This is a genomic window from Nannocystis pusilla (assembly GCF_020073745.1).
Taxonomy (GTDB): domain Bacteria; phylum Myxococcota_A; class Polyangia; order Nannocystales; family Nannocystaceae; genus Nannocystis; species Nannocystis radixulma.
This window is the reverse complement of record NZ_JAIRAU010000043.1, coordinates 115,343-173,013: the sequence shown is the minus strand read 5'-3', so window position 1 is coordinate 173,013 and position 57,671 is coordinate 115,343. Positions and strand designations below refer to the sequence as shown.

Sequence of the window (57,671 nt, the reverse complement as noted above, 5' to 3'; positions counted from 1 at the left end):
GACGATGTTGTCGACCGAGCAGTCGCGCTCGAGCACCGTGACGGGGCGGGCCATGCCGAGCAGCACCGGGCCGACGGCCGGCACGCCGCCGAGCTCGCGCATCAGCTTGTAGGCGACGTTGCCCGCCTCGAGGTTGGGGAAGATGAGCACGTTGGCGGGGCCGGTCAGCTGCGTCGACGGGAAGATGCTCTGCATCAGCGCGTAGTCGACGGCGACGTTGGCCTGCATCTCGCCCTCGACCTCGAGGTCGGGGCGGCGGCGGCGGAGCAGCGCCGTCGCGTCGGCCACCATCGTCGAGCGGGCGTCGCGGACCGAGCCGAAGTTGCTAAAGCTCAGCATCGCCACCCGCGGCGTCACGCCGAACGTGCGCGCCGCCTCGGCCACCATCTCGGCGACGTCGGCCAGCGTGGTCGCGTCGTAGTCGAGGTTCACGGTGGTGTCGCCGAAGAACAGCATGCCGCCCTTGTGGAGCATGAGGTACATGCCGCAGATCCTCCGCGCGCCGGGGCGGATGCCGATGATCTGCAGGGCCGGGCGGATGGTGTCGGAGTACGAGAAGTTGAGGCCCGTGACGATGCCGTCGACGCGGCGCTCGGCGACCATCATCATCCCGAAGTGGTTGCGCTCGCGCATGAGCAGGCGCGACAGCTCGGCCGTGACCCCCTTGCGCTCGCGGCGGCGGTGCAAGATCTCCGCGTAGGCCGACGCGGCCGGGTCCTCGCGCGGGTCGACGATCTCGTAGGACCCCTCGAGCAGGTCGATGTCCAGGTCGCGGATGAGCTTCTCGATCCGCTGCGGGTCACCGAGCAGGATCGGGCGGGCGATCCGCTCCTCGGTGATGATCGAGCAGGCCTTGAGGATCCGCGGGTCGTCGCCCTCGGGGAACACGACCTTCTTCGGCGCGCCGGCGGCCATCCGCACGAACTTGCGCATCACCGCGGTCGAGCCGCCGAGCAGGCCCTGCAGGCGCTCGCGATAGCCGTCGAGCTCGAGCTGGATCTGGGCCACGCCGGTGTCCATCGCCGCCTTGGCGACCGCGGGCGCGACCCAGTGGAGCACGCGCGGGTCGAACGGCTTGGGGATGATGTACTCGGGCCCGAAGTGGAACTCCTCGCCGTAGGCGGCGTTGACGACCTGCGGCACGTCCTTGCGCGCCAGCTCGGCCAGCGCGTGCGCGGCGGCCACCTTCATCGCCTCGTTGATCTGCGTCGCCCGCACGTCGAGCGCCCCGCGGAAGATGAACGGGAAGCCGAGCACGTTGTTGACCTGGTTGTTGTAGTCGCTGCGCCCGGTGGCGACGATCGCGTCGGGTCGGGTCTCCTTGGCCGTCGGGTAGTCGATCTCCGGGTCGGGGTTGGCGAGGGCGAAGATGATCGGCCGCGGCGCCATCGCCTGCAGCATCTCCGGCGTGACGAGGCCGGCGCGCGACAGCCCGAGCAGCAGGTCGGCGCCGACCAGCGCGTCGGCCAGGGTGACGGCCGGCACGTCGCGCACGAACTCGAGCTTGGGGTCGCCGGCCTCGAACTTGCGCTTGGTCGACAGCACGCCCTTCGAGTCGCACATGACGATGTTCTCGGCCTTGACCCCGAGGCTGATGTAGAACTTGGCGCAGGCGATCGCCGAGGCGCCCGCGCCGCTGACGACCACCTTGAGCTCGCCGATCGCCTTCTTCTGGATCTCGACCGCGTTGAGCAGCGCCGCGCCGCTGATGATCGCGGTGCCGTGCTGGTCGTCGTGGAACACCGGGATGTTCATGCGCTGCTTGAGCTTCTCCTCGATGTAGAAGCACTCGGGCGCCTTGATGTCCTCGAGGTTGATGCCGCCGAAGGTCGGCTCGAGCGCCGCCACGCACTCGATGAACTGGTCGGGGCTCGTGGCCTTGACCTCGAGGTCGAACACGTCGATGTCGGCGAACTTCTTGAAGAGGACGCCCTTGCCCTCCATCACCGGCTTGCTCGCCAGCGGGCCGATGTCGCCGAGGCCGAGCACCGCGGTGCCGTCGGAGATGACGGCCACCAGGTTGCCGCGGGCCGTGTACTTGTAGACCTCGGCCGGGTCCTTGAAGATCTCCATGCACGGCTCGGCGACCCCCGGCGAGTACGCGAGCGACAGGTCGCGCTGGGTCGTGAGCGGCTTGGTCGGGACGACCTGGATCTTGCCGGGGCGGCCCTTCGCGTGGAACTCGAGGGCATCCTTGCCGCGCTGGGAACGGGGGTTCGACATAGGGGCTGCAAGATACTCGCAGCGGCCCACGTCGTCACGTTCCTGGCGCGCTTGCCGGCGCGCACGCCGGTTCACGGGCGCGCGCAGGCACCCGCGCGCGGCCCTCGACCGCCGCGGCTGCTAGCGGTCGAGCAGCTTGTGCACCTGCGTCCGCTCCCACAGCACCGCCTCGGCGTAGCGGTCGAAGAGCGCCTCTGCGCGGCGGAACTCGGGCGTGTGATAGACCCGCCGGCCGTCGACGATCGGCATGTCGTGCACCTCGTGAAGCATCTCATGGTAGATGATCCACTCGACGAAGAAGCGCGGGACGTCGGCGGCGTCGAGCACCGGGTGCACGCGGATGAGCCGCTCTTCGATGGAGTAGCTGCCGAGCTTGATCGACTCGCGCCCGGGCTTGCGGCGCGCCCGCGGCCCCCAGGTGATCTTGGCCTCGATCGCGCCGCCGAAGTAGCGCGCGTTGAGGCCGTCGAACAGCTCCTGCAGGTTGAAGTGCGCGCCCTGGGTGTCGAGCTGCTGGCTCCGCGGCCGCTCGGCGTCGCGGATCAGGTGCTCGTTGCCGTCGATGTAGCGGCGCAGCAGCGCCCCCGCCTCGCGGTCCTGCGACTGCGCGTAGCGGGCCACCGCGCGCAGCACCGCCGGCGGGGCGGCCGCGAACATTCGGTGCATGCGCAAGGTGTAGACGCCCTGCCCGCGCTTGACCGACAGCATGGTGTGGACGTTGTCGGTGAAGATGATGCGCGCGCGATGGCCCGGCTTCAGATAGGCCGACAGCCGCCGCTGCAGCCACTGGCGCAGCGCGTCCTCGCTGGCCGCGTCGAGCTCGCCGGCCGCGGCGCGCTCGGCCGCCGCCGCCAGCGCCTCCTCCTCGAGGTCGAGGTCGTCGCCGAACTCGGCGCCGACATCGACATCGACGTCCTCGTCCGCCTCGGCGTCGCGGACGCCGTCCGGGCTCGGGTCGCGGACATCGCCATCGGCCCGGGACTCGGCGTCCACGAGGCGCAGCGCGGGGGCGTGAGCGGAGCGGTGGGACTTCATCGCGGCAGAGCGCTGGGCTGGCGCTGGACGGCCGCGCAGGTCGGACGCGGTCGAGTCTCTCGGAGCGATCGGCATCATAGGCGTCGGTGGCGAGGTTACGAGTTCGCGGTGATCTCGATGGGATCACGAACGGGCATGTAGGATATCCGCCTACGCGACGGCGTCGAATTCGTGGGGTACCGGCCCCGCCTCGCCGGTCGCGGCGCGAAATTTGATCTGCCCCGCGCGATCTGGAAAGACGCCCCGCCGCCGGGCGTACACTGCCGGCCCATGCACCTGCGCGTCCTGCTGTTCGCGGGCCTCCGCGAGCGCCTCCGCCGCGACAGCGTCGACGTCGAGCTGCCCGCCGGCGCCACCGCCCGCGACCTCCTCGCCGCCCTCGCCCGCGATCGACCTGAGCTTTCGGCCAGCCTCTCGGTGTGTCGCGTCGCCGTCGACCACGAGTTCGTCGCCGCCGACCACGTGATCGGCGAGGGCAGCGAGGTCGCGATCATCCCGCCCGTCAGCGGCGGTCACGACGGCCCGGCGGCTTATCAGTTGATCAAGGAGCGCCCGCTGTCGCTCGCCGACGTCGTCGCCGCGGTCGCGCACCCCGGCGCCGGCGGCATCGACATCTTCGTCGGCAACGTGCGCGACCGCAGCCGCGGCCACGACATCGCCCGCCTCGAGTACGAGGCCTACGAGCCGATGGCGCTGCGGGTGATGCAGCAGATCGGCGCCGCCGTCGAGGCCGAGACCCCCGGCGCGCGCGTGGCCATCCACCACCGCCTCGGCGTGCTGCAGATCGGCGACAGCGCCGTCATCGTCGCCGCCTCGGCGCCGCACCGCGCCGAGGCGTTCGCGGCCTGCCGCGCCGCGATCGAGCGGCTCAAGCAGGACGTGCCGATCTGGAAGCGCGAGGTCGCCACCGACGGCCACGCGTGGGTCGTGCAGGGGCCGTGACGTCGCCGCCGAGCATTGACATGTCTATTTGGACATGTCCTTGACGACATTCGACCCCTCGCCCCGACCTCGCGGCGCCGGCCTCGGCCGTGAGGCCGCCCCTCCTGCCCGCGGGCGCGGCGGCGACGGCGACTGGCACGATCGGCCGGACAACCGGGCGCGCCGGTGACCACGAGCCCGGCCGCTGGGGTACTCTCGCCCGGCCCATGGCCCGCTACGCCCCGCTCTTCCTCCTCTTCTTCCTGTCCGGCATCAGCGGCCTGATTTACGAGTCGATCTGGTCGCGCTACATCAAGCAGTTCGTCGGCAGCGCCGCCACCGCCCAGGTCCTCGTGCTCAGCCTGTTCATGGGCGGCATGGCGCTCGGCTCGCTGCTGGCCTCGCGCAAGCTGGCCAACGTGCGCGCCCCCGTGCGCGTGTACGGCTTGATCGAGGGCGGCATCGGCCTGTACGCGCTGGCGTTCCCGCTCATCAGCGAGACCGCCATGCGGCTGTGCTACGACCACGTGTTCCCGCAGATGGGCGGCGGGTTCGCCGTCGACGTGGTCAAGTGGAGCGTGGCCGGCCTCCTGATCCTGCCGCCGTGCGTGCTCCTGGGCATGACCTTCCCGCTGATGAGCGCCGGCATCCTCCGCCGCGACCCCGCGCGCTCGGGCGAGATCCTCAGCTTCCTCTACTTCACCAACAGCATCGGCGCGGCTCTCGGCGCGCTACTGTCGGGCTTCGTGCTGGTCGCCAACTTCGGCCTGCCCGGCACCCTCGCCTGCGCCGCCGGGCTCAACGTCCTCATCGCCCTGATCGCCCTGGCCCACAAGAAGCAGCACGAGCCGATCACCGAGGACACCAGCGTCAGCGCCGGCACCGACGACCTCGTCAAGCTGCTCCTGCTCGTGGCCTTCGGGACAGGTCTGTCCTCCTTCATGTACGAGATCGGGTGGATCCGCCTGCTGTCGATGATCATCGGCAGCGCCACCCACTCGTTCGAGGTCATGCTGTCGGCGTTCGTGTTCGGCCTGGCGATCGGCGGCCTGTGGGTGCGCAAGCGGATGGACAGCTTCAAGCGGCCCGAGCTGGTGCTCGGCATCGTCCAGCTGATCATGGGCGTCGCCGCGATCGCGACCCTGCCGGCCTATCAATGGGCGGTCGAGGCGATCGGCTGGCTGCTGGTCGACGCGCAGGGCGCCCGCACCGAGGCGCTGTGGCTGCAGTTCAACGTCCTCCGCTATGCGCTGTGCCTGCTCATCATGTTCCCGGCGACCTTCTGCGCCGGCATGACCCTGCCGCTCATCACCCACGTGCTGCTGCGCCGCGGCCAGCCGGAGGGCGTCATCGGCCGCGTCTACGGCTTCAACACCCTCGGCGCGATCGCCGGGGCCGTGCTCGCCGGCCTCGTGCTCATGCCCATCATCGGCATGCAGCGCGTCATCGTCCTCGGCGCCGCCGTCGACGTCGCCCTCGGCCTCGCGCTCGTGTTCGGCGACGCCCGCCGGGCCAAGAACTCGGCCGAGATCCGCCGCTTCGGCCGGGTCGCCGCCGGCAGCTCGCTGCTCACCCTCGCGTTCGGCCTGTTCGTCGTCCAGATCGACCCCATGGTCCTGTCGGCCACCGTGTTCCGCAACGGCCGCACCCGCCTGCCCGAGGGCTTCGAGCTGCTGTCCTACGTCGACGGCCGCACCGCCTCGGTCTCCGTCGTCCGCCTCACCAACGAACGCGAGTACCGCGTCATCTACACCAACGGCAAGCCCGACGCCTCGGTCGTGCTCAACCGCTACCCCAAGGAGCGCGACCCCGAGCTCGGCCCCGACTTCGCCGGCGACGAGCCCAACCAGGTGCTGGTCGGCCTGTTGCCGCTGATGTCGCGCCCCGACGCCACCGACGTCGCGCTGATCGGCTTCGGCTCCGGGGTCACGGCGCACGTGCTGCTCGGCTCGCCGACGCTGCAGCGCCTCGACACCATCGAGATCGAGCGCGAGATGGTGACGGGCTCGCGCAACTTCTACCCCGCCAACGCGCGCGCCTACGACGACCCGCGCAACAACTTCTGGTTCGACGACGCCAAGGCCTACTTCGCCGGCGCCGCGCGGCGGTTCGACATCATCGTGTCCGAGCCGACCAACCCGTGGGTCAGCGGCGTCTCGAGCCTGTTCACCGTCGAGTTCTACCGGGAGGCCAAGCGCTACCTGAAGCCGCGGGGGATCCTCGCCCAGTGGCTGCAGGGCTACGAGCTCAGCGACGAGCTGCTGCTGACCGTCCTCGCCGCCCTCGACCAGGAGTTCAGCGACTACCAGATCCTCCGCGTCGGCGCGAGCGACTGGGTGATCCTCTCGGTCGCCGACGGCGAGCTCGGGCGCCTCAGCGACGCCCCGCTCGCGTGGGCGGCGATGAAGCCCGAGCTCGAGCTGCTCGGCGTGCACGACATCGGCCAGGTCGACAACCTCGTGGTCGCCAACCGCCGCATGCTGCACCCGTTCCTCGCCGGCCGCCCGGCCAACTCCGACGCCATGCCGTTGCTCGACACCGGCGCCGAAAAGGCCCGCTTCCTCAAGGAGTCGGCCGGCTTCCTCCACCGGATCCGCTGGACCCCCGCGCCGCTGCTCGAGGTGCTCGGCGGCATCGAGCGCCGGCCCTACCCCGCCAGGGGGATCGGCGACCGCCGCGCCCCCCACGTGTTCGAGGAGGCCGAGACCGCCGTCGCCCTGCTGCGCTTCCACGCCGACCCGACCCTGCGCTTCGCCGAGGACATCAGCCTCACCACCATGAACCAGTGGGTCGACGAGCAGCGCCGGATCACCGCCGGGATCGACGACTGGGACGCGTGGGTCGAGAAGACCTACGGCGTCTACATCAACCTCGTGCCGCACCTGCGCCTCGACGACGTCGCCTGGTGGAAGGAGGTCCGCAGCACCGCCCAGGAGCACAAGGCCCCCGCCGAGGTCCTCGCCTTCCTCGACGCCCTCGACGCCCTCCAGGCCCGCGACACCGCCCGCCTGCGCAGCCGCCTCGACGAGCTCGACGCCAAGAACAGCGCGCTGCTCAGCAAGGGCATGCGCTCGATCGCCGGCATGGTCGCGCGCGAGCTCGCCGGCGACGAGGCCGACCGCCGCGCCTGGGCCGAGCACAACATGGAAGGCGTCGCCGACGCCGAGCTCCGCGGCGAGCGCCTGGCCTACGAGGCCCTCCGCGCCTACGCCGGACGATGAGACGACCTGCCCCTCCGGACATCCCCGTCCGCCGGGGCTCGACCTGGCCTCTCAGACATCCGTGCGCAGACCGGTCGCTGCGCCCGCTCGACTTGTCCCTTCGGACATCTCCACGCCCGCGCCTCCCTGTACCCAGATCGGCCCGCGCATCCTCACCACCTGTCCCTTCGGACATCCACCTGCATGCGGGGACCCGATCCTCGTCCTCCGGTGCGGGGTCCCGGGCGGCCCCGCGCGGCGCCGGCGAGAGTTTGCGGCGCGGCAGACCCGCCTGCGCGCGTCCCGTGTAGCCTGTAGACTACGCGCGCGGGGATGGAGACCGATCCAGAACACGAGGGCCGGGTTCGACTCGTGCGAGGTGTGCTCGCGTCGGTCGTGGCGGTCAGCGGCGTGCTGACGCTGGTGAAGCTCGTGCAGCTGCCGACGCGTCACGCCTGGCAGGACCTGGTCGGTCTCGGGCTCGCGTCGATGTTGCTGGCGACCTGCGTCGTCACCCATCGTCGCGCCCGCCTCGGCGAGCCCGGCCGCGCGCTCGAGCTCGGCTACATCGCCGTGTTCGCCGTCCTCGCCGGCAACGGCGTCCTCTTCGATCAGCCGCTGCTGATCCTCGGCTGCGCCGCCGCCTTCCTGATCCTCGCCACCGCCCCGCGGGTCCTCGCGCCCGCGCGCCTCGACCGCTGGGCCGTCGTCGCCGTGTTCGGCGCGCTGGCTCTCGGCGCGCTCGATCTGGTGCCGCTGCCGACCCGCGCCGCCGAGTCGCCCGGCGGTCCGCTGCGCGACGTCGCCTGCGTCGTCGCGCTGATCGCCGCCGGCGTGCTGGCCCTGCGCGACTTCCCGCGCTACTCGCTGAAGATCAAGCTCACCCTCGTCACCCTGCTGGTCGCCCTCGCGCCGCTGCTCGCCGCCCGCGTCGACGCGCGCTACCGCCTGGCCGCGCTCGACCGCGAGATCGCACTTGCGGACATGTCCGATCGGGCAGCCCGCTCGGCGAGCGCGTGGAGCGGCTTCCTCGCCGTTCGACAGGCGCCGCTGCGAGCCCTCGGCGACGGCGACGCGGCCCGCGGCGCCTGCTCCGGCGACGCGGCCGCCCGCGCCGCGCTCGCGAGCCAGCTGCGGCGCTGGAGCGAGCGCCCTGACTCGCAGGTCCGCGCCGCCGGGTTGTGGGGTGGCGTCGGCCAGCGCGTGGTCGCCGTCGGCGAGTTCCCGGTCGCCGCCGCGCCGGTGACCCCCGTCGCGCTCGCGCTCGACGGCGAGGGTCGCGACGTCCTCATCCTCTCGACGCCGGTGCGCAGCGAGCACGACAGCCCGTGCACCCTGGCGCTCGCGCTGCGACCCGGCCTCGTGCACGAGTGGAGCGCCGCCGCGGCCAGCGAGACCGGCGCGCTGGTGTTGCTCCGCGATCGCGAGGACCGCCCGCTGTTCGGCGCCGACGACCTCGCCGCGAGCGTGCCCGGCTACGCCGCCCTGCCGCCCGCGCCGGCGACCGACCTCCGCCTCCCGCAGCTGCCACGCTCCGCCGCGCACGACACCGCCGCGCTCGCGCTCGCCGACGGTCGCCTCGCCAGCGTCGCGCGGATCGCCGGCGTCGAGTGGACCCTCGCGCTCGTGCGCGACCCCGTCGACCTCGCCGCAATCGCCGCCGAGCGCACGCGCCGGATCCAGGGGGTCACCCTCCTCGTCGCCGCGCTCGCCAGCCTCGGCGCGTTCGTGTTCAGTCGCCGGCTCGCGGCCCCGATCGCCCGCCTCGCCGCCGCCATGGCTCGCTTCACCGGCGACGACTCTTGCGGGCCGGCGCGGTTCGCCAGCGACGAGATCGCCGGGCTCGCGCGCCGCTTCGACCTCATGGCCGAGCAGGTCGGCGCCCTCCTGCGCACGCAGGAGCAGCAGACCCGCCGGCTGCAGGCCGAGGTCGCCGAGCGCAGCGAACAGGAGCGCCGGCTGCAGGTCTTGAACCGCGAGCTGAGCGCCGCGATCGATCAGGCCCAGGCCGCCAATCGCGCCAAGAGCACCTTCCTCGCCCACATGAGCCACGAGCTGCGCACCCCGCTGACGGCGATCATCGGCTACGGCGAGATGCTGCACGAGCAGGCCCGTGAGCACGGCAGCGACGGGCTCGCGCGCGACGCCGACAACATCGTCCAGTCGGCGCAGCACCTGCTGACGATCATCAACGAGATCCTCGACCTGTCGAAGATCGAGGCCGGCAAGATGGACATGGTGCTCGAGGAGTTCGACGCCGCCCGGCTCGCGCGCGAGGTCGCCGACGCGATCCGTCCGCTGGTCGTCGCCGGCCGCAACAAGCTGGTGGTGGACATCGCCCACGATCCCGCGCCGATGTACAACGACCGCCACAAGCTGCGGCAGGCGCTGCTCAACCTGCTCGGCAACGCCGCCAAGTTCACCGAGGACGGCGAGATCGTGCTCGCGCTCAAGCAGCGCAGCGCCGCGGGCCTCATCTGCCTCGCCTTCACCGTCCGCGACACCGGCCGAGGCATCCCCGAGGCCGCGCTCGCCACCCTCTTCGAGCCCTTCACGCAGGTCGCCCAGCCCGCCGCGCGCAAGACCACCGGCACCGGCCTCGGGCTCGCCATCACCCGCCGCTTCTCTCGCCTCATGGGCGGCGACATCAGCGTCGTGTCGACGCCGGGCGTCGGCTCGAGCTTCACCATCACGGTCCCCGTCAGCTACGCCGGCATCCGCGAGAGCGGCTCGTGGAAGCCGCACAAGAGCCCGATGTCGATGGACGAGACCGTGCGGCTCAAGATGTGATCGTCGAGCACGAGCGCGAGCTCCCGCGCCGCGCTGACTCAATTCATCGTCGGTCGACCATGCGCGCGACCTCGGTGAGCTCCCGTCCGCACATGTCCGCACGACCAGCCGCTCTGTGCGCGCGGAACTGCGACCCCTCGACCTCCCTGGGTACCGGCCCGCGCGCCGCGAGGCCGTTCGCCCCCGTTTGCCACGCTTGCCGCGATCGCCGGCGCCGCGATACCTTGCGACCGTGCCCCAGCGTGGGGGAGGCTTCGCATGACCTCGACTGGCAAACGGCGCTCCGCGCCAACGCTTCTGGCTCTCGGCGTCGCCGGCATCGCCGCGGCCGCGCTCGGCGCTTGCAAGGACGGCGGCGACGGTGGTGACGGCGACAGCTGCGTCTCGACGCGCGAGTACTTCGCCAACGAGGTGTGGCCCAAGGTGCTCGGCAAGACCTGCATCACCTGTCACGGGCCGGCCGGCATCGCCGAGGAGCAGGGGGCCGAGTTTCGCCTGTTGCCGGCCTCCTACCCCGGCTTCCTCGACGCCAACCTCGCCTCCGTCAGCGAGAACGCCTCGGTCAGCTACGACGATCTCTCGGCGCTGCTGGCCAAGCCCACGGCCAGGACCAAGCACGGCGGCGGCGAGGTGATCAAGGCCGGCAGCGAGGAGTACCGGATCCTCGAGACCCTGCTCGCCCAGCTCAAGGCCCCGCGCGAGTGCCCCGACAACGACGGCGCCGACCTCGACGCCGTCGAGCTGATGAGCCCCGAGGAGACCCTGCGCAAGGCCACGCTGCACCTCGCCGGCCGCCTGCCGAGCGCCCAGGAGCTCAAGGACGCGGCCGCCGGCGACGACGCGCTGGCCGACGTCGTCCGCGGCGTGCTCGAGGAGGACGGCTTTTACGACCGCCTCGGCGACATCTTCAACGACGTCCTGCTGACCGACCGCTACCTCGTCTACACCGGCTTCGCGGTCAACATCCTCAGCTCGGAGGACTTCCCGCAGGCGGGCGCGTGGTGGGACGGGCTCGAGGGTCAGGACGACCTGAGGTACCAGGTCAACCGCGCCGCCGCGCGCGAGCCGCTCGACCTCATCAACTACATCGTCCGCAACGACCGGCCCTTCACCGAGATCCTCACCGCCGACTACACGGTGTTGAACCCGTTCTCGGCCCAGCTCTACAACGTCCAGCTCGACTTCGCCGACGCCGCCGACCCGCGCGAGTTCAAGGAGGCCAAGCTGTTCACGATGCGCGGCGGCAAGAAGACGCTGCCGCACGCCGGCGTGCTCAGCTCGCCGATGTTCCTCAACCGCTTCCCGACCACGCCGACCAACCGCAACCGCCACCGCGCGCGGATGACCTACAAGCTGTTCCTCGCCACCGACGTGCTGCGGATCGGCGAGCGGCCGATCGACCCGTCGCTGTCGGAGGCGTACACCAACCCGACGCGCGACGACAAGCAGTGCAACTTCTGCCACCAGCTCATCGACCCGGTGGCCGGCGCGTTCCAGAACTACGACGACTACGACATGGAGGTCCTGACCACGCGCGAGTGGTTCCCCGAGATGTTCGCGCCCGGCTTCGACGGCGAGGACATCCCGAAGTCGGAATTCCCCAAGTCGCTCGAGTGGTTGGCCGCGCGGCTGGTCAAGGACCCGCGCTTCGTGATCGCCAGCGTGCACACCGTCTTCCGCGCGCTGACCGGGACCGAGCCGCTGCTGTTCCCGTCCGAGCCGGAGGACCCGCTGTACAGCGCCAAGCTGCGCGCGTGGGAGGCCCAGGACGCGCTGTTCCGCCAGATCGGCGACGAATTCGTGGCCGACGACTACAACCTCAAGACGCTGATCGTCAGCGTGGTCATGAGCCCGTACTTCCGCGGCCTCACGATCGACAAGACCGAGCTGTCCGAGGCCGAGAGCGAGGAGCTCGGCGCCGTCGGTCACGGCCGCCTGTCGACCCCCGAGCTGCTGGCGAACAAGATCGAGGCCACCACCGGGATCCGGTGGATCCGCGGCTGGGACCTGAGCGACTGGCTGACCACCGACTACCGGATCCTCTACGGCGGCATCGACTCCGACAGCATCACCCAGCGGCTGCCGCACATGAACGGCATCATGGGCGCGGTCGCCGGGCGCATGGCCAACGAGGTCGCCTGCGCGGTCACGGCCTACGACTTCTCGCGCGCGGCCGACAAGCGCAAGCTGTTCCCGAAGGTCACGCTCGACCACGTCCCGCTGAGCGATAACGGCGCCGAGGTGCCCGACAACATCGCCGCGATCAAGGACAACATCGTCCACCTGCACCAGCGCATGCTGGGCGAGGAGCTGGCGGCCGACGACCCCGAGGTCGAGCGCACGTACAACCTGTTCCTCGAGACATGGCGCGAGGGCGCGGCCAACGTCGCCAGCGGGGCCGAGAACGAGTGGCTCAGCTGGTGGTGCCAGGCCCGCGTCAACCCCAACACCAACGTCGACCTGCCCGACGCCGAGAAGATCGAGACCGACAAGAACTACACGATCCGCGCGTGGATGGCGGTGATGACGTACATGCTGTCGGACTACAAGTTCCTCTACGAGTGACGCCGACGACGAAGGAGCTACCACCATGGATCGCCGCAACTTCTTGAAGATCGCCGCCATGACCGGGCTCGCCGTCGCCGCGCCGCTGGGGGTGCGCCGCGCCCTCGCCGACGCCGAGCCGTACGACGGCCCGTACTTCGTGCTCATCAACGCCTCCGGCGGCTGGGACCCGGTGTACCTGTGTGACCCGAAGGAGCAGGGCCCGCTCAACCGGCTGTACTCCGCCGCGGCCACGCAGGGCAACATCCCCTACGCCCCGCTCGCGCTCGATCCGGTCGCGCTCGGCCTCGAGGAGGCCGAGGTCGCGTACTTGATGTCGAACACCGACTTCTTCACCAAGTACGCCAGCCAGCTGCTCGTGCTCAACGGCGTCGACATGGCGACCAACAACCACGACGCCGGCTCGCGCGCGACCTGGAGCGGCCGCCTGCCCGAGGGCTTCCCGTCGTTCGGCGCGCTGGCGGCCGCCGCGCGGGCGCCCGAGAGCACGTTCGCCTACGTCAGCGCGGGCGGCTTCGACGCGACCGAGGGCCTCATCCCGCTGACGCGGATCAGCAGCGTCGACGCGGTCAAGAAGATCGGCAGCCCGAACCTCACCGACCCGAACAACCCCGACACCGACAAGTTCCACGCCGACAAGACAGTGGAGCGGATCCGCAAGGCCCAGACCGAGCGGCTCGAGGCGCAGATGGCCGCCGCCCGCCTGCCGCGCACCAAGGCGGCGATGAACGAGCTGTTCCTGGCGCGCGGCGGCGAGAAGCTGCTGAAGGGCCTCACGCTGCCCGCGGAGCCGGCGACGCTGCCCGGCTACCAGCTCGGCGACCTGCAGGGCTTCATGCAGCAGAGTCAGTTCGCCGTCGCCGCCTTCAAGGCGAAGATGGCGGTCGCCGCCAACCTCAACATCGGCGGCTTCGACACCCACGGCAGCCACGACCGCGACCAGGTGCGCCAGCTGGCCAAGCTGCTCGCCGGCGTCGACTTCTTCATGCAGGAGGCCGAGGCCGCCGGCATCGCCGACAAGCTGACGGTGATCATCGGCTCCGACTTCGCCCGCGGGCCCGGCTACAACGGCGACAACGAGTACGCCGGCAAGGACCACTGGCCGGTCACCAGCGTGATGATGATGGGCAAGGGCATCAAGGGGAACCGCGTGGTCGGGGCCACCGACGCCGAGCAGTACGGCGCGCTCATCGACCCGTCGAGCCTGACGGTCGGCAAGGGCAAGAAGCTCACGCCCGAGAGCATCCACCTCGCGCTGCGCAAGCTCGCGGGCATCGACACCGCCGAGGTCACGGCTCGCTTCCCGCTGGCCGGCGAGGACATGCCCAAGCTGCTGTCCGGCTAATCTCGCGGGTCCGAAGACGCGGGGCCCGTCAATTCTCGAGAGGGCGGACGAGGGGGCGGCGCGGCGGGTCCCGTCGCGACGCGCGTCCTTCCACGCCAGATGCTCGACGGCGATGGAAGATGACGCGTGTCCGGAGTTTGGCCCGCCGTCTGCGCGTCAGGCGTGGAGCCCCCCGCTGCGTCCCACCGCGCCGCCCCCTCGCCCGCCCGGCGCAGATCGTCGCCGGCCCCGCTTGTCGCCGGACGAGTCCCGCTCGCGTGACGGAGCCCTCGCTGCGTCCCACCGCGCCGCCCCCTCGCCCGCCCGGCGCAGATCGTCGCCGGCCCCGCTCGTCGCCGGACGAGCCCGGACGTTCACGGCAGCTCGGCGACGAGGCGGTCGTACACCGCGGCGGACGGCTCGCCGATCACCAGGCGGTCGACGTACACGGTCTTGCTGTCGCGCCACCCGAGCAAGGTCGTCTCTCCGGTCGCGCCGAGCGTCGCCTCGGCCGTCACGACGACGACGTCGTCCGGGTACGCGGCGTTGCGGACCTCGACCACGTACTTGTCGCCCTGGCCATAGACGAGCGCGTCGATGGTGTTCTCGACGTCGCGGTCGAAGGCGAGCGGAGCGTCCGTGTAGTCGACCCACTCGACCTGGCCGATGCGACTGCGGAGCAGCACCTGCTCGTTCGCGGTGTCGAGCGTCAGCGTCATGCCGGACGTCTCATACATCGCGCCCTCGGGCAGGCGGACCGTGATCTCGAACAGGTCGTCGTCCTCGATCGCCGTCGCGGGCGGCGTGATGCGGACGCGCGCGCACTGCAGGGTGTCGCCGTACTTCTCCTTGGAGGTGGTCGGGCTGTAGTTGTCCCACCAATCGAGCGTCAGCGGGTGCGGGCCGAAGGTCAGCGCGCCGTCGGCGAGCACGGGCGCGTCCCAGTTCCCGGTCCAATGGGCGTCGTAGCCGGCTTGCTCGGCGAATTCCTCGACGTAGGGCATGACCGCGAACAGCTCCGCCGGGCAGCCCTCGTAGCAATTCAGGAGCGGCCCCTCGCCGTCCGGTCCGCAGGGGTCGACGCCGGTCTCGCTGTCCGTCGTGCTCGTGCCGGGCTCCGTCGTGCTCGTCGAGGTCGTGCTCGCGCCGGGCTCCGTCGTGCTCGTCGAGGTCGTGCTCGTGCCGGGCTCCGTCGTGCTCGTCGAGGTCGTGCTCGTGACGGGCTCCGTCGTGCTCGTCGAGGTCGTGCTCGTAGCAGAGTCCGTCGTGCTGCTCGTGTCGAGGCCCGTCGTCGCCGCGGTGGTCGTCGGCGTCACGCCCCCGCTGGTCGACGCCGTCGCGGTCTCGGTGGTGGTCTCCGTCGCCTGGCCGCTGGTCGAGTCGGTGTCGCCGGCGGGCGGAGTGTCGCCACAGGCGGCGATCACGGCGAACACGAGGAGACGAAGCGGCAGGCCAGGCGCGCTGCCGTAGGGGTATGAAGGGAGACGGTAGGTACGCACGAGCAGACGCCTACCGCAACAGCGCGCCGCAAGCAAACCAGCGTGCAGCCCCGGCCCACGACACCCACAAACGGACGGATGCGCGCCTCCGCAGGCGCATCGCGGGGACGAGCGGTGCCGCTCGATGACATGACCCTGAGAACATGTTCTTACGACCATCAACGCGCATCGCCGAGCTCCACATCGATGAGCGCGCGTGTGGCGGTCGGAGGGCTCCCCTGTGAACGCGCGAGCCGGCCTCCTCGCTCTCGAGGCCCCCGCGCGGCCACTCATTAACTCGGCTGCAACCAGCACGCGTGGCTTCCACGGCCCGCCACATCCGCCTGACCATTGAGTCATGTCCTTCTCGACATAACCTCGGATTAGGCCGACGACTCGCGGGTCCACACTCTGTCCATAGGGACATGTCCATCCTGCCGTGGGACGCGAGAGCGGCGCGGGCCGTCGCCGCCGCGAGTGCGCCTCCGAGGAGCTCGTGAGCACTCGCCCGCGCATGGTCGAGCTCGCCTTCCGGGCGAGCGGGCGAGGCCGTGCCGTCGGGCCTTGCGCACATGTCCCGAAGTACGGGTGCGCCAGCGCGCGCAGCAGCCGGCCCGCTCGTCTGTTCAGCCCGGCCTTCTCACACATGTCCCGAAGGCCATGTGCGTCGACGCGCGCCCCGCCGGCGCGTCGGTCCATCCGCTGCAGGGCCGCGCGACGGGCCCGGCGTCCGCTCCGCCCGATTTATCACACATGTCCCGAAGACCATGTGCGTGGGCGCGCGACGTCGCGTCGCGATCGACGACGAAGAGGCGGCCCGCCGGCCGTTCGCGCTCGTTCGCGCGCGGCGATCCACACACCTGTGCCCGGCGGCTGTGAAACTACGCGAACTCGTTTGGGGATCGTCGGTCGTCGCGCTCGCTGTCACGATCGTGTCGAACCGTCCCCGAGACATTGCCGCCTCGCTCGCGGCGTGGTTACTCTTGTTCACCCCCCGAATGCCCGACTCCAATCGAAGTCGCGAACCCGACGCACCGCGCGCACCATGCAGCCGCCGCGCGTCGGTCGACCTCACCGGTCGCGTCCTCGGCGGCCGCTATCGGCTGCTTCGTCGCCTCGGCCACGGCGGCAGCGGCGCCACCATCTACGAGGCTGAACACGTGGACATGCGGCGCCGCGTCGCCGTCAAGGTCCTCGATCCCGGCCTCTCCGATGCGGACACCGTCGCCCGCTTCACGCAGGAGGCGCGCGCCGCGGCGGCGCTGCGCAGCGAACACATCATCGACATCATCGAGCTGGTGTGTCACGACGCGAGCGAGCTGGTTTACATGGTGATGGAGTGCCTCGACGGCGAGGACCTCGCGGCCACGCTCGAGCACGACGGGCCACTCGACTGGCGCCGCGTGCTGTCGATCGGCACCCAGGTGTGCGAGGCGCTGGTCGCGGCCCACGCCAGCGGCGTGGTCCACTGCGACATCAAGCCGGGCAACTGCTTCCGGATCTCCCACGGCGGCACCGACGACTTCATCAAAGTCCTCGATTTCGGCGTGTCCTGCTTCAGCGGCGACGCCACCACCGCTCCCGCCAGGCCCAGGTCGGGCCCGGTGATCGGCACGCCCGGCTACATGCCGCAGGAGCAGCTGCGCGGCGGGCCCTACGATCACCGCGTCGACATCTTCGCCCTCGGCGTGCTGATGTTCCGCCTGCTCACCAACAAGATGCCCTACTCGGGCGGCAGCCTGTTCGTCCCGCGCCGCCCCACGAGCGGGCCCATCGCCCTGCGCCGCGCCGCGCCGGCCGTGGAGCTCCCCGACGACTTCGAGGCCGTGATCCTCAAGTCCGTCGCCAGCGACCCCGCCGAGCGCTACCAGAGCGCCGCCGAGCTGCTCGACGCGCTGCTGGCGATCGCCGACAACGCGGTCGAACATCGCCTCGGCCGCGACCCACTCGCGTGGGGCGAGCGGCCGTCAGCCGCGTGACGGCTGTCCTTCGGGACAGGCTATGAGATCGCCGGCTCGCATGTCCCCTCGGACATGCGGCCCGCGCTCGCCGGTCACGTCGCGGGAGAGATCAGCTCGTCGTAGCCGCGGCCCTTGAACTGGACGATGCAGACCCCGTGGCCCCACGGGTCGGCCAGCAGCGCCATCCGGCCCCACACCGCCTCGCGGATCGGGCCCTCGACCGTGGCGCCCTCGGCCAGCGCGCGCGCGAGCGCCGGCTCGACCTCGTCGACCACGACGTCGAGGTGCACCGGCGTCCAGTGGCGCCCGTAGTCGCGCCGCGCCGAGCTGGCCGCAGAGACAGGCGTGCCCGCGGCCTTCTGCAGCAGGTACAGCGGCACACCCGCCCCGAGCAGCTCGACCGCGCCGGGACCGATCCGCCGGCCGACGGTGAAGCCGAACGCGCGCACATAAAAACCCTCGGCCGCGGCGACGTCGGGCACATCGATGTTGACGAGCAAGCTGGGCATCGGGGACCTCGCAGCGAAGGTACCCCAGGCAGCGTCGTCGCTTCAGCCCTTCGCGGCGAGGTGCGGCCGCGCCTGGGCGTGGCACCACGCGAGCACGAGCAGCAGCGGCACCAGGCTCAGCGGACCGGGCAGGCCGAGCATGCGGCCGAGGTTGGCGGGTCCGCCGTAGCCGGTGTCGGTGGCCCAGATCCGCGGCCACGCGTAGCCCCACAGCGGATCGCCGAACTGCGGCGCCTCGGGGGCCGCGGCGGTCAGCAGCAATGTGATCGCGCCGGACAGCAGCGCCAGGCCGACGACGGCGCGCGGCACCAGGCGGATCGCCGGCGCCAGCGCGAGCGCCAGGAACGGCAGCATCGGCACGCAGTGGCGCGGGCCGATCGCGGCGCCGCCGTCCCACATGTAATAGCCGGCGTTGAGCGCGAGGTAGAAGCCGACGATCGCCAGGCACAGCAGCGCGACCTGTCGCACGGGCCATGGTCGATCGGACATGCACCTCGGAGCAGGCGGCCAGCCGCGCAGCTCGCAGAGCAAGCCCCACGCGGCCAGGAGCAGCACCGGCGCGAGGTAGAACAGCCCGCGGTAGGCGCCGAACAGCAGCTCGAGCAGCACCCCGGGGTCGGGGGCGTGGATGCCGTAGTTGACGCGCATGCCCTCGGCGAACTCGGCCAGGTAGACGAAGTCGTAGCCGGTCTTCAGCGGGCCGCCGAACGCGACCGTGTGGTAGGCGGCCAGGGCGACCGCCGCCGGCGCGCCGCCGAGCGCGACCACGGCGGCGAAGCGAGGTCCGCGGCGGAGCCCCGCGAACAGCCACAGCAGCGCCACCGGGACCGCGGCCGGGTACTCGCACAGGACGGCCAGGCCGAGGCACATGCCTGTCCCGAAGGCCATGGCCTTCTGGCCATGTCCCAGGAGGACGCCGGCGAGGCCGAGCAGGAGCAGGTCGGCGCACAGCTGGTGGCCGTAGAAGGCGGCGCCGTAGACGAGCGCCGGGGTGGCGAGCGCGTAGGTGGCGGCCAGCAGCAGCGCGCCGGCGCGGTCGCCGAGGCGGCGCAGCGCCAGCAGGTACAGCGCGAGCGCGCCGAGCACCGCGAACACGCCGACCGAGCCGACGCGGCTGACGTAGAGCGCGGTGCGGTAGGCCTGGTTGTAGGCCAGGCGGTCGCCGGGGCGGCGGGCCTCGGGGTCGCGGTTCGGGTCGCGCGGGTCGAGCGGCACCAGGCGGACGTCGGGCCGCTCGGCGCCGACCAGGCGCGCCGCGCCGTGGTAGAGCGCGTAGGCCGGGACCGCCAGCAACGAGGCGCCCGGGGCCTTGTCGCTGTAGAAGTGGCCGTCGCGCCGGCTCTTGTCGCCGGTGGTCGCGTGGTACTCGTCGATGATCGTGGTGCCCTGCTCGACGAGCGCGCGCGTCAGGGCCAGGCGCGAGTTCTGATTCCACGCCGGCGGGCCCGAGAAGTAGGACGTCGCCGCGAGCACCGCCAGCGCCAGCGGGACCAGCACCGGGGCCTCGCGGCGGACCAGCGCCGGCAGGCGCGCGTCGTCGCGGCCGGCCTCGCGCGTGCGGGCCTCGCCCTCGCTCGCGTTCGCCGGCTCCTCACCGCGGCGCTCTCGGCGACGCCCCGCGTCCATCGCCCGCTCCGACGAGCCGCCCTGTTGCGTCGCCGTCACCCGCTCCTCACGGCCCGCGCGGTCCTCGCCGGAGCCTGGCCCAGCGGACATGTCTCTCAGACCGGAGCCTTGGCGGCCTCGATGACCAGCGCGCCCAGCTCCTGCTGCGCCCGCTCGGCGGCGGCCGCCTCCGGGCACTGGGCCAGGCGCTGCAGCACCTGGTAGGCGCCGGCGTAGCGGCGGGCCGGGTCGCGGTCGAGGTTCTTGCGCACGATCTCGGACAGCTTGGTCGACAGCCCGGGCAGGCGCCGGCTGGGGTGGCCGGCGTCGAACTTGACGATCGCGTCCATCGTCTTGAGGTCGTCGTCGGCCTTGAAGCAGCGCTGGCCCTTCAGCATCTCCCACAGGATCACGGCCAGGCTGAAGATGTCCGAAGAGACAGACGCGGCCGCGGTCCCGACCACCCGCTCGGGCGCCATGTAGGCCTTCGAGCCGGCCTGGGACATGTCGTTCTCGCGCGGCAGCCAGATGCTGGTGGCGGAGTTGTAGTCGGCGAGCATGACCTGGCCGGTGCGCGACAGCAGGACGTTGGCCGGGCAGATGTCGCGGTGGACGACGTTGAGCTCGACGAGCTTGCCCTTGTCCTCGGCCTCGGCGGTGTGCACGTGGTGCAGCGCGTCGGCCAGCTGGCCCATGATGTAGACGGCGATCTCCTTGCTGAGGCCGCGCGGGGCGCCGACGTCGTGGCCGAGCAGGACGGCGAGGTCGCAGCCGTCGATGGCGTCGAGGACGAGATAGCGCACGCCGTTCTGCGCGCCCTCGGCGTGGGCGCTGGGGATCCCCGGATGATTGAACGCCTGATAGAGGCGGATCTCGTGCTCGAATTGGGCCGCCAATATCGCGTGCTCGGGGCCCGAGCCCGAGGGCAACAGCTTGACGACATACGCCGGCGGCGCCGCCTCCGGGTCGTCCTCGTGGCGCGCGAGGAACAGGTGGAACACCGAGCTGCGCACAGCGAGCGGCCGGACCAGACGGAACTTGCCGAGACTCTGGAGCTCCATGGACGAGTTGAGTGTGCCGCCCGCAGATCCGCGTGTCCATCGCCGAGTGCGAGGCGCCACGGTCCCGGACCTGCTACAAGAGCGGCGATGTCATCGCCCCCGCGAACGCCGCTCGTGGTGCTGGGAGCCGGCCTGACCGGGCTCTCGGCGGCCTGGCACGCGCGCGGGCCAGTGCTGCTGGTCGAGCGCGAGGCTCGCGTCGGCGGCCACGCCCGCAGCCATCGCCGCGACGGCTTCACCTTCGACGTCACCGGGCACTGGCTGCACCTGCGCGACGCGTCGATAAGAGCGCTGGTCGAGGGCCTGTTCGGGCCCGGCGAGCTCGCCACCGTCGCCCGCCGCACCTGCATCCACAGCCACGGCGTGCAGCTGCCCTACCCGTTCCAGGCCAACTTGCACGGGCTCCCGCTCGACGTGGTGCAGGAGTGCCTGGTCGGCTACGTCGCGGCGCGCGAGCAGGCCGCGAGGGGCGCGCCGGAGCCGCAGAGCTTCGTCGGCTTCGCCGAGGCCCGCTTCGGCGCGGGGATCGCCAAGCACTTCTTCGTCCCGTACAACCGCAAGCTGTGGGGTGAGCACCTCGAGCGCCTGACCGCCGAGTGGGTCTCGCGCTACATCCCGATCCCCGACACGGCGCAGGTGATCGGCGGCGCGATCGGGCTGGCCCAGGAGGGCCTCGGCTACAACGCCAGCTTCCTCGTGCCGACCGCGGGGGGCATCGACGCCATCCCCGAGCGAATGCGCGCGGGCCTCGCCCAGCGCCCCGAGGTCGAGCTGCGGCTCGGCAGCGACATCGACGAGATCGACGTCGCCGGCCGGCGCATCAAGCTCTCCACCGAGGCCGACTGGCGCCGCTACGACACGCTCGTCTCGAGCATCCCCCTGCCCGAGCTGGTGCGGCGCATGCCGGCCGCGCCGCCCGAGGTCCGCGAGGCCGCCGGCGCGCTGCGCCACGTCCGCTGGCGCTACCTCGACATCGCCGTCGGCGCCCCGGCGCCGTGCGACTATCACTGGGTCTACGTGCCCGAGCCGCGCCTGCCCTTCTTCCGCGTCGGCGTCTACTCGAACGCCGCCCCGCGGATGGCCCCCGCCGGTTGCAGCGGGCTCTACGTCGAGCTGAACGAGCGGACAGGTCCGATCGACCTCGCCGCGATCTACGCCGGCCTCGTCGAGGTCGGGGCGCTGCGCGCGGCCGAGGACGTCCGCTTCGTCGAGGTCCGCGTGGTCGAGCACGCCTATGTCGTGTTCGACGCCGCCTACACCGCCGCCCGCGGCGTGATCCTCGGCTGGCTCGAAGGACAGGACATCCTGAGCTGCGGCCGCTACGGCGGGTGGATCTACAACAGCATGGAAGACTGCCTGCTGGCCGGGCGCGCCGCGGGCCACTGGGCGAGCGCGCGGCTCGCCGGACGGGAGCCGCGATGACCGAGACTTCTTCACCGACCTCCGGCTCGGACATCGCCCCCGAGCTCAGCGTCGTCATCCCGGTCTACAACGAGGAGGCGATCCTCCGCGACAGCGTGCTCGAGCTGGTCCGCGGCCTCGAGGCGGAGGGCTGGCAGTTCGAGCTGTGGCTGGCCGAGAACGGCAGCCGCGACCGCACGCGCGAGATCGCGGCCGAGCTCGCCGCGATGGACCCGCGGGTGAAGTGGTTCTCGTGCCCGGCGCCCAACTACGGCGCCGCGCTGCGCATGGCGATCGAGCAGGCGGCCGGCCGCTTCGTCGTGTGCGAGGAGATCGACCTGTGCGACGTCGACTTCCACCGGCGCGCGCTCACGCTCCTGCGCGCCGGCGCGGCCGACCTGGTGGTCGGCTCGAAGGCGATGCCCGGGGCGCACGACCGCCGGCCGCTCGGCCGCCGCGCGGCGACGCGGGCCTACAACGGGCTCTTGCGCGTCACGCTCGGCTACCGCGGCACCGACACGCACGGGCTCAAGGCGTTCCGCCGCGCGGCGCTGCTGCCGGTGGTCGCGCGCTGCATCGTCGGCCACGACGTGTTCGCCTCGGAGCTGGTGATCCGGGCCCAGCGCGACGGCGTGCCGATCACCGAGATCCCGGTCGAGCTGGCGGAGAAGCGCGCGCCGTCGATCCACCTGGCCCGGCGGGTGCCGCGGGTGCTGAAGAACCTGGCGCGCCTGATGGCCGCGATCCACCTCGGGCGCGGCGCGAAGGAGCGGTGATGACGACCGAGCTGCGCGGCACGATCCTCAGCGTCGACCTCGACGACCTCGCCTGCTACCACGCGATCCACGGCCTGCCGCCGCCGACGCCCGAGCAGGCCGACGTGGTGCTCGGCCGCTGCCTGCCGCGCCTCCTCAAGCTGTTCGCCGAGACCGGCGCGCGCGCCACCTTCTTCGTGGTCGGCCGCGACCTCGAGCGCGACATGCAGGGCCCCGGCCACGGCGCGGCGCTGCTCGAGCTGGCGGCCCAGTCCGGGCACGAGCTCGCCAACCACAGCTACAGCCACGCCTACGATCTGGTCGACTGGCCTTCGGGACAGATCTACGGCGACCTCCGCCGCTGCGACGACCTGCTGCGCAAGCTCGGCGCGCGGCCCAGAGGCTTCCGCGCGCCGGGGTACTGCCACGACGAGCTGCTGCTGCAACAGGCCGGGGCGCTCGGCTACCGCTACGACAGCTCGCTGCTGCCGTCGCTGCCGTACTACGCGGCCAAGCTGGCGGCGATGGCGTGGATCCGTCTGCGCGGGCGGCGGTCGCAGTCGCGGGCCCGCGGGCTCCGCAGCTTCCTCGGCTCGGCGCGGCCGTACTACCGCTCCGACGTCGGCATGTGGGAGGTGCCGATCAGCGTCAGCCCGCTGCTGCGCCTGCCGATGGTCGGCACCTTCGTGCTGCGCGGCGGGCCGCTCTACCAGGAGGCGTTGCGGACGCCGGCGCTGCACCTCGAGCTGCACGCGCTCGACCTCGCCGACCCCGACACCGACCCGATCGACCCGGCGCTGCGCAAGCGCCAGCCCGAGCTGCGGACCCCGCTCGACAAGCGGCTCGCGCGCCTGCGCGAGCTGATCAAACGGCGGGGAGGGGCGACTTCGATCGCCGCCGCGTTCGGGTCCTAGAGTCCTCGCGGCGGACGGCCATGGTCGCCAGCTCGTCGGCCTCTTCGTTGCCCGACTGGCCGGCGTGGCCCTTGACCTTGAGCAGCTCCACGCCCGGGTGCTCGGCCAGCTTCTCCTTGATCTTGTCGATCAGCTCGACGTTGGCCTTGGCCTTCCAGCCGCCGACCAGCACGCCGAGGCTCCAGCCGCTGTCGGTATAGAGGAGGACGTGCGCGTCCTTGTCCTCGGGGCGCAGCATCTCGAGCGCGCGCAGGATGGCCGTCAGCTCGGCGACGTTGTTGGTGCCCTCGCCGATGAACTCGCTGTGCTCGACGGCCTCCTCGCCGCGCTCGATGAGCACGCCGATGCCGGCCGGTCCGGGGTTGCCGCTGCACGCGCCGTCGGTGTGGATAATGATGGTCGCGTCGGTCGCCGGCCTGGTCGGCTCCTCACGGACCACCTGAACAGTCGCCACGGGGGTCGGAGTCCCCGAGAAGGCGTCGTCGGAGATGATCTCGGTGTCGTCCGGGATCTCGATCAGGTTGTCGGGCGTGGCGCGATATGACTTGCTGGCGCCCATCCGGTAGCGCATCTCGATCCGGCCGCGGTGAACGATGGGCTTGCCGGACGCGAGGACGCGGACGAACACCGTTTGATCCTTGAAAACGAAGCGTTTCCACGCCATGTGCGAGCTCCGAGCGGCGCGCCGAAAGGCTGCGTCGTCGCCTGCAGCGTACGGCCGCGCTGCAGAATTGGGCAGATTGGATCACTATGCACCGACCGGCGGAAAGGCACATCCTCACCCGGCCTCGGCCCGGGTTTTTTTGGTTGATCGATTAAAATTCGTGGCGTATTAGTGCCCCGCTATGAAGCGGACGATCCTCACGACCCTCGCTGCCACTGCGCTCATCGCGATCCCCGCCTGCAAGGGCGGAGCCAGCGCCGCCGGCGGCAAGCTCATCCCCGAGCAAGCCACCATCATGGCCGGCATCGACGTCGGCGGCTTGCTCAAGAGCAAGCTGTACGCGGACAACAAGGCCATCGCCGAGTCGCAGGCCGGCTACAAGGAAGTCGTCGAGGCGGCCAAGGGCTGTAACCTCGACCCCGAGAAGGCGATCACCTCCGTGCTCATCGGCACCGACGCGAAGGACGGCGTCGCGGTCGTGATCACCGGTACCGGTATCGGCGACGAGAAGAACCTGACCTGCATCGCCGACAAGGCGAAGGAGAAGAACAACGGCAAGGTCCCGTTCACGATCGCCGACGAGGGCGGCAAGAAGGCCATCAAGATGGATGATGGCACCGGCTACATCGTCGACGCCGGCACCGTCGTGATCGCCAGCAAGCCGTGGGCCGCCGCAGTCAAGGATCTGGTCGATGGCAAGGGCAAGGCCGCCGTCGATGGTCCGCACAAGGATCTGTTCACCCGCGCCGACCAGAGCCGCCACATCTGGTTCGCGGGCGTCGCCCCCGAGCAGCTCGCCGGCATGGCGAAGGCGCAGGGCGAGGTCGACGTGAAGGACTTCTCGGGCTCGGTCGACCTCAGCGACGGCCTCGGCGTCAAGCTCGCCGCCGGCCTCGGCTCGGCCGACCAGGCCGCGGGCCTCAAGAAGAAGGCCGACGAGGCGCTGCCGATGGCGAAGATGGGCCTGGCGATGGTCGGCCTGCCCGCCACGGTCGCCGACACCGTCAAGATCGACGCCAAGGACGCGCTCCTCAGCTTCGAGATCTCGCTCAGCTCGAGCGACCTCAAGACCCTCCAGGAGAAGGCCGGCGGCCTCGGCGGCCTGATGGGCGGCGGCGGCGGCGGCGGCGGCATGGATGCTCCCCCGGCCGAGCCGGCCGAGCCCCCGACCCCGGCCGAGCCCCCCCCGGCTGCGGCCGAGGGCGATGCGCCGGCTGCCCCGGCGAACTGAGCGCCTGAAATCGGGCCGCGCGCTTGCGCCGCGGCCGTGAATCCTCTAAAGAGTCGCGGCCCTGTCGACTTCACCGTCGAGAGGGCCGCTCCTTTCGGTGGCCTGCCCGCGCCGGTCAGACCCCGACAACCCCCTTCGTAGCTGCTCATGGCGGCGAACATCGAGGCGGATCGCAATGCCCAAGACCACACCCCTGCAACACGTCAAGAAGCTCTTCGGTTCCAAGGACCAGCTCGTCGCCCGCGTGGCCGAGCTCCTGCCCAGCGCCTTCGCCGGCGAGTCGGCCGAGGACTTCAAGAAGCGCCTGAAGTACGTCGCCAACAGCAAGCTGCTCCGCCTGGCCGAGATCGGCGAGCAGGCCAAGAAGCTCGGCGGCGTCCAGGCGATCGTCGACAAGATCGCCGAGCTCAAGGGCCAGGCCAAGGACAAGGACTTCAAGGCCGCGCTCGCCAAGGTCAGCGTGCCCAGCCTCGTCGACCTCCACCAGAGCCTCACCCGCAAGGCCAAGAAGGCCGAGAAGAAGCCGGCCGAGAAGACGGCCGCCAAGAAGGCCTGAGCCTCACCTGTCTGTAGGGACAGCTCGTCAGGGCCGCGGCATTACGCCGCGGCCCTTCGTGCTTTCGGGGCGGTCACGCCCTCGGCTCTGCCCGCGCTCGAGCCTCGTCACTCAGGACAGCTCGGCCCACGCCTCACCTGTCTGCAGGGACAGCCCTGCAGTCGGGGCGAGGGGCGCCGCGCCTCTCACTTGTCGGCGATGACGGCGAGCGAGCCGATGTTGCCGAAGCTGTCGCGGGCGCGCAGGACCACGCGGTGGCGGCCGGGGGCGAGCGGCTCGGGCAGCGTGAGCTGGAAGCCCTCGCGGCCGGTGTCGAACAGGCCGTCGCTCGGGCTGGCGGCGCGGAACGGGCCGCCGTCGACGCTGAAGGCCACGTCGTGGATCTGGCCGCCGTCGTCGCTGGCGGTGCCGGTGATGGCGAGGCCGTTCACCTTGACGCCGTCGATGGTGGGGCGCTTGTGGTCGACCACGAACGGGGCCGACACGACCTCGTCGCGGGCGGCGCGGGCGATCCCGTTGCTCGGCTCGTCGCTGGCGATGACCTGGGCCTCGTAGACGCCGTCGGGCACGCTGCCGAGGTCCCACTTGTACTCTTTCTTGGTCACCGGCTCGGCGCCGCTGAGCGAGATCCACTCCTTGTCGGAGGTGCCCTCGGGCCGCACGCGGATCTCGTAGACGAGGTCGTCGTCGTCGCGCGCCTCGGCCTTCCACTTGATCGTCAGCTTCGAGTCGGGCTCGTCGTCGTCGGCCAACTCGAACTCGGGGCGGGCGACGTCGACCCCGGCGACCAGCGGCGCCAGGTTCTCGGGGGCGTAGAACAGCTGCACGTCGCGCAGCTCGCCGCCGCTCGCCAGCGTGACCTCGAGCTCGACGAAGCGGCGCGTCGGCAGGCCGAGCGCCCCGGCCAGCGCGTCGCCCTCCTTCTTGAGCGTGACCGACTTCCACTCGCTCCAGCGCTTGTCCGGCTCCGCCCCCGGGCCGCTGCGGGCGCGCAGCGTCAGGCCGCTGCCGCGCAGGTAGACGGCGCCGAACACCGACGGCTGCTTGGCGTCGAGGACCTTCGTCCGGTACCTGGCCTTTTGGGCAGGTGCGACCGCGAGCCGGTACGCGCCCGCGCCGTCGCCGGTGGTGGCCAGCACCGCGCCGTCGCCGAGGCGGCACAGCGCGGTCGCCTGGCGCTCGTCGAGGTCGGCGACGGTGGCGACGTCGCGGCGGCCGCGGACGCGGTAGACCTTGCCCTGCTGCGAGGCCGCGACCAGCACCTCGGAGCCCTTGGCGGCCGGGTCGCCGAGCAGCGCGGTGAAGTACTGCTTGTCCTTGTGCAGCCACGACTCCCAGGTCGCCTCGGCCGCGCGGGCCAGGTCGCGCTTGGGTCCGAGGGCGACGAAGAACAGGTCGGCGCTCGACTGCGGCGCGCCGCCCGACGTCGCGTCGAGGCTGCCCTCGGCCGGCTGGCCGACCAGGCTGGTGCGGTTGAGGTTCTTGGTGAGCGCCTGCACCGACGACAGGCCGCGGTCGGTGAAGTCGTTGACGGCGGCGACCAGGCCGCCGTCGACCAGCGCGAGCGCGCGGACCTCGTCGCCGGCGAAGTCGTGCACGAGGATGCCGTCGCTGGCGGCGGCGACCTGCAGCACCTTGGCGCCGGGCGAGGTGCCGACGACGACCTCCTTGCCGACCGGCAGGACGGCGAGGATGTCCTTCTCGTCGGAGTCGAGCACGACCTTGGGGTCCTTGCCCTGGAGGTCGAGCGAGAACAGCTCGCCCTTCGGACCTGTCCCGACGAGCAGGCGGCCCTCGTGCGGCACGAGGGCCCAGATCTGCTCGACCTGCAGCTTGGCGAACTCGCTGACCTTGCCCTTGGCGTCGATGCGGTGGATCGTGCCGCCGGGCAGCGTCGCCGCCAGAAGATCGCCGCCCGGCAGCGTCGCCAGGGCCGAGACGACCGCGCCCGGCAGCTCGGCCAGCTTGCTCGCGGCCGGCTCGGCGGCCCCGGCCTTGCTCGGCGTGACCAGCTTGATCCGTTGCACGCCCGAGCCGTCGGCGGTGCCGAGCCAGGCCGCGCTCCTGTCCTTCGGGTCAGCCGCGCACGAGAACACGCTGGCGGCCCCCTTCACCCCGCCGCGCGCCGGCACGAGCCCGACCGTGACCTTGCCCGAGCCCTCGATCGCCGCGCCCTCGGCCTCGCCGGCGTCGAAGTCGTCGAAGTCGCCGAGGTGGAAGCTGCGCGTGCCGCCGGCCCCGGCGCTCGCGGGCGCGAGGGCGACGAGGGCGGCGAGCGCCGAATATGTATGAAGGGACATGCGCGAACGGACAGTCATGGTCGAGGCTGGACGGGTCATTCGGAGGCGGGCGAGGCGAAGCTCCGCCGCGGCTTGACGCTGACCTTGAGGGTGTGCTCGCCCTCGATCAGCGAGGGGCGCGGGATCACCCGCCGCGCCATCTGCTTGAAGCGGACCGCCGCGGTGGTGGTGCCGGTGGCGGCGAGGCTCTCGAGCACGCTCGCGGGCAGCTCGGGCAGGAGCCCGTGGCGGGTCGAGAGGCCCTCGGCCTGGCGGTAGATCGTGGCCACCAGGCTGCGCGCCGGGTAGGTGTCCTGCAGCGTGTCGATGAGGTCGTCGAGCGAGCTCGGCATCGGCCGCGGCGGGCGGGCGCTGTCGCCGCCGGTGACCTCGATCTGGATGTCCTGGTCGGCGGCGTCGTCGGGCACGCGCAGGCTGAGCGTCTCGCTGTGGCTGCTGCCGCGGTAGTCGCGGAGGCGCAGCTCGAGGGTGACGAGGTCGCCGGCGTGGACGTCGGCGTCGGCCAGGCGGATCGACTCGAGGGTCTCGACCGGGCTGTCGTAGCGCAGGGTCGCGGTCTGACGGACCGCGCGCAGCTTGGCGACCTCGAACTGGTTGTTGAGCAGCGCCGCCATGATCAGCGCCCCGCGGCCGCGGCCGAGCGCGCGCGCGTCGACGCCGGCGGGGAAGAACTCCTCGTGGCGGACCTTGAGCGTGCGCGGGCCCTTGCTGGTCGTGACGTCGATCTCGTGCAGCACCTCGGCGACCACCTCGGTGCCGTCCGAGGCGCCCTCGCCGAGCGCGTCGACGAGCAGGCTGGCGACCAGCGCGGGCGTGAGGTCGACGCCGAGCGCGACCTCGCTGTGATAGACGCGGGGCGGCATGTCGGGCTCGGGCGCCCGCAGCTCGGTGGTCACCGGGATCATCGGCGCGCTGACGTCGGTGCGCAGGGAGATCGCCGCCTGGCGGTCCTGGACCATCGACCCGCGCACGTGCAGCGCGCTCGACAGCTTCACCGAGCGCTCGACGCTGGGGATGATCACGTGGACCCGCGCGTCGGCGATCGGCAGGTTGCTCGGGCCGGCGCCCAGCATCTCGTGGCCGAACGCCAGCAGCTTCTCGCCCTGCTTGCCGCCGACCCACGTGACCGTGCCGTTGGGCGCGACCGCGTTGTCGCCGCGGATCAGCACCACCGACACCGAGTCGCCGCCCTGCCACGTCTTGGCCGGAGCGGCCTTGGCGTCGCCGACGGTCGCCCCGCCGCTGCCGCCGCGCGCGGGCACGAGGCCGAGCGCGTCGGCGAGGAAGCGGGTCGCCTCGCCCCCGAGGCCGCTCACCGACATCGGCGCGCCGAGCGGGGCCAGGCCGCCCTGCGGCGTCAGGTCGTCGGGGCGGCGCCGCTGCGGCAGCGGCGTGGTGGCGAGGCCCAGCATCGCGTCGGCCCAGCCGGCGGCGCCGGGCCGCGCGGTCCCGCGGACCTTGTTCTGCGGCAGCACTTCCGGCCGGAAGGGCAGCTCGCCGACGGCGAACATATTGGAGATCGGGGTGATGCCGCCGATCGGGTCCTTGTTGAAGCGGTAGCCGTAGGCGAGCGCGCCGACCAGCTTGCCGTCGATGTAGATCGGGCTGCCGCTCATGCCGCCGACGATGCCGGAGTGGACCATCCGCGGGTCGCTCGAGCGGAACAGGATCGCGTCCTGGCGCGGGAGGTAGTCGCGGATGACGTCGATCACCTCGATCTCGAAGCGGTCGGTGCCGGTGCCGGAGAAGACGGTGACCGCGTGGCCCTTCATGCCCGGGCGGACGTCGTCGACCGACATGATGTCGGGCCGGGCGGCCGCCGCCGGGCGCAGCGCGAGCGCCCCGAGCAGCACGAGCCCGGCGGCGCCTCCACGGACGAAGCGGCGCATGGTACGGGGCTCAGGACTTGGCATGGCGTTCGAGGGCTTGACGCATCGCGCCGACGAGGTCGTCGTGCGGCGAGTAATAGTACTTGTAGCGGCGGCGCGAGGCGTTCAGCAGCTCGCGATCGAGCTCGCCGGCCGAGTCGAAGAACAGCACGCGCGGCACGTAGCGGCCGTCGGGGCCGTATTGCTGGCTGGACGGCTCCTCGTCCTGGTCGACGTTGATCATGACGAAGCGGTCGGACAGGTCGACCAGCGCCGGGTCGGCGAAGGCCGGCCGCAGGGCCTTGCACTGCGAGCACCACGACGCGTGCACCACCAGCATGATCGGCCGGCCGAGGGTCGCGGCCTCGGAGAAGCCCTCCGTCAGGCCGCGCCAGGCGATCTTGTCGCCGAAGCCGTTGGCCGGCGCGGTGGCGGTGCGCTGCGGGCCCGCGGGCGCCGACGGGCCCGCCGCCGCCGCGCCGGATGATTCCTGCTGCTGTTGACCGGCGTTCGATGGTTTGCCGGTGCAGCCGGCGAGGGCGAGCGCGGTCGCGACGGCGGGTGCGAGGGCGAGCGCGAGGACCAGACGGGTCGAGGTCACGGCCGGCAACCATACCACGCGCGATCTGCGAGATCCGCCGGCGACCCGGCAGATGGCCGGCGTGCGTCGACGCGGCGGCGACGGAGCCAGCGTGCGCCCCCTCATGACCGGTTGCCGGCGCCGCGGAGGCGTGCTGTCATGGCCCCACTCCAGGATGCCGCCATCGCTCAGCGACCTCCTCGAGGATAGCGATGAACTGCTCGCGGCCGTGGCCGTCGACGGCCGCATCCTCGCCTGCAGCCGCGCGCTCCGTGAGGTGCTCGGCTGGTCGGAAGACCAGGTCGCCGCGGCCAGCCTGGTGGCGGCCGCGGCGCCCGAATTCCGCGACAAGGTGGCGAGCCTCCTCGGCCGCGTGTTCGCCGGGGACACCGACGTCCGCGGCCGCACGCAGATGCTCACGCAGGACGGCCGGCGGCTCGAGCTGTACGCCCGCATGCACCGCGCCCGCGACGGCGAGAGCGCGTGGGTCTCGCTGCAGTGCGAGCTCGCGCGCGTGCACAGCCAGATCGGCGGCCTCCTGGCCAACGCGACCTCGGTCGGCCTGATCGCCGTCGACATCAGCGGCAGGATCGTCCGCTTCAACCGCGGCGCCGAGCGGATCTACGGCATCCCCGCCGACGAGGTCCTGGGCCGCCACTTCGACACCCTGCCGAGCGACCCGGACGAGGTCGCGGAGCGGATCCGCCGGCTCTCGATCGAGTTCGGCCGCCAGGTCACCAAGCTCGACACGTACACCCTGCGGGCCCGCGAGTACGGCTCCGACGACCACTCGTCGTCGATCCCCCGCGCCGACGGCAGCCGCGCCTACGTCGAGGTCGTGACGTCGCCGCTGCGCGAGACGACCGGCGAGGTGATCGGCTACGTGGGGATCTTGCGCGACGTGACGGCGAGCCGCCTGGCCCAGGCGGAGCACGAGCGGCTGGCCCAGCGCCTGCGCGGGGCGCTGCTCGCCAGCACCGACTCGATCGTCGTCACCGAGCGGATCATCGACGAGGAGGGCCGCTTCGACCTCGTGGTCGTCGAGGTCAACCCCGGCACGATCCGCCTGATGGGCCGCCCGCGCGAGCGCCTGATCGGCATGCGCCTGTCGGAGTTCGGCGGCTACCGCCGGCTCGCGCCGTTCCTCGCCAAGTACGAGCGCGTGATCGCCAGCGGCGAGACCCTCGACGAAGACATCCGCATCAATTCCGAGCTCATCCCCGGGGTCGAGTGGCTGCGCCACCAGGCCGTCCGCGTCGGCGACGGCGTCGCCATCACCACGCGCGACATCACCAAGCGCAAGCGCAGCGAGGTCCTGCTGCGCAACAGCGAGCAGCGCCTGAACATGGCCCTCGAGGCGGCCGGCGACGAGCTGTGGGACTGGGACCTCGTCGCCGGCACCGTGTTCTCCACCCGCGGCCGCGACAACGCCAGCCACACCTACTCCGAGGCCGAGCTGGCCCACGCGGTCCACCCCGACGACCGCGAGGCCTTCCACGAGGCTGTCCGCAAGCACATGTCCGGAGAGGCGCCCACCTTCCACTGCGAGTACCGGGCGCGTACGGCCAACGGCAGCTACCGGTGGGTGCTCGGGCGCGGGCGCCTGGTCGCGCGCGACCAGGCCGGGCGGCCGTCGCGGCTGATGGGCACGCAGACCGACATCAGCGACCGGCGCCGGCAGGAGGACGAGCTGCGCCAGGCCGTGCGCGCGGCCGAGGCGGCGAGCCGGGCCAAGAGCGAGTTCCTCGCCCACGTCAGCCACGAGATCCGCACGCCGATGAACGGGATCCTCGGCATGGTCGAGCTGGCGCTGCTCGACGACCCCCCGCCGCCCGCGCGCGAGCGCCTGCGCGTGATCCAGGACTCGGCGCGCTCGCTGCTCGCGGTCATCAACGACCTCCTCGACGTGACCAAGATCGAGGCCGGCAAGCTGGCGCTCGCGCCGGTGACCTTCGACCTCCACGCGACCATGCAGCGCACCCTCGACGCCCTGCGCCCGCGCGCCGCCGAGCAGGGCCTGCGCTTCGCCGCCGCGCTCGCGCCCGAGGTCCCGCGCTGGCTGGTCGGCGACCCCGACCGCCTGCGCCAGGTGCTGGTCAACCTGATCGGCAACGCGATCAAGTTCACGTCGCACGGCGAGGTCCAGGTCGAGGTCGGCGCCGCGCCGCTCGGCGAGCGCGTGCGCCTGCGCTTCGCCGTCCGCGACACCGGCATCGGCATCGCCCCCGAGCGGCTGTCGGCGATCTTCGTCCCGTTCGAGCAGGGCGACGCCTCGACCACCCGCCGCTTCGGCGGCACCGGCCTCGGCCTGACGATCGCCGACCGCCTGGTCCGGCTGATGGGCGGCGCGATCGCGGTCGACAGCAAGGTCGGCGTCGGCAGCATCTTCTCGTTCGAGGTCGAGCTGCCGTGCGCCCACGAGGCTCCGCGGCCCGAGACGCGCACCCCGCCGGCGCGCCTGGCCGCGACCCGGCGGCTGCGCGTGCTGCTGGCCGAGGACCACCCGATCAATCAATTGGTCGCGGCCGAGATGCTGCGCGGCGCCGGTCACGAGGTCGCGGTCGTGCACGACGGGTTCGCCGCGCTGGCGGCCGTCGAGTCGACGCGCTTCGACCTGGTGCTGATGGACGTGCAGATGCCCGGGATGGACGGCTGGGAGGCCGCGGCGGCGATCCGCCGGCACGACGACCCACGCGTGCGGTCGGTCCCGATCGTGGCCATGACGGCCCGCGCGACCGAGTCGGACCGGCTGCACAGCCTCGCGCGCGGCATGGACGGCTTCCTCACCAAGCCGGTCCAGATCGCCGACCTCCAGGCCGCGCTCGCCACCATCGGCCAGCGCCCCAACGGCGCCGTCGAGGACTGGGACGCCGTCAGCAAGCGCGTCGCCGGCTCGCGCAAGACCCTCCTCCGCATGATCGAGATGGCCCGCGAGGAGGCGCCCAAGCTGGCCGAGGTGCTGCGCTCGTCGGCCACGAAGGACCCCGAAGTGATGCGCCAGGCCGCCCACCGCATCGCCGGCACCGCGGCGATGTTCAGCGCCGGCGAGCTGCTCGGCCTCGCGCGCGAGCTCGAGGGCCTCGGCCCGCACGCCACCGACGCCGACCGCGTCGCCCGCGTCGAGCGCCTGATCGACGCCATGTACCGCCTCACGGACGACCTCGCGGCCCGGGCGCGCGAGCTGGCGGTCGAGGCGGCGACGTAACCCGCCGATCGGTTCGCCGCGGAGCTCGTAGCTTTCAGACATGTCCATGAGGGCATGCCTAGAAGGCAATGTCTTTAGAAGCATGCCTTCAAGGACATCGACTCTCGAGGCGAGCGCGGACCTGCAGCACTGCATACTCAGACCGCTGCACGCATCGTGCCGGCGCGGACGCGTCGTGGTCTCGTCGACCTGGTCGGCCGCCCGGGCGCGGGCCGTCCAGCCGGCGGGACGCGCGTCCAGCCGGCGGGACGGCCTCGCGCGGTGGTTCGCGTCGCGCCGCGGGTTCTCGCTGGCACGCGGCTTGAAACACCTTGAGACATGTCCCAAGGGAGCGTCGAGGAGAGCAGCGGTGAGGAGGCCGGCGCGCGGGCGCAGGCGATCGAGCGCCCGCGCGAGCGCATGTACGCGTTCGGGCCGGCGGTGCTGAGCAACGTCGAGTTGGTCGCGCTGCTGCTCGGCGGCGGGCGAGCGGAGCAGCGGGCGCTGGCGCTGCTGCAGCGGCTCGGCGGGCTTGCCGGGCTGATGCGCGGGCTGCCGCACGAGCTCGCCGAGGCGCCGGGCATCGGCGAGGCGTCGGCCACCGCCGTGTGCGCCGCGGTCGAGCTGGCGCGGCGCATCGGTCAGCTGCAGCTGCCGGTCGACGCGGCCGTGCGCGGCTCCGACGACGTGCGCCGGTTCGTCCACGCCCACCTGCGCGGCCGCTCGCAGGAGGTCTTCCTGATCATCGGCCTCGACAGCCGGCGGCGGATCCGCCTGATCAAGGAGGTCGGCCTCGGCAGCGTCGCCCACGTCCACGTCCACCCGCGCGAGGTGTTCCGCCCGCTCACGCAGGCCGGCGCCCACTCGGTGATCCTCGTCCACAACCACCCGAGCGGCGAGCAGAGCCCCAGCGAGAGCGATGTCGGCCTCACCCACCGCCTGGTCGAGTGCGGCTGGATGATGGGCATCCCCGTGGTCGACCACCTCATCGTCACCGACGGCGGCTGCACCTCCATGCTGGCCCTCGGGCTCATCCCCGAGGCCCCTCTGCCCGCGGAAACCCCGCTGTGACCGCTGTGACGCGCGCACGCGACTGTGCTACGCCCTCGCGCCATGGACCTGGGTCTCCAGCACAAGGTCGCGATCGTCACCGGCGGCAGCGAGGGCATCGGCCGGGCCACCGCCCGCGCGCTCGGGTTGGCCGGCGCTCGCGTCGTCATCTGCGCCCGCAGGGCCGACGTCCTCGCCAAGGCGATGCACGAGCTGTCCTCCGAGACAGGTTCCGAGGTGCTCGCCATGCCGGTCGACGTGCGCGAGCCGGCCGACGTCCTGCGCCTGGTCGACGGGGTGATGGCCCGCCTCGGCCGCATCGACATCCTCGTCAACAACGCCGGCACCTCGGCCGCCGCGGCCTTCGAGTCGCTGACCGACGACGCCTGGCAGGACGACCTCGACCTCAAGCTGTTCGCCGCCCTGCGGCTGACCCGCCTCGCCATCCCGCACATGCGCGCGGTCGGCGGGGGCAGCATCGTCAACCTCCTCAACATCGGCGCCCGCCAGCCGGCCGCCGGCTCGATGCCCTCGACGGTCAGCCGCGCCGCCGGGCTGGCGCTGACCAAGGCCCTGTCCAAGGAGCTCGCCCCCGACAAGATCCGCGTCAACGCCGTGCTCATCGGCCTGGTCAAGAGCGCCCAGCACGACCGCAAGCGCAAGGACGGCGTCGACCGCGAGCGCTACTACGCCGACATGGCCCGCCAGCGGCAAGTCCCGCTCGGCCGCGTCGGCGAGGCCGAGGAGGCCGCCGACCTGATCGCGTTCCTGTCGTCCGCGCGCGCCGCCTTCATCACCGGCGCGGCGATCAACTTCGACGGCGGCGCCAGCGCGGTGCCCTGAGCCGCAGGCCCCCGCCTTCGTCGCCGGCGCGGCGCTCGACCTCGACGACAGCGCGCTGCGGCGCGCCGCAACCCGCCGCCCGCTCGTCGCGTCGCCTCGGCCCGGGCGCCGATCCGCGGGTTGCGAGAGCCATGGGACATGTTCACGAGAACATGCTCTCGAGAACATGCCCTCGAGCGCATGCCCCGAAGGACACCACGTCAGCGACGCGGTCGCGCCGGCGTGAGCGCGGCCAGGCGCGGGATCCCGGCGGTCGCGGCGGCGAAGAACTCCGGATCGAGCTCCACCCCCACGCTCTCGTAGCCCACCGCCACCGCGGCGGCGATCGTCGAGCCGCCGCCCATGAACGGGTCGAGCACCACCCCGCGCCCGAGCGGCAGCGCGGCACGCACGAGCTGGCGCATCAACGCCTGCGGCTTGAGCGAGGGGTGCGGCGAGAGGGCGCGCTCCTCGGGCCGCGTCGGCGCGGAGGCGATGACGTCGGCGAACGGCTGCTCGGCGGAGATCCGTCGCAGCCCGCCGGTGCCCCACACGCGCAGGTTGTCCTGGACCCGGCCCTCGCACGGCTTGCGGAACAGTCCCCACGGCTCCCACGCGGAGCGCGGCATCACCGTGACGTCGGCGAACTCCTCGTGGGCGTTCTTCGGCCGGTCGCCGCCGCGCAAGGTCTGGACCAGGCGGATGATCTCGGCCCGCTTCTCGAACCCGACGGCGAGGAACGGCCCGTACACGAGGTGCGACAGCAGCGGGTTGCCGGCGATGAACACGTGGGCGCCCGGCACCAGCACGCGCATCGCCTGGGCGGCGAATTCGGCGAAGAAGCGCTCGAGCGCGACCCGCTCGTCGCCCGACAGCACGGTGAAGCGCGGCAGGGGGCTGCGGACGCTGCCGCCGATGGCCGGGGGGATCCGCCACACGCCGCCACGCCCGCCGCGCAGCTTGGCGGTCTCGAGCGCGGTGTACTCCTTGAGGCCGTACGGCGGGTCGGTCACGATCGCGTGGATCGATCGCTCGGGCCGCCCCGCCATCCAGCGCAGGCCGTCGCCCTGCACCAGCGTGTAGCCGACGTCGCCGAGGCGATGCGTGCTGGCGGGGAATTCGTGCTGGGCCGCTGCGACCACGCGCGCGCGAGCGTACCACGGAGGGGCTCGCACGAGGTCACGGCGATGCTTCGTCGCAGCGCCGCAGCAGCACCCTCCGCGCCGCGGCGCTCAGGCGAGCTCCGTCTGCAGGAATTGGCCGATCCGCCGGATCGCCCGCCGCGCCTCGGGCAGCAGGCTCGGGAACACCTGGAACACGTGGATCATGTCGTCCCAGACCTCGAGCTCGACCCGGCCCTGCCCGGCGCGCACGCGCTCGGCCAGCCGGACCGCGTCGTCGTGCAGGACCTCGCGCGTGCCGACCTGGATCAGCAGCGGCGGCAGCCCGCGCATGTCGGCGTGGATCGGCGAGATCAACGGGTCGCGCGGGTCGCCGGCGGGGCCGACGTAGTAGCGACCGAACGCCGCGATGTCGCCGCCGATCATCGGGTCGAGCGTCGCCCGCGTGCGCACCGACTCGCCTGTGCCGGCGAGGTCGGCCCACGGCGACAGCATGAACGCGGCGGCCGGCAGCGACGCGCCCGGGGTGTCGCGCAGGCGGACCAGCGTGGCCGCGGTCAGCCCGCCGCCCGCCGAGTCGCCGCCGAGGGCGATCGATCTGGCCGAAAAGCCCTGGTTCAAGAGCCATGTATAAGCGGACAGGGCGTCGTCGAGCGCGGCCGGGTACGGGTGCTCGGGGGCGAGGCGGTAGTCGAGCGCGAGCACGCGGACGCGGGCCTCGCGGCTGAGCGCCGCCGTCAGGGCCCGGTGGGTGGCCGGCGAGCCGGCGACGTAGCCGCCGCCGTGCAGGTAGAGCAGGACCTTGTCGGCGCGGGCGCCGGCGGCGTGGATCCACTCGCCCGGGACGCCGCCGGCGCGGGTCGCCTCGCGGTAGACGCCGGGCGGCAGGCGGGCCTGGGCCGCCCCGCGGTCGATGGCCGCGCGCACGCCCCTGTAGCCGTCGGGGCCGAACTCGCCGATCGGGTGGCGGCGGCGCCAGTAGCGGATCAACTGGTAGAGGAGGCGGCTCTGCAGACTTGCCATGTGTCCCTCACAACATGTTCTTCAGGCCAGCGAGCGGGTGAGCGCGCCGCTGTCGATCGGCGCCACGGTGTAGCGGGGGCCGATGCCCCAGGCCAGCGGCGAGCGGATGAAGGGCGACGAGCAGTAGATGTTGGGGATGTCGCCGCCGGCGTCGCCGCGGTCGGCGATCGACTTCTCGAGCACCATCGAGGTGTACTGCGACATGCTGCTCTCGAGCGCGTTGCCGTTGAGGACCACCTCGGCCCCGTACCGGGCGGCGTGCTCGCGCAGGCTGCGGAGGCCCGAGGCGCGCGGGTGGTAGCTCTCGGGGCAGATGCCGTTCTCCGAGATGGCGAACACGCCGCGGCCGGCCGCGTGGAACACGATCGAGTGGTTGCCGAGAGTGTGCCCCGGCGTCCACACCAGCGCGAGGCCGCGGCCGAGCCACACCGAGCCCTCCACGGCGATGATCCGGTCCTCCGGCACGCCGTCCAGCGCCTCCTCGATCCACCACGGGCGCTGCAGCGGGTGCAGCGCCTGCAGCGTCTCGAGCTCGCGGCGGTTCACGATCAGCTTCGCGTTGGGATAGAGCGGCGGCCGCCCGCCCTCGCCGATCAGGCCGCGCCGCAGGTCCTGCACGTGCAAGTGGTCGAAGGTGATGTAGTCGATCTTCGCCGGATCGACGCCGAGGCGCTTGCGGGCCAGCGCCGCCGGGCTGTCGGCCCGCTGCAGCAGCTCGGGCGGGACGAAGGGGACGAGGTCGCGCCGCAGCTGGTCGAAGAAACCTGCCCTCGCGGACAGGTCGGCTTCGGTCGGGTTGACGAAGATCGTGCGCACCTCGCCGCTCCAGTCCTCGAACTCGATCAGGTTGCAGCGGTTGCGCATCAGCAGGTACCTGGCCTTCGTCGGCGGGGCCTGCCAGAAGCCGAACGCGACCGGGTACGGGAACGGCAGCAGGTCGATGCTGCGGAAGCCACGGACGGGCCCGTCGCCGCGGAAGCGGCGGGCGAACGCCTCGCCGCGGGCGCGCATGTCTTCGAGGCGGAAGCCTGGCCGTGCTTCGCGCCAGCCGTCGTCGAGCTCGGCGATCGCGCGGAAGTTGGCGGGCATCTGCACCGCGCACGGGGCCGGGACCCGGGGCCTGTCGAACGGCATCGACGTCACCTTATCTCGCCGCCGGTCGGGCGTCAGCGGGGCCTTGCGAGGCGGGCCGCGGCGCCTTCGCAGAGGTGCAGCGGCGACGGATCCGCGCCGCGGGTCGAGCAGGCGGATCGATCTCCGCCGGCGAGCGGCTCGCGCCGACCTCGTGACGCTCGCCCACGACCTGCCCTTGCGTCAGCCGCCGTAGGTGCGCTGCAGGTGGGCCACCGCCGCGCCCGCGCCGCGGAGGTCCGCGTCGCGGTTCGGGTCGAGGAGCGCGGGCAGTTCGGCGCGACCGGTGCGTTCGGCGAGCTCGGCGAGCTTGGCGCTGCCGCGGCCGCTGGTGCGCCAGCGGTACGGGATCTCGAGCGCGCACAGCCACTGGCGGATCTCCCGCGCCGCTGCCGACGTCTCGTCGGCGAACAGCTCGAGCGGCCGCGCCGGCTCTCGCGAGGCGAGCGCGCGCATCCGCGGCAACGCGAGCGAGGCGAGGCCGCTCGACACGGTCGTGAGGGGCCCGAGCCGCAGCGGCCACGGCACGTGGCCGTCGCCGTAGCGGTCGACGAGGTGGCGCACGATCACCGACGACTCGTGGATCTCCCGCCCCTCGTCGACCAGCAGCGGGTACGGGGGCCCGTGTCCGGGGCGAAAGCGGGTGCCGCCGGGCGGGCACGGCCGGACCAAGACGTCGAGGTCGAGCCACACCAGCGCCTCGCGGGCCTTGCGGCAGAACGGGCACGCCTCGAACTGGTAGAGCACGAGCTCGTGCGCCGGTCGCGGACCCGTCGCGCCGACGCTGCCGCCGAGCCCGAATCGCACCGCCGTCGCCGCCGCCGCCCCGAGTCGCGTCATGCTCGTGCCTCTCGTCGCGGGCGCGAGGACTCGCCTTCGCACCGTCGCGTCACGCTCGTGCTCCCGAGCTCGCGCCCTCGAGAATTTGCTCGCGCATACCCCTGCCCTTCGTCGCGCTCCGCTCGATCGTCATGCTCGGGCCTTCGCCAGTTGCTTGCGCAAGAACTCGACCGCCACCTGGCAGAACGGACGGAAGTCGCTGCCGTCGCGCGCCGACCAGCGCGCGATCTCCCGCTCGAGCGCCCCGCGGGACCACGTGCGGTCGCTGTACTTCTTGGAAAGGCGGGCGACGAGGCCCTCGATCACGCGGCGGCGCAGCTGGCGGAGGTGCGGCGCGTTGAGGTTCAACACCTCGTCGACGTCGCGCTCGGCAGCCGGGTCGGTGCCGAAGATTCGGCCCTCGACAAAGCCGTAGCGGACGCGGTGCTCGACGCCGGCCACCGGGTCGAGGGCGAGCGCGGCCGGGCCCTTGCGCACGTCGCAGTGACGGATGTCGCGCTGCTCGTGCGTCGGGTTATCCTGTCCTCCGGGACAGGCGGCGAGCAGGTTGCGGTGGGCCAGCTGCTGCGCGCGGTGCTCGTGCTGCGGCCGCAGGTGCTCGACGCGCAGCGTCTCGAGGTCGATGCGGTTCATGCAGTAGCAACAGATCGCGCCCTGCTCGCGGAGCAGCGCCCGCCGCAGCTCGTGCTTCCACGGGCCGGGGTCCTCGAAGCTGCCGCCGCTCTGCCGGTGCTGAATCAGCGCGGCCGGCTCGCGGCCCTTCTGGATGTTCTTCATCGGCTCGCCTCGTCGTCGTCGCCGGCGGCGAGGAACTCCATCATGCTGCCGAAGCGGACCACCTCGGCGTCGTGCGGGCCGAAGTCGGCGACCAGCTCCGCCAGCGCCGCGCGGGCCTCGGCCCAGCGCTCCTCGTCGATCAGGCGCGCGACGGCGCGCACCTTCTCGGCCGAAAACGGCGGGTACTGGTCGACGCCCATCACCTCGAGGAGGATCGCGTTGCTGTCGCGGCCGAGCGTGTGCGGCGGCCGCTCGACCAGCTGGAAGTCGCGCAGCAGCTTGACCTGCTCGCGCGGGACGAGGCTCAGCACCTGCGGCGAGTGGGTGGTGACGATGAACTGCAGGTTGGGGAACGTGCGCTCGAGGTTCGGCACCAGCGTGCGCTGCCACTGCGGGTGGAGGTGCAGCTCGACCTCGTCGATCAGCACGACCCCGCGGCCCTGCAGCGGGTCGACGAGGTTCGGGTGGGTGATCGCCAGCCGGCGGGCGATGTCGCCGACGAGCACCAGCAGGCCCTGCTCGCCGCCCGACAGGTGCGAGAAGGCCAGCTGCGTGCCGTCCTTGCGCAGCGTGAGCGCGGGGCGCAGGCCGACGACGACGTCGATGTGCGCCGCGCCGGCCTCGCGGGTGGGCCGGCGGCGGAAGCGGAGGTCGGCGTAGCCCGGCAAGAACGAGAGGATCGCCCGCCGGACCGCGGCGAGCTGCGGGTCGACGTGGTCGCGCCGCTCGCGGAACAGCTCGTTCTCGAAGTCCTCGCGCAGCAGGAACCACCGCAGGAAGTCGTCGCGCCGGGCCCCGCGCGACCAGTTGTGCTCGGCGTAGAGGCTCGCGGGGTTGGCCGGCAGCTCACCGCGCGCGTCACCGTCGGCGCCCTCGACGTAGCGCTCGTGCGAGTAGGTGGCGAGGAGCGGCGCGTCGAGCACCACGCCGCGCGACCACGCGTCGTGCCAGCGCTGCGTCCAGCTCGCGGTCTGCGGCGTGTCCGACTGCGCGTGCGTCCAGCGGTCCCAGCGATGGCTGAGCTCGTGGCGCAGCACGAAGCGCTGCTCGCCGTCCTCGCCGGCGAACAGCTCGCGCTCGCCCGCGGGCGGCGGGACCCACGCGAACTCGCCGTGGACCACGCAGCGACTGGCCCCCGCGCGCACGTCGGACAGCGCCAGCCGGGTCGCGTCCTCGCCGAGCCCGGTGCGAGCCACCGCGAGCGCGAGCAGCCGCGCCAGCGCGTCGAGCACGGACGTCTTGCCCGAGCCGTTGACGCCGACGAGCGCGGTGGTCCGCCCGCGCGACAGGTCGAGATCCAGCGCCTCAAAGCCGCGGAAGTTCTCGAGCTGCAGCCGATGGACCCGCATTCGACGCTCGCCCCGAAGTGTAGGCCCCGGCGCGCGGCGCTCGCAAGTGCGCGCCCGCGTCAGTGCTGGGCGCGGCGGCGGAACGCGGCGACCAGCGCGTCGGCGTCGACCTTGCCGGGCCCGACGCCGGGCTTGGGCCGGACCATCCCGAGCGACGCCATGTCGTGCACGTAGGCCGGACGGCGCATGCCGACCAGCACGCACGTGACCGGCAGCGCCAGCAGCGTGAGCACGGCCCGGCGCGACAGCGGCAGCCCGCGCCACGCCGCCGGCGTGGCCGCGGCGAGGCGATCGCCGATCGCGTCGGTGAGGGCCTGCGCGCGCGCGCGGAAGTCGTCCTCGATGGCGTCGAGCGCCGCCAGCATCTGCTGGCCATACTCGTCCCAGAACGCGCGGAACTCCGGCTGCAGCGCCTCGTCGAGGTCGCTCGTCAAGCTGGCCTCGATCTGCGCGCAGTGGGCCGAGATCACGTTGTTGCGCAGGTGCAGCCAGTGCCCGAGGTCGCGGATCTGGCCGAGCCCCGCCTCCAGCTCGGTGCCCCAGCGCAGCAGGTCGCGGATGTCGTCGCCGTACTCGACGGCCAGCCGCGCGCCCAGGCCCCGCGACCACTCGCCCTCGAGCCGTTGCAGCGCGTGCAAGATCGGCAGCGGATCTCTCGGCTGGTCTTTGGGACCTGTCGTATCGGCCAGGCGGATCGTGTACGCGCCGGCGCCCTCGTCGACGAAGGCGTTGAGCGGGCGGTTGGCCAGCACGGCCACGCCCTCGCGGCGGGCCAGCGCCAGCACCGAGGCGGCGCCGTCGGGCTGCGCCTCGGTCAGCGCGCCGAGCTCGTAGAGGTTGAGCGGCAGCTGGGCGACGGCGAAGTGATGCAGCGCGCCGCCGACCTCGCGCGCGAGCGCCAGCGCGCCGCCGAGCGAGACGAACTGGTCGCTCGTCGCCGGCTCGACGAAGTGGTTGGACGACACCCCGTACCAGGCGATCTCGCCGCGCTGCACGGCCTGCTCGAGGAACGCGAACGCGAGGCGCAGCCGCCGCTCGAACTCCGCGCGATCCTCCGCGGTCACCTCGCCGGCGCGGTTCTCGCGGTCGACGAAGAAGTACTCCGGGTTGTGCAGCAGGAACACGTCGATCGTCTGCAGCCCGAGGCGCTGGCGGCTGAGCGCCAGCTGGTCGGCGAGGAACTCCGGGTGCAGGCAGTGCCAGCAGTTGTCTTGATAGCGGACGAGGTCGGGGTACTCCGGCTCGCGCTCGTGGGCGAGCTCGAGCGCGGTGCCCTGGAGATAGCCGGCCTTGGTGACGACCACGACGTCGTCGCGGCTCGCGACCCGCCCTTCGAACAGGTCCCGGAGGACCTGGCCGATGAGGATCTCGCTGCCGCCGTCGCCGTAATTCGCGCTGGTGTCGACGAGGTTGACGCCCGCGCGCACGGCCTCCTCGACGGCCTGGCGGTTCAGCTGCGACTCGACGTGCACGCGGTAGGCGCCGAAGCCGACCGGCGCGACGTGCAGGCCGGTGCGACCGAGCGGGCGAGGGTCCATCCCGAAGCGACGCGCACGCTCGGCGCTCGCCGCCGGCGCCGCGCGCCCGGGCCACAGAGGTCGCTCTTCGTCGCGCATGGGCGGCGAGCAGTACGACAGCTCGCGGGGGTCGTCAACGTCGAGCGTCGAACCGGGCCTCGGGCGGCGCCGCAGCTTGCACGTGCAAGCGCCGGTGGGCGACCATGCGGATCCGGCCCCGGCCGTCCGCCCGAATTCGCGCCATGTTCAGCGCCCTGCGCCATCTGCTCGCGTACCTCCGGCCCTACCGCCTCGAAGTGTCGCTGCTCCTGGCCGGCCTGCTGATCGACCTCGCGTTCAACGTGCTGTTCAGCCTGAGCTTCCAGTACGTCATCGACGAGGCGATCGCCAAGCACGACGAGGCGCTGCTCTACACGATCCTCGTCGCGCTGCTGGCCGCCGTGGTGCTCGCCGCCGCCGTCGCGATCATGCGCGACTACCTCTACGCCCGCCTCGGCACCGCGGTGATGAACGACCTCCGCCTGCGAATGTTCGAGCACCTGCAGCGGCTGTCGAACAACTTCTACACCCGCATGCAGGTCGGCGACATCCTCGCCCGCTTCTCGACCGACCTCAGCGCCGTGCAGAACGCGGTCATCCTCGCCATCCCCGAGACCATCCTCGGCATCCTCGGCGTCACCACGATCGCCACCCTGCTGTTCATCTTCTCCTGGCAGCTCGCCCTGCTCACCCTCATCGGCCTGCCGCTCGCCACCCTCGGCCCGCAGGTCCTGGGCCCCCGCGCCGAGCGCGACAGCTACCTCGTGCGCCACGAGGAGGCGCAGATCGCCAGCACCGTGCAGGAGAACCTCGGCGCCCACGCGGTCGTGCGCGCCTTCCAGCTGGCGCCCGAACAGACCAACCGGTTCCGCTACAAGCTGCGCTCGCTCTACCGCATCGGCGTCCGCTTCAACCTCACCACCTACCTCGTCGAGCGCACGCCCAACCTCACCTTCTTGCTGCTGCAGATCGCCGTGTTCGGGTTCGGCGCGGTCAAGACCTTCCACGGCGAGCTGTCGCTCGGCGCGCTGGTCGCCTTCAACATCCTGCTCGGCTACCTCAGCACCTACGTCACCGCGCTCACCCGCGTGATGCCGCCGCTCCTCATGGCCGCCGGCGGCATCAAGCGGATCCAGGAGCTGCTCGGCGCGCGCCCGCAGGTGCAGGAGAAGTCCGGCGCGCAGACCCTCGCGCCGCTCGACCAGGCCATCACCTTCGAGGACGTGTCGTTCTCGTACACCGGCGAGCACAAGAACCTCGACCGCGTGAACCTCGAGATCCCGCGCGGCACCAACGTCGCCATCGTCGGCGCCAGCGGCTCCGGCAAGAGCACCGTGCTCGGCCTGCTCGCCCGCTTCTACGACCCCGACCGCGGCGTGGTCGCGTTCGACGGCGTCGACGTCCGCGACGCCTCGTTCGACTCGCTGCGCGGGCAGCTGGGGATCGTGTTCCAGGACAGCTTCCTGTTCAACACGACGGTCCGCGAGAACATCCGCATGGGCCGCCTCAATGCCACCGACGACGAGGTCGAGGCGGCCGCGCGCGCGGCCGAGATCCACGACCTCATCGCCGGCCTGCCGGAGGGCTACAACACGATCGTCGGCGAGCGCGGCAGCCGGCTGTCGGGCGGCCAGCGCCAGCGCGTCGCGATCGCGCGGGCGATCCTCCGCGACCCGCAGATCTTGCTGCTCGACGAGGCGACGTCGGCGCTCGACCCGACCACGGAGGCGGCGATCAACGCGACGCTCGAGCGCCTCGGTCGCGACCGCACGGTCGTGGCCGTCACCCACCGCATGGCGGCCACCCGCGTGGCCGACCTGATCCTCGTGTTCGACAAGGGCCGGCTGGTCGAGCAGGGCTCGCAGACCGAGCTGCTGGCCGCCGACGGCCTCTACCGCCGGCTGTGGAACAAGCAGCAGGGCCTCGTCGTGAGCGAGGACGGCACCCGCGCCGAGGTCGAGCCCGAGCGCCTGCGCGCGATCCCGATCCTCAGCAACCTGTCCGACACGATGCTCGCCGCGGTCGCCCGCACCTTCCTCAGCGAGCGCCTCCCCGAGGGCCGCTCGGTCATCCGCGAGGGCGACACCACGGTGGAGAAGTTCTACATCGTCGCCCGCGGCAAGGTCGCCGTGCTCAAGCGCCAGGAGGACGGCTCCGACCGGCAGATCGCCACGCTGCAGGAGGGCGACCACTTCGGCGAGGTCGCGCTCCTGCGCGACGCCCCGCGCAACGCGACGATCCGCACGCTGACGCCGTGCATCCTCCTGACCCTCCAGCGCCGCCAATTCCTCGAGCTGATCCAGAGCGACCCGCGGCTCCATCACGAGTTCGACTCGGTGGTCCGCGCCCGGGTGCACCCGGTGACTCTGGCATGATGGGCGCCGCGGCCTCTCGCGGTCGCGGACGGGGTGGAGGACGTGGCGGACGTGGAGATCGAGGAGTGGGCGGCGGCGCGGCCGCGATCGCAGGCGTCGCCGAAGTGACGTTCAACTACCTCACCTCGGAGTGGGACATGGCCGAGGCGTTCGTCTGCCGCTGCGGCGCCGACCGTTGCTTCGGCAACATCCGCGGCTTCCGTCACTTGAGCCGCGCCCAGCAGGACTCCCTCGCCCCCTCGATCACCCCGTTCTTGCGGCGCAAGCGGGCGTCCGGCTTGCCAAGCGCGGCTTAGCGCCTCTATCATCGGCCCCCGAACATGTCGATGCAGCTCCTGGTGTCCGCCCTCGTCAGCGTCGCAATGGTCGCGCCCGCCTCGCCCGCGGCGAAGCCGGCCGCCGGGGCCGAGGGCAGCGCCGCCGCGTCGTCGAGCGCCCCGGCCGACGACGCCAGGCTGAAGCGGGCCGAGGAGCTGTTCCTCAACGGCCGCCAGCTGTTCAAGGAGGGCTCGTACGAGGCCGCGATCCTGGCGTTCCAGGAGAGCTACGAGCTGTCGAAGCTGCCGGAGATCCTCTACAACATCGGCAACTCGTACGAGAAGCTCGGCGACTTCGCCAACGCCCGCAAGTACCTCGACCAGTACCGGGCCTTCGCGCCGGAGAAGGAGCGCGAGCTGCTCGGTCGGCGGATCCAGAACCTCGACCAGCGGCTGCGCGAGCAGGAGGACAAGGCCCGGGCCGAGCGCGAGAAGCAGGCCCAGGAGAACCAGCCCGAGCCCGGCCCCGCCGCCCCGCCGCCGGCCACCGAGCCCGAGCCCAGGCCCGAGCCCAAAAAGGACCGCGTGTTCGGCCCCGCCGCCGGCGTGCTCACCGGCGTCGCCGCGGTCGGCCTCGGCCTCGGCATCGGCTTCGGCGTCAGCGCCCAGGGCCAGCGCAACAAGGCCCTCGACCACTGCTCCGAAGGCGACGGCCAGACCTTCTGCGACGTCGAGGCCCAGCCCTTCCTCGACGCCCAGAAGTCGCGCGCGATCGGGGCCGACGTCAGCTTCGCCATCGCCGGCGCCGCCGCCATCGCCGTGATCGCCATCGTCGCCGTCAAGGCCTCGCGCAAGAAGAGCGAGAAGACCGCCCGCCTGACCCCCTGGGGCGGCCCGCGCGGCGCCGGCCTCGCGCTCGGCTTCCGCTTCTAGGCCGAGTGTATCGACCAGGTTCTTCGAGCTTCCGATGAACCTTCACTGGCGCGTCGCGCGAAACTCCACCGTCTCCGCCTCGATGAACCCCCGCAGGATGACGGAGTACCGCCCCGGCTCGAGCCAGTGCATTTCCGTCATCGACGCCTCGAGCGTGGCGTTGTAGTCGCGCAGCCAGGCGCAGCCGTCGCACTCCGCGATGACAACCTGTCCGCGCGTACCTTCGCCTTCTGGCGTCACCACCGCGATCTCGTACTCGCCGGCTTCGACGACCTCGAAGGTCCGCCGCAGCTCCAGATGGGTCTCTCCGATGAGGATCGGCTCGTCGGGCGGCTGCATCCCACCCACGACCTCCGGGTCATCGCAACGCAGCGAGTTCGTCCACACGAAGTTCCCGGCGGGATCGGCCGTCAACGCGGGCGCGTCGCATTCCAGCCGCGGCAAGGACGGGAGGTCGGAGGGGCACTCCGTCGCCGCCAGGTACTCCTCGACCAGCGCATCGAGCGACATGCCGTAGCTCGCACGCACGGCCTCGTCCCAGTCGTCGAGTTCGGACGCTTGCGGCACGCCCCGGTACAGCGCTGCAAAGCGCTCCGCTCCGTGGACCTGCAGGAGGTACCTGACGAAGCGCGACGCCACCCAATAGCCGGCCGTGATTTCGCTATGATCGAGCGTCATGTAAGGACGAGGGTCGCGTTCCTCCATGCGGCCGTCGATCACTGCGTCCGCGAAGCCTTCGGCGAGGAACGGAGCCGCCGACCCGTTCAGTTGGTTCGCGATGGTATGGACGATCTCGTGCGTCAACATCGGTAGGTGCCCGGTAGCTCGCAGCCCGAAGGCGCACCCGAGGGCAGCGGCGCAGCGAGAACCGTCGGCCCAAATCGCCGAATAGTCGGCCTCCGTCAGCCAGTAGTATACGACCCGCTTCAGCCCCTCGGCCGGGAGATCGAGCAACTCGGCCGCGCGGCGCGCCGTCGCGTCCCACGACGCGACAGTTCCTCCGCAGAGCTCGAGCCCCAGGCTGTAGTGGTAGTCGACGAGTTCGCCATGGACGACCTCTGTCTCGGGCATCTGCGCGTGGCAGGCCGCCACCAGCGGGAAGACCACGAGACGTGCCGCGAGCCGCATCGCCAACCCTTGTACCACTCGAACCGGGCGCCCGCTTGACCCCCTGGGCCAGCCCGCGCGGGGGCGACCTCGCGCTCGGCTTCCGCTTCTGGCAGATCGCCGAAAGTCTCGGCCCGCCACCCGTCATGTCCTTTCGGACATAATAGGTCGATGCGAGCTCCGAGAACGCTTGGTCACGGTGGCGCCCGGTCGAACGCCTCGGGTTGGACCAGGACGTCCACCTCCCGGGGTGTGGCGAGGTCGACGCGCACGGTCACGCGGTGTCGCCCCGGTTCGAGGAACAGTGCGATCTCGACGTCGGATCCGGTCTTGCTCAGCTGCGCCGACAGGTCGCACGACGTCACCGTCAAGTTGATGTCCGTCCCTGCGGCTGTCGCCCGGTATGTGCCCGCGTCCTCCGTCTCGAACACCGCCGACGTCGTCAGCTGCGGTGGGAAGCCTGGCCACGGCCCGAAGTAGGGCCCGATGCTGTTCGGGTCGTCGCAGTCGCCATGAAAGTGACGGCGCCACCTGTCGCCGTCGCGCTCCATATCGGGGGTATTCGCAGTCGGGTGAGCCGATCCGCCAGACCGTGTAAGGCGCGGCGTAGCGCTCGGACACGTCGTCAAAGCTCTCGCCGAGGGCCGACTTGAACACGCGCTTCGCCTCCGCATACGTCGTGTCCTCGCTGAGCGCGTACAGCCGCATCAACCGCTCCATGCCGTACGTCTCGCGCAAGACCCGGACGAAGTTTCCCGCGGCGAAGTAGTCGAGGTCGCGCGATCGTCGGGCCGCCAGCAGCTCCGCGGGCGAGACGAAGGCGCTCGGCGGCGAGTTGACGCCGTCTTCGAGCATGAATGCGAGCCCCTCCGCAAGCCACGGGCGCTGATACTCGAACCGGTTGAGGTGCCCGTGGACGAGCTCGTGCGTGAAGAACTCGAGTGAAGTGTAGACCCTGCCGCGTCGATCCACGTGGGTTTCCTTCGAACCCCCTTCGCCGGTGCTGTACCGCGTCCAGTGGACTTTGATCGGGCGGTCCGCACGCGGCACACCCGTCACCTCTACGAGCCAGTCGAGGCGTCGCTCCATCCTCTCGAGCGTGCCGCCGCAGATCGGCTCCGAGAACTCCGGGAGCACCGTGAGGCCGTCGAGCTCGATCTCCTCGTGACATGCCGCGACGGCCACAAAGACGCCGAGCGTCAGGGGCACGCCCGCGTGCCATGCTACTGGTTCGCCTCGCTCGGACCACTGGTCGGCACCTCGCTCGAGTCTTCCTTCGGGTGAGGCCCCTGGCAGTGGCACAAGCTGAGGCCGTCGGCCTGATCGCAGATGGACGCATTGAAGCCACACTCCCTGTGATGGTTGAGGCAAGGGCCCACGACCTGGCACAGACTGCTCGTCTCGTGCGACTTGCAGGTCCCGTACTTCGTCGGGTCTTGCGGCTCTACGCCGAGCTCGTAGATGCACTGCTAGCCCGCCGGGCAAGTGTATTGATCGGAGCCATGTATCTGGCACGCGCTCGGCGGCTTCTTCTTGCCGCAGCCGTCACTGCAGCCGCCGCACGCGCTCCCGAGCGCGTGCGCAACCAAAACCTTCGCGGACATTTTCACGGCTCTTCCCTCCCATATCGACGCTAACGCGGCCTGCGAGCTCGGCAACCGCGGAGAGGTGGATGATCCTTCAGTTCGGGCTTGCCAAGCTGTCGTAGAGCACCGAGGCGAGGCCGCAATCGTCGTCAGATGTGATGTGCGAAGGGGCGGTCGACGGCCCTCGCTCGGCCCACCGGCGGGGCACTCGCCCCGGAGGCCACGGCGCCGCTCGCTCCGCGACGGGGCGGTCGCGGACGACCATCCGCGCCGGCGCGCCGCGAGCCAACCGGCTGGCAAGGCGGGTACAGGCGTGAAATTCTCCGCGGCCGACGCTATCCTCCGCAGGCTATGCGGCGCCTCGCGCTCACCACCCTCGCGCTCGCAACCGCCTGCGGCGACGCCAGCGGGCAGGGGTCGGGCTTCAGCACGAGCATCACCACAGCGCCGCCGGGGACCTCGTCTTCTTCGACCGGCGCCGACGCGTCGACGTCATCGTCGTCATCATCGACCGCCGCGAGCGAGGACTCGACCGCGTCGAGCACGACGAGCTCGAGCACCGCGAGCAACATCCCCGACCTCGGCGTGATCCCCGACGGCGGCGACGGCCCTCCGCCCGGCTGCAAGGGCAAGGTCGACTTCGTGTTCACGATCAGCGGCCATCCGACGATGACGCCGAAGCAAGAGCGGCTCAAGGCGAGCTTTCCGGGCTTCATCGCCACGCTCGAGAGCGAGTTCGCGGACTTCGACTATCACATCCTGTCCGCCAACACTGCCGGCTTCTGGGGCTACCCGAGCTGTGCGGGCTGCGACGACGTGTGCGCCGAACTGCCCGAATTTCCGTGCGGTACGCCGCCGCAGCCGTGCGACCTCGTCCGCGGGGCCGGGACGACCTACCCGATCGGGAAGGACGCGAGCAACCAGCGCTGCGAGCTCGCGAGCGGCCTCCGCTACATCACCGCCGGCCAGCCCGACCTCGTGGACGCGTTCACCTGCATCGCCTCGATGGGAGCCAACGGCTCCGACCAGGTCGCAGGGGTCACCGTGATGGCCCTCGCCGACGAGCTGAACCATGCCCCCGGCGCCTGCAACGAGGGCTTCCTCCGCGACGACGCGCTCCTCGTCGTCGTCGCGATCCAGGACACCTACGACGAGTTCAGCGAAGGCAGTCCGGAGGACTGGCGAGACGCCCTGGTGGAGGCGAAGGGCGGCGACGCCGACGCCGTGGTACTCCTCGTGATCTCGACCGACATCGACGACCCGGACGGTCTGTGCGGCTACGACCCCAACAATGTCGAGCACGAGCTCCGCACCTGGGCCGAGCTCATGCAACCCAACGCACTGTTCGGCTCGATCTGCGCCGCGGGGTACAGCGACTACTTCGCGACCGTGGCGAAGATGATCAAGTCGCAGTGCGACGTGTTCGTGCCGCAGTGACGGCTACGGGTAGAGGCGCAGCGCGAACGCCCGCGGCTGCAGCGCGTCGAACTCGCTGCCGACGGCGTAGGTGTAACCCCACGCGTCGACCGCGAGGCCCGCGGCCTCGTCGGGGCCGTGACCCGGCCCATTGCGGATCACCTCCCACGCCGGCGCCCCCGTTGGCCCGGGAACGGCGAAGATCCAGGCATTGGCGTCGGTCTGCGGTTGTTGCCGGGCACCGGCGATCACGATCTTGCCCTCGCGATCCTCGCCCACCGCGAAGCCAATCGCGTCGTTCGAGGGCGTCGGCTCGATCCGCACCGCGATCGGTGCGCCCTCCGCCGAGAACCAGCGCGTCATCACCTGCCGGATCGACTGCTTGTCGCGGCCCCAGCCGACCACGACGAATCCCCCCGCGCGTAGCGGCGCGACGGCCAAGCCCGCGTCCTCGTCGAGCTGTTCGCCAGGCGAGGTCCACTCGCCGAGCGGCTCCCCGTCCAGGCTGTGGCGCAGCACGACCATCCGCCGGACGGCGATATTGTTGAGATCCCTGGTTGTGCGCTCGCCGACCACCACGACCTCGTCGCCCACGATCGCCACGCCGCGCGCGACCTCGTCATACATGTTCGGCGGATCCTCCGCGGCGGTCGCGGCGAACGAGCGCGACGCGACGACCTCGCCGGTCTCGCTCGAGAGCCACCAGACCCAGAGGTCGTGGGTATCGGGGCCGGTCGCGAGCGCGCCGGCGAGGACGAGCTTGTCGCCCGCCACGGCGAGCGCATGGACCGTCGTCTTGAGCGGCCCGCTCCACGTCGGCCCCTTGCCCTCGCCGAACATCACCCGCGACACCGCCCACCGGGTCGTCGGGCCGCTGGCCTGCGTCCACGCCACGAACGTCGCATCGCCTGCCGCGGCGATCGCCGGCCCGCGGCCGCCGCCCGTCACCGCCACCGGGCCGAGCAAGATCGGCTCGCCCTCCGGCAGTCCCGTGGTCCCGTCGATCCGCAGCGCCACCGCCTCGATCCCCTGGTTCGTCTCGAAGAAGCCCGCCGTGTCGATCCCATTCTTGCGCAGCGTCGCGCCCGTGAAGCCGTTGATCGGCCCGGCCTTCACGTACGGCGGCCACACGTCGGTACCGCCGGGCTGGACGTCGATCAGCAGCTCCTTCTCGGCCTCGCCGCTCCCGCCGTCGGCCGCGTGCGCCACGGCGCGGATCGTGTGCACGCCGTCGCCCGGAGCATCGTCGGACATCACCTCGAGCACGTGGACGGGGGACGTCGGCGCAGCGCCGATCACCAGCGGCGCGTCGTTTTTATAAACATCGATCGACGCGACGGGTCGCGACGTCGCGATCGAGACGTGCACCTCGCCGACGGCGAGCATCGGCGACGGGCTGAGAAACACCTCGACCTCGACCGGGAGCGCCTCCTCGTCACCCGAGTCCGATTCCTCGTCACCCGAGCCCGATCCCTCGCTCGCCCCGTCCCCGGTCGTCGCAGCGCTCGTGCCTTCGCCGGTCGCGGTCTGGCTCGCCTCGGTGATGCTCGCTTCGCTCGACGAGCCCGTCGCGCAGGCGTCGACCTCGGCGCAGCCGCTGGAGCCGGCCGTGGAGGTCGTGGAGTCCGTGTCCGGAAAGTGCGGGAGAGCGTCGGCCCACAGGTCGCGCAGGCATCCGCTCGACGACAGGACCACCACGCAGGCGAGCGGGAGGGTAAAGGGCACGCGAAGCGTCGGGGACATCGGGGGCCTCGTGGGCATTGGGTCAGAAACGCGCACGAAATACAACCCTCTGGTCAAGGCGACGAGCACCGTCTGCGAGGGTCGACCCCTCCAAGACGCTATCCCGTTGCCGAGCCATCGGATGCGTGCACGCCCCGGCTTGTCGATATGCATACTATGTTCTATCGAACATGTTCTAATCGATATGTTCTAACGAACATTTCTCTTTAGGCATGTTATGGCCCGATTATCCTATCCCCCGCCCGTCGAGAAGTCGCGGCCTTTCGTGGATAAGCCCGCCGCGAGGCCGTGACGAGCCAAGCGCTGCGAACGAATCATCACCGCCGCTCGCCGCGACGGCTCGGCCAGCTCAAGGTCGGGTCTCGGGAGGCGGCGGGAGCTGGCCGGGCTCGTTCGATCCTGCGAGCGCCAGCGCATCGCGCTCGCGCTTCGCGAGGCGGCCCCCCGCCAGGGCTGCGAACATTGCGAGCGCGAGGCCGGTCCACAGCGCGGGCGCAAGGCCCCATGTCCCGGCGACCGCGACGACGGTTGCAAACGCACCGAGGCCGGCGAGCGAGAGGGTGACGCCATCGACGGGTTTGTGCGACGGCGATGGCTCTGGTGCGGGCACGCCTGCCATGCCGTCGAGCGTTCGCTGCCTGAGCGAGCGCCGGACTCGACGCTCCACCAGGCCGAGGACGAGCTGCGGCCACGCCGTCCCGAACACCAGAAAGAGCCAGACGGGGAGCTGCAGCCACGCCATCAAGAACAAGAAGAGCAGCGTGAGCGGCACCGCGAGCGTCGCGATGAGCGGCATCGTGAGTCGCTGCCGCTCGTAGTGGTTCCAGAACCACCACGTCGGCAGAAACCCGAGCCGCTGCGGGCGATCGAGGAGGGCGCGGCGGACAGGGTGAGCGTCCACGTCGAGAGTTCCCGTCAATCGAGGCAGGTCACGAGGGCGCAGCCGATCGCCAGGGCGCAGGTCGTGCTGTCGCCGACGCAGGTGCCCGCGAGCGGTGGGAGCCAGGTCGCCGCGAGCGTACAAACGACCGCCGACTTCCCGCAGGCCATCGCCATGCCGACCATGCTCTTCTTGACGCCGGATGCGCGAGGGTTCGGGACAGCGACCGCGAGCACGAGGTCCATGCCAGTCGCGAGCTGCTCATCGTCGGGGCTCCAGGTCTCCGCCAGCGCGAGTGTCAGCCCGTGCGCGTCCTTCCACACCCTCGACCCGGCGAGGGCGGGCTCGAGCCGGTCGTTGACGGCGGCTGCGTCGCCGTCCTCGGCGACGACGTCGCCGGTCAGGTCGAACTCGACGAACGCCGAGGCCGTGGGCGCTTCGGCTGCGAAGGAGAGAAAACCCGTCGGCGTGTCCGCAGCCGTGACGACCGCGACTTGTGAGACGGTGCCCACGCCTGGGAACTCGCCGACGACCTCCAGCCCGGATGGACTGGCTGCGACCGTGACGCGGGGGCCGGCCGCCTCGGCGAGCTCGATCGTCAGCTGCTCCGCCGAGCACGTGGTTCGGAGCGGGGTGTCCCCTCGGCTCCCTACGAGTTCGCGTGTATCGGGCTCCATCCTGTACCCGAGGCGCGCGGCGGCATCTGACACGCGCAACAGGACCGAGGCGCACCACATGGGCTCCTCCGGTGGGCTTTCCTGCGGTGCGGCAGTGGCGACGGCGGAGAGCAGTGGAACGAAGCAGGCCGCCGTGAGCGCCAGAGGCCTCCCTTCCGACCGGGGGACAGGACGCTGATGTGGGAGGGACATCGACGCGAGCTTGGATGAAGGTGGCGGACCCGCAAGCACGAGGGGACGGCACCGTACGGCGGTCGTAGCGCCCGCCGGCCAGCCCCGCGACCAGCGAAGCGGGCCCGGCGCGAGCGACCAAGCGGGCCGGCTCGTGATTCACCTGGGCGGATTGGGCGGCCTGTCGGAGGTCTCGCCCGGGCCTCATCTCCGCGCTCAGGGCGCTCTGGCCGACAGCTGCGCTCCGTCACGCCGCTCGTATGCCAGGCCGAGACTCACCGGCCTGCGGCGATCTCACCGCGCATGTCTTCACGGACATGTCCCCGTCAACATGTCCGAATCGACATATCCTTTCACGCCTGTTCCATGAAACAGGCCAGCTCCCATTTCACTTCTTGAACGGGTTCTTGATCTCGTCGTCGCCGTCGTCGGGCGCCTCGGCGGGCGCCTCTGCGGGCTTGGCCTCGTTCGACGGCTTGTGCGGCTTCTTGTCGGGGCGCGGCTTGGGCGTCGTCGCGGGCGTCGGCGTCGGCGGTGCGACGGCCTTGGCGACCATCTCGTGCTCGAAGGTCTTGTCCTCGCTGGGCACGACCTGGAACGTCAGGTCTTCGTAGCCGGGGGCGCGGAGGATGATGTTGAGCGGCTGGTCGGACTTCTCGACCTCGACGCCGTTGGGGTCGTTGGTCACGCCGAACTGGCCCTGGTCGCGGGCGTCGAGGATCCGCGCCTCGATGCCGGGCGTGGAGATCTTGAAGCGGACGCGCTCGACCTCGGGCGGGATGACCTTGGGCTGCTCGACCGGAGCCGCGACCGGCGGCGTGACGGCGAGCGCAGCCGCGGGCGGCGGCGGCTGGACCGAATTGGCCGAGCCGTCGGGCACCATCGCGTAGACCACCGCGCCGACGGCCACCACCGCCGACAGCACGCTGAGCCACACCCAGCTGCGCTGCTGCGTCGGCACGGCGTTGAAGCGGGCGGTGACGGGGCCCCAGGGGGTCTTGATCTCCTCGTCGACGACGGTGACCGGGCTCGCGCCGGTGCCGACGGCCTCGATCGCGGCGGCCATCTCGTTCATCGACTGGAACCGCAGGCTGCGGTCCTTCTGCATCGCCTTGAGGATGATCGCGCCGACCTCCTCGGGGATGTTGGGGTGCTTGATGTCGGGCACCTCGAACATGTGGCGATTGAGCACCTCCATCATGGTGGTGCCGGAGAAGGGGATCTTGCTGGTGAGCAGCTCGTACAGCAGGACGCCGAGGGCGTAGATGTCGCCGCGGTGGTCGACCGGCTGGCCCCAACCTTGCTCGGGGGACATGTACTCGGGGGTGCCGACGACCACGCCGCTCTGGGTCAGGCCCTTGGCGTCGGGCTCGTGGCTGATGACCTTGGCGATGCCGAAGTCGAGCACCTTGACGTGCTCGAGCGTGCTGCCGCGCTTGACCAGGACGATGTTGCCCGGCTTGATGTCGCGGTGCACGATGCCCTGCTCGTGCGCCGCCTGCAGGGCGCTGCACACCTGGAGGAGGATCGGCCGCACCCGCTTCCACGCCAGCGAGCCGGCCTCGCTCAGCACCTGCGCCAGGTCCTTGCCCTGCAGGTACTCCATGACGAAGAACGGCTGGCCGTCGGGCGTCTTGCCGAAGTCGGTGATCTCGACGACGTTCGGGTGATTGATCATCGACGCCGACCGGGCCTCGCGCATGAACCGGTCGACGTGGTCCTCGCGCAGCGACAGCTGGGCGCTCAGGACCTTGATGGCGAATTTCTTGAGGATCGTGGTGTGCTCGGCCAGGTAGACCGCACCCATCCCGCCGTCGCCGATCCGCTCGAGCACCTGATAACGACCCAGCAGCAGACTGCCGACGAGGTCGGCCCCGATGCCCGGCCCGCGCGACGCCTCCTCGCCGATGGAGGTCGCAAGGCCGGCGCCCGACGCCCGGATCATCGTCTTCGGAGTCTCGATGCCTGCCACTTTCAGCTCCCGGCGCCCCTCAGCCTACACGAGGAAACCAAGTCCGGTAGGCCGCGGCAAGAAATCCGCGCCCAGCCAGCGACCTCCGCCCCGGCGCTGCCGGCCGCGAATGCCGTCCGCGCCGCACCGCCAGGACGCCCTGCACGTCGTCCGGCATGGAGCCAGCGATTGCGGACGTGCCCGGCGCACAACTCACATCTCCTCCTGCACCGTCTTGAATTCCCAGCCCCCCGCGCCGTCGTCGACGATCGTCCAGCGGATCACGGGAGCCGTGGTCTCCTCGGTCACGGGGTCGTAGTCCAGCTCGCCCGAGGCGCCGCTGACGTTGATGCTGCGCTTGGCCTTGAAGGCGGTCTTGATGCCGTTCCAGGTCGTCGACACGATGTCGTAGGTCTCGCCGGCGCTGATCTTGGTCAGGCCCTCGGCCATCGCCGGGCCCACGATCTCGCCGTCGTTCTGGAAGTAGGCCCAGGCCGCGCCATAGATCGCCAGCCAGGTCGCGTCGTAGGTGTGCGACGCGTACGACGCGTCCATCGCCTTCTCCGGGAAGGTCGCGTCGTAGGTGGTGCGGAAGAACTTGTAGACCTCGCGCTGGGTCGGCTCGCCGGGGAACACGCCGCGGACGTTGCCGTAGATCGCCGCGGCCTTGCTCTGCGTCTGCGTGATCACGTCGACGTTGAAGGCCGCGTCGCCGAAGAAGAGCTTGACCTCGGGGTCGGCGTAGAAGTCGTCGGACCCGGCCGCGTTGAGGAAGCTCGTC

General features: G+C 71.5%; 42 protein-coding genes (2 of these 42 running past the window's edge). 18 read left to right on the top strand and 24 right to left on the bottom strand.

Annotated elements, in window-relative coordinates:
• On the bottom strand, window positions 1-2,223 hold the 5' portion of the coding sequence (locus tag K7C98_RS30120) for an NADP-dependent malic enzyme (RefSeq protein ID WP_224195253.1). 75 nt of this gene lie to the left of the window's left edge; only the first 2,223 of its 2,298 coding nucleotides appear in the window; its start codon is at window positions 2,221-2,223; its stop codon lies beyond the left edge, outside the window.
• A gap of 120 nt (window positions 2,224-2,343) precedes the next feature.
• Window positions 2,344-3,258, bottom strand: a complete 915-nt coding sequence (locus K7C98_RS30115; protein ID WP_224195252.1) for a hypothetical protein — start codon at window positions 3,256-3,258, stop codon at window positions 2,344-2,346.
• A gap of 270 nt (window positions 3,259-3,528) precedes the next feature.
• Between K7C98_RS30115 and moaD the strand changes: the two genes are divergently transcribed.
• From moaD to K7C98_RS30090, 5 genes are all read left to right on the top strand, one after another.
• The gene (gene moaD, locus K7C98_RS30110) at window positions 3,529-4,200 is read left to right on the top strand and encodes a molybdopterin converting factor subunit 1 (protein ID WP_224195251.1); all 672 of its coding nucleotides are present in this window, start codon (window positions 3,529-3,531) and stop codon (window positions 4,198-4,200) included.
• Between the two features lie 206 nt (window positions 4,201-4,406).
• Complete coding sequence (locus tag K7C98_RS30105) at window positions 4,407-7,400, top strand: hypothetical protein (protein WP_224195250.1); 2,994 nt, start codon at window positions 4,407-4,409, stop codon at window positions 7,398-7,400.
• A 312-nt stretch (window positions 7,401-7,712) separates the two neighbouring features.
• Entirely contained in the window at window positions 7,713-10,169 is a 2,457-nt protein-coding gene (locus tag K7C98_RS30100; RefSeq protein WP_224195249.1) for an ATP-binding protein, read from the top strand.
• A 258-nt stretch (window positions 10,170-10,427) separates the two neighbouring features.
• Entirely contained in the window at window positions 10,428-12,734 is a 2,307-nt protein-coding gene (locus tag K7C98_RS30095; protein ID WP_224195248.1) for a DUF1588 domain-containing protein, read from the top strand.
• Window positions 12,735-12,759: 25 nt separating this feature from the next.
• Window positions 12,760-14,079 carry a DUF1501 domain-containing protein gene (locus K7C98_RS30090; protein ID WP_224195247.1) on the top strand — a complete coding sequence of 440 codons (1,320 nt, stop codon included), beginning with the start codon at window positions 12,760-12,762 and terminating at the stop codon, window positions 14,077-14,079.
• A gap of 353 nt (window positions 14,080-14,432) precedes the next feature.
• On the opposite strand, the gene K7C98_RS30085 is transcribed toward K7C98_RS30090, so the two are convergent.
• On the bottom strand, window positions 14,433-15,557 hold the full coding sequence (locus K7C98_RS30085) for a hypothetical protein (RefSeq protein ID WP_224195246.1): 1,125 nt from the start codon (window positions 15,555-15,557) through the stop codon (window positions 14,433-14,435).
• 551 nt (window positions 15,558-16,108) lie between these two features.
• On the opposite strand from K7C98_RS30085, the gene K7C98_RS30080 reads away from it, so the two are divergent.
• On the top strand, window positions 16,109-17,515 hold the full coding sequence (locus tag K7C98_RS30080; RefSeq protein WP_346660311.1) for a serine/threonine-protein kinase: 1,407 nt from the start codon (window positions 16,109-16,111) through the stop codon (window positions 17,513-17,515).
• Window positions 17,516-17,589: 74 nt separating this feature from the next.
• Here the strand turns inward: K7C98_RS30080 and K7C98_RS30075 are convergent, their stop codons facing one another.
• From K7C98_RS30075 to K7C98_RS30065, 3 genes are read right to left on the bottom strand one after another with little or no spacing between them, the layout of a single operon-like run.
• Complete coding sequence (locus K7C98_RS30075) at window positions 17,590-18,006, bottom strand: VOC family protein (RefSeq protein WP_224195244.1); 417 nt, start codon at window positions 18,004-18,006, stop codon at window positions 17,590-17,592.
• A 42-nt stretch (window positions 18,007-18,048) separates the two neighbouring features.
• Window positions 18,049-19,722, bottom strand: coding sequence for a hypothetical protein (locus tag K7C98_RS30070; RefSeq protein ID WP_224195243.1), 1,674 nt, complete (start codon window positions 19,720-19,722; stop codon window positions 18,049-18,051).
• 5 nt (window positions 19,723-19,727) lie between these two features.
• Entirely contained in the window at window positions 19,728-20,672 is a 945-nt protein-coding gene (locus K7C98_RS30065) for a serine/threonine protein kinase (RefSeq protein WP_224195242.1), read from the bottom strand.
• Between the two features lie 87 nt (window positions 20,673-20,759).
• On the opposite strand from K7C98_RS30065, the gene K7C98_RS30060 reads away from it, so the two are divergent.
• From K7C98_RS30060 to K7C98_RS30050, 3 genes are read left to right on the top strand one after another with little or no spacing between them, the layout of a single operon-like run.
• Window positions 20,760-22,094, top strand: coding sequence for a protoporphyrinogen/coproporphyrinogen oxidase (locus K7C98_RS30060; RefSeq protein ID WP_224195241.1), 1,335 nt, complete (start codon window positions 20,760-20,762; stop codon window positions 22,092-22,094).
• Window positions 22,095-22,126: 32 nt separating this feature from the next.
• A complete protein-coding gene (locus K7C98_RS30055) occupies window positions 22,127-22,849 on the top strand; it encodes a glycosyltransferase family 2 protein (protein WP_224195493.1) in 723 nt (240 codons plus the stop codon).
• Window positions 22,849-23,742 carry a polysaccharide deacetylase family protein gene (locus tag K7C98_RS30050; protein WP_224195240.1) on the top strand — a complete coding sequence of 298 codons (894 nt, stop codon included), beginning with the start codon at window positions 22,849-22,851 and terminating at the stop codon, window positions 23,740-23,742. Before K7C98_RS30055 ends, K7C98_RS30050 begins: the two co-directional genes overlap by 1 nt.
• Here the strand turns inward: K7C98_RS30050 and K7C98_RS30045 are convergent.
• The gene (locus K7C98_RS30045) at window positions 23,693-24,406 is read right to left on the bottom strand and encodes a ribonuclease HI (RefSeq protein ID WP_224195239.1); all 714 of its coding nucleotides are present in this window, start codon (window positions 24,404-24,406) and stop codon (window positions 23,693-23,695) included. The two genes, K7C98_RS30050 and K7C98_RS30045, sit on opposite strands and share 50 nt — an antisense overlap.
• A gap of 181 nt (window positions 24,407-24,587) precedes the next feature.
• Here K7C98_RS30045 and K7C98_RS30040 point away from each other — a divergent pair, with 181 nt between their 5' ends.
• Both K7C98_RS30040 and K7C98_RS30035 read left to right on the top strand, forming a co-directional pair.
• On the top strand, window positions 24,588-25,637 hold the full coding sequence (locus K7C98_RS30040; RefSeq protein ID WP_224195238.1) for a hypothetical protein: 1,050 nt from the start codon (window positions 24,588-24,590) through the stop codon (window positions 25,635-25,637).
• A gap of 175 nt (window positions 25,638-25,812) precedes the next feature.
• Entirely contained in the window at window positions 25,813-26,193 is a 381-nt protein-coding gene (locus K7C98_RS30035; RefSeq protein ID WP_224195237.1) for a hypothetical protein, read from the top strand.
• 185 nt (window positions 26,194-26,378) lie between these two features.
• Here the strand turns inward: K7C98_RS30035 and K7C98_RS30030 are convergent, their stop codons facing one another.
• The 3 genes from K7C98_RS30030 to K7C98_RS30020 are packed head-to-tail and all read right to left on the bottom strand — an operon-like array spanning window position 26,379 to window position 30,962.
• Entirely contained in the window at window positions 26,379-28,493 is a 2,115-nt protein-coding gene (locus K7C98_RS30030) for a hypothetical protein (protein WP_224195236.1), read from the bottom strand.
• A gap of 35 nt (window positions 28,494-28,528) precedes the next feature.
• The gene (locus K7C98_RS30025) at window positions 28,529-30,382 is read right to left on the bottom strand and encodes a SpoIVB peptidase S55 domain-containing protein (RefSeq protein WP_224195235.1); all 1,854 of its coding nucleotides are present in this window, start codon (window positions 30,380-30,382) and stop codon (window positions 28,529-28,531) included.
• Between the two features lie 10 nt (window positions 30,383-30,392).
• Complete coding sequence (locus tag K7C98_RS30020; RefSeq protein ID WP_224195234.1) at window positions 30,393-30,962, bottom strand: thioredoxin family protein; 570 nt, start codon at window positions 30,960-30,962, stop codon at window positions 30,393-30,395.
• A 154-nt stretch (window positions 30,963-31,116) separates the two neighbouring features.
• On the opposite strand from K7C98_RS30020, the gene K7C98_RS30015 reads away from it, so the two are divergent.
• From K7C98_RS30015 to K7C98_RS30005, 3 genes are all read left to right on the top strand, one after another.
• Window positions 31,117-34,146 (top strand): PAS domain S-box protein, encoded by a 3,030-nt coding sequence (locus tag K7C98_RS30015; protein WP_224195233.1) that lies wholly within the window; start codon window positions 31,117-31,119, stop codon window positions 34,144-34,146.
• A gap of 318 nt (window positions 34,147-34,464) precedes the next feature.
• A complete protein-coding gene (radC, locus tag K7C98_RS30010; protein ID WP_224195232.1) occupies window positions 34,465-35,196 on the top strand; it encodes a RadC family protein in 732 nt (243 codons plus the stop codon).
• Window positions 35,197-35,238: 42 nt separating this feature from the next.
• Window positions 35,239-36,018 carry an SDR family NAD(P)-dependent oxidoreductase gene (locus K7C98_RS30005; protein ID WP_224195231.1) on the top strand — a complete coding sequence of 260 codons (780 nt, stop codon included), beginning with the start codon at window positions 35,239-35,241 and terminating at the stop codon, window positions 36,016-36,018.
• A gap of 200 nt (window positions 36,019-36,218) precedes the next feature.
• Here K7C98_RS30005 and K7C98_RS45100 read toward each other — a convergent pair whose 3' ends face one another.
• The 7 genes from K7C98_RS45100 to K7C98_RS29970 form a co-directional block, all read right to left on the bottom strand.
• On the bottom strand, window positions 36,219-37,139 hold the full coding sequence (locus K7C98_RS45100; protein WP_224195230.1) for a DNA-methyltransferase: 921 nt from the start codon (window positions 37,137-37,139) through the stop codon (window positions 36,219-36,221).
• A gap of 90 nt (window positions 37,140-37,229) precedes the next feature.
• Window positions 37,230-38,141 carry an alpha/beta hydrolase gene (locus K7C98_RS29995; RefSeq protein ID WP_224195229.1) on the bottom strand — a complete coding sequence of 304 codons (912 nt, stop codon included), beginning with the start codon at window positions 38,139-38,141 and terminating at the stop codon, window positions 37,230-37,232.
• A gap of 21 nt (window positions 38,142-38,162) precedes the next feature.
• The gene (locus tag K7C98_RS29990; protein WP_224195228.1) at window positions 38,163-39,275 is read right to left on the bottom strand and encodes a hypothetical protein; all 1,113 of its coding nucleotides are present in this window, start codon (window positions 39,273-39,275) and stop codon (window positions 38,163-38,165) included.
• A gap of 180 nt (window positions 39,276-39,455) precedes the next feature.
• Window positions 39,456-40,112, bottom strand: a complete 657-nt coding sequence (locus K7C98_RS29985; RefSeq protein WP_224195227.1) for a glutathione S-transferase N-terminal domain-containing protein — start codon at window positions 40,110-40,112, stop codon at window positions 39,456-39,458.
• Window positions 40,113-40,241: 129 nt separating this feature from the next.
• Window positions 40,242-40,889, bottom strand: coding sequence for a retron system putative HNH endonuclease (locus K7C98_RS29980; protein ID WP_224195226.1), 648 nt, complete (start codon window positions 40,887-40,889; stop codon window positions 40,242-40,244).
• Window positions 40,886-42,238 (bottom strand): AAA family ATPase, encoded by a 1,353-nt coding sequence (locus tag K7C98_RS29975; RefSeq protein ID WP_224195225.1) that lies wholly within the window; start codon window positions 42,236-42,238, stop codon window positions 40,886-40,888. The genes K7C98_RS29980 and K7C98_RS29975 overlap by 4 nt, the downstream gene beginning before the upstream one ends.
• Window positions 42,239-42,297: 59 nt before the next feature.
• On the bottom strand, window positions 42,298-43,854 hold the full coding sequence (locus K7C98_RS29970) for an aldo/keto reductase (protein ID WP_224195224.1): 1,557 nt from the start codon (window positions 43,852-43,854) through the stop codon (window positions 42,298-42,300).
• Between the two features lie 143 nt (window positions 43,855-43,997).
• On the opposite strand from K7C98_RS29970, the gene K7C98_RS29965 reads away from it, so the two are divergent.
• From K7C98_RS29965 to K7C98_RS29955, 3 genes are all read left to right on the top strand, one after another.
• Window positions 43,998-46,169, top strand: a complete 2,172-nt coding sequence (locus K7C98_RS29965) for an ABC transporter transmembrane domain-containing protein (protein WP_224195223.1) — start codon at window positions 43,998-44,000, stop codon at window positions 46,167-46,169.
• Window positions 46,170-46,273: 104 nt separating this feature from the next.
• Window positions 46,274-46,465: a hypothetical protein gene (locus K7C98_RS29960; protein ID WP_224195222.1), complete on the top strand. Its 192-nt coding sequence runs from the start codon at window positions 46,274-46,276 to the stop codon at window positions 46,463-46,465.
• Window positions 46,466-46,489: 24 nt separating this feature from the next.
• Window positions 46,490-47,359, top strand: a complete 870-nt coding sequence (locus tag K7C98_RS29955) for a tetratricopeptide repeat protein (RefSeq protein ID WP_224195221.1) — start codon at window positions 46,490-46,492, stop codon at window positions 47,357-47,359.
• A gap of 42 nt (window positions 47,360-47,401) precedes the next feature.
• Here K7C98_RS29955 and K7C98_RS29950 read toward each other — a convergent pair whose 3' ends face one another.
• Together K7C98_RS29950 and K7C98_RS29945 are read right to left on the bottom strand one after the other, a co-directional pair.
• The gene (locus tag K7C98_RS29950) at window positions 47,402-48,487 is read right to left on the bottom strand and encodes a hypothetical protein (protein ID WP_224195220.1); all 1,086 of its coding nucleotides are present in this window, start codon (window positions 48,485-48,487) and stop codon (window positions 47,402-47,404) included.
• A 123-nt stretch (window positions 48,488-48,610) separates the two neighbouring features.
• On the bottom strand, window positions 48,611-49,675 hold the full coding sequence (locus K7C98_RS29945) for a hypothetical protein (protein WP_224195219.1): 1,065 nt from the start codon (window positions 49,673-49,675) through the stop codon (window positions 48,611-48,613).
• A gap of 728 nt (window positions 49,676-50,403) precedes the next feature.
• Here K7C98_RS29945 and K7C98_RS29940 point away from each other — a divergent pair.
• A complete protein-coding gene (locus K7C98_RS29940; RefSeq protein ID WP_224195218.1) occupies window positions 50,404-51,489 on the top strand; it encodes a hypothetical protein in 1,086 nt (361 codons plus the stop codon).
• Between the two features lie 3 nt (window positions 51,490-51,492).
• On the opposite strand, the gene K7C98_RS29935 is transcribed toward K7C98_RS29940, so the two are convergent.
• The 5 genes from K7C98_RS29935 to K7C98_RS29915 form a co-directional block, all read right to left on the bottom strand.
• Entirely contained in the window at window positions 51,493-53,211 is a 1,719-nt protein-coding gene (locus K7C98_RS29935) for a hypothetical protein (RefSeq protein WP_224195217.1), read from the bottom strand.
• Between the two features lie 349 nt (window positions 53,212-53,560).
• A complete protein-coding gene (locus K7C98_RS29930) occupies window positions 53,561-54,130 on the bottom strand; it encodes a hypothetical protein (RefSeq protein WP_224195216.1) in 570 nt (189 codons plus the stop codon).
• Window positions 54,127-54,960, bottom strand: coding sequence for a hypothetical protein (locus tag K7C98_RS29925; protein ID WP_224195215.1), 834 nt, complete (start codon window positions 54,958-54,960; stop codon window positions 54,127-54,129). The genes K7C98_RS29930 and K7C98_RS29925 overlap by 4 nt, the downstream gene beginning before the upstream one ends.
• A gap of 367 nt (window positions 54,961-55,327) precedes the next feature.
• Window positions 55,328-56,884, bottom strand: a complete 1,557-nt coding sequence (locus K7C98_RS29920; RefSeq protein ID WP_224195214.1) for a serine/threonine protein kinase — start codon at window positions 56,882-56,884, stop codon at window positions 55,328-55,330.
• Window positions 56,885-57,103: 219 nt separating this feature from the next.
• On the bottom strand, window positions 57,104-57,671 hold the final stretch of the coding sequence (locus K7C98_RS29915) for a hypothetical protein (RefSeq protein WP_224195213.1). It continues 896 nt past the right edge of the window; 568 of the gene's 1,464 nt are visible here — the last part of the coding sequence; its start codon lies beyond the right edge, outside the window; it ends in the stop codon at window positions 57,104-57,106.

Coding starts and splice junctions, on each gene's coding strand:
- K7C98_RS30040 (WP_224195238.1), top strand. CDS start 24,588: ATGAAGCGGACGATCCTCACGACCCTCGCTGCCACTGCGCTCATCGCG.
- K7C98_RS30015 (WP_224195233.1), top strand. CDS start 31,117: ATGCCGCCATCGCTCAGCGACCTCCTCGAGGATAGCGATGAACTGCTC.
- K7C98_RS30100 (WP_224195249.1), top strand. CDS start 7,713: ATGGAGACCGATCCAGAACACGAGGGCCGGGTTCGACTCGTGCGAGGT.
- K7C98_RS30105 (WP_224195250.1), top strand. CDS start 4,407: ATGGCCCGCTACGCCCCGCTCTTCCTCCTCTTCTTCCTGTCCGGCATC.
- K7C98_RS30075 (WP_224195244.1), bottom strand. CDS start 18,006: ATGCCCAGCTTGCTCGTCAACATCGATGTGCCCGACGTCGCCGCGGCC.
- K7C98_RS29955 (WP_224195221.1), top strand. CDS start 46,490: ATGTCGATGCAGCTCCTGGTGTCCGCCCTCGTCAGCGTCGCAATGGTC.
- K7C98_RS29975 (WP_224195225.1), bottom strand. CDS start 42,238: ATGCGGGTCCATCGGCTGCAGCTCGAGAACTTCCGCGGCTTTGAGGCG.
- K7C98_RS30025 (WP_224195235.1), bottom strand. CDS start 30,382: ATGCGCCGCTTCGTCCGTGGAGGCGCCGCCGGGCTCGTGCTGCTCGGG.
- K7C98_RS30035 (WP_224195237.1), top strand. CDS start 25,813: ATGCCCAAGACCACACCCCTGCAACACGTCAAGAAGCTCTTCGGTTCC.
- K7C98_RS30115 (WP_224195252.1), bottom strand. CDS start 3,258: ATGAAGTCCCACCGCTCCGCTCACGCCCCCGCGCTGCGCCTCGTGGAC.
- moaD (WP_224195251.1), top strand. CDS start 3,529: ATGCACCTGCGCGTCCTGCTGTTCGCGGGCCTCCGCGAGCGCCTCCGC.
- K7C98_RS30070 (WP_224195243.1), bottom strand. CDS start 19,722: ATGTCCGCTGGGCCAGGCTCCGGCGAGGACCGCGCGGGCCGTGAGGAG.
- K7C98_RS29935 (WP_224195217.1), bottom strand. CDS start 53,211: ATGTCCCCGACGCTTCGCGTGCCCTTTACCCTCCCGCTCGCCTGCGTG.
- K7C98_RS29980 (WP_224195226.1), bottom strand. CDS start 40,889: ATGAAGAACATCCAGAAGGGCCGCGAGCCGGCCGCGCTGATTCAGCAC.
- K7C98_RS29950 (WP_224195220.1), bottom strand. CDS start 48,487: ATGCGGCTCGCGGCACGTCTCGTGGTCTTCCCGCTGGTGGCGGCCTGC.
- K7C98_RS29965 (WP_224195223.1), top strand. CDS start 43,998: ATGTTCAGCGCCCTGCGCCATCTGCTCGCGTACCTCCGGCCCTACCGC.
- K7C98_RS29970 (WP_224195224.1), bottom strand. CDS start 43,854: ATGCGCGACGAAGAGCGACCTCTGTGGCCCGGGCGCGCGGCGCCGGCG.
- K7C98_RS29925 (WP_224195215.1), bottom strand. CDS start 54,960: ATGTCCCTCCCACATCAGCGTCCTGTCCCCCGGTCGGAAGGGAGGCCT.
- K7C98_RS30045 (WP_224195239.1), bottom strand. CDS start 24,406: ATGGCGTGGAAACGCTTCGTTTTCAAGGATCAAACGGTGTTCGTCCGC.
- K7C98_RS30060 (WP_224195241.1), top strand. CDS start 20,760: ATGTCATCGCCCCCGCGAACGCCGCTCGTGGTGCTGGGAGCCGGCCTG.
- K7C98_RS29940 (WP_224195218.1), top strand. CDS start 50,404: ATGCGGCGCCTCGCGCTCACCACCCTCGCGCTCGCAACCGCCTGCGGC.
- K7C98_RS30080 (WP_346660311.1), top strand. CDS start 16,109: ATGTCCCGAAGTACGGGTGCGCCAGCGCGCGCAGCAGCCGGCCCGCTC.
- K7C98_RS30005 (WP_224195231.1), top strand. CDS start 35,239: ATGGACCTGGGTCTCCAGCACAAGGTCGCGATCGTCACCGGCGGCAGC.
- K7C98_RS30050 (WP_224195240.1), top strand. CDS start 22,849: ATGACGACCGAGCTGCGCGGCACGATCCTCAGCGTCGACCTCGACGAC.
- K7C98_RS30030 (WP_224195236.1), bottom strand. CDS start 28,493: ATGTCCCTTCATACATATTCGGCGCTCGCCGCCCTCGTCGCCCTCGCG.
- K7C98_RS29990 (WP_224195228.1), bottom strand. CDS start 39,275: ATGCCGTTCGACAGGCCCCGGGTCCCGGCCCCGTGCGCGGTGCAGATG.
- K7C98_RS30095 (WP_224195248.1), top strand. CDS start 10,428: ATGACCTCGACTGGCAAACGGCGCTCCGCGCCAACGCTTCTGGCTCTC.
- K7C98_RS29920 (WP_224195214.1), bottom strand. CDS start 56,884: ATGATCCGGGCGTCGGGCGCCGGCCTTGCGACCTCCATCGGCGAGGAG.
- K7C98_RS29995 (WP_224195229.1), bottom strand. CDS start 38,141: ATGGCAAGTCTGCAGAGCCGCCTCCTCTACCAGTTGATCCGCTACTGG.
- K7C98_RS30065 (WP_224195242.1), bottom strand. CDS start 20,672: ATGGAGCTCCAGAGTCTCGGCAAGTTCCGTCTGGTCCGGCCGCTCGCT.
- radC (WP_224195232.1), top strand. CDS start 34,465: ATGTCCCAAGGGAGCGTCGAGGAGAGCAGCGGTGAGGAGGCCGGCGCG.
- K7C98_RS30090 (WP_224195247.1), top strand. CDS start 12,760: ATGGATCGCCGCAACTTCTTGAAGATCGCCGCCATGACCGGGCTCGCC.
- K7C98_RS29985 (WP_224195227.1), bottom strand. CDS start 40,112: ATGACGCGACTCGGGGCGGCGGCGGCGACGGCGGTGCGATTCGGGCTC.